We start from the raw sequence: 57,671 nt of genomic DNA on the forward strand, positions 1-57,671 counted from the left end.
TTAACCACAGTTTGTTGCAATGTGTTACACAGAGTTACAATTGGTGAACTGGAAGCGAGGTGTGGATTGAAAGGAGTACGGCAGATAGAACGACAGTCCCGGCAGGCAAGCCTGCACCAGGGGGACAAGTCTGCCGTGGCCAGCATGACGTCGTTCTGGGGCTTGATGCGCGCCTATTGGGTGTCCGACCGCTGGAGAGAAGCCTGGGCGCTCACCGCCGCGATTTTTCTCCTGACGGCCTTCGTCAGCAAGATGACGGTCTGGGTGGCGGAAGCCTCCGGCCATCTGATGAACTCCATCGTCAATGTGAACACCGCGCCGGTTCAAAGCCCGCTGGTCGGGATTTCGACCAATGCCGGTCTCCTGATCCTGCTGATGCTGGCCAAGGATGTGATGCTGGTTGGCTCGCGTCATTTCCTCTCCACCACCTTGCATCGCAAGTGGCGCAAGTGGCTGAACGACCAGTTCTCCGCGGCGCTTCTGAATAGCAAGCACACGCATTTCCATTTGCAGCAGGGTCGCGGCAAGGACCAGATCGACAATGTCGATCAGCGCTTGCAGGAATCGATCAAGGGCATGACCGGCGGCGCCATTGGCCTCGTGATGGGCATTGTCGGCGTCGTTCTGTCGGCCTTTTTCATCGGCCAGAAGCTCATTGAAATGTCCACGGATGTGGAAGGGCTGGAAGTCTTCGGCTCCTATGGCAGCGCGGTTCTCGCCTTTGCCGCCATCCTGATTTACGTGCCGCTTGGCACATTCGTCGCCATTAAGATCGGTCGCCGTCTGGAGCGCCTCAATCTCGGCATTCAGCAGGCGGAAGGTTCCTATCGTGGTGAATGGACAACCCTTCTGCGTCGCAGCTTCCAGATTTCCGCCTCCAATGGCGAGGCCGTCCAGCGTTCGGTGAATGAACGTCTCTACAAGGATGTTGACGGCACCTGGAACAAGCTCAATCGTTTTGACGCGGCCTATCTGGCCTTCTCGCAGGCCTATGGCTTTTTGTCCAACCGCATCGTCGCTTATATTCCGGGCCTTCTGCCCTATATGAGCGGGTCGGTGAGCTTCCGTAATTATGTCACGGGTGCTGAACTGGTTGCCGCCATGATCAATGATTGCTCGTGGTTCATTCAGGTCATGCCTGCAATCGCCAATCTGCGCGCCAATGCAAACCGCGTGACCGGGCTGGCGCAGGCTATGGAAAATGTACAGGACCCGTCGGGATTCTATGCGCGCTCGGGCGTCAATCGCTTTGCTTTCGCCCGTCAGCATCCGCGCTTCGGCCTGTCTGTCCGCAACCTCACGCTGATGCAGGGGCCGGACAGCGAGGCGCCGTTCCTGCGCTCTGGCGTGATCAATATCCGCGCTGGCGACTGGGTCTATATGCGCGGTGAATCCGGCTCGGGCAAAACCTCCTTCGTGAAGGCGCTGAACGGTCTTTGGCCCTATGGCACTGGCGATATCATCTATCCGCAGAATGCGACCTCGCTCTATGCCACGCAGGATGCAAAGTTCCCGTCCGTATCGCTGAAGCAGCTTGTCAGCCTGCCGGGCGATGCCGGAAGTTTTGGCGATCTTGCCGTTGCAGCGGTTCTGCATGAAGCGGGTCTCGGTGAATTCATCGAACGGATGAACGATAACGATGCCGGTGGTGCACCTTGGGATATGGTTCTGTCCGGCGGGCAGAAGCAGAAGATCGTGCTGGCGCGCATTCTCCTGCACAAGCCGTCGATCATCTTCCTCGACGAAGCCACGGGTGCTCTCGACCCAGCTGCAAAGGCGCGCTTCCATGCATCCCTGAAGACCCGCTGCCCCGACGCCATCGTCATCAGCATCATGCATGAGGAAAAGCTTCCAGTGCTGGAAAGCGGCGCGCAGGTCTATTCGCATGTGCTGGATATCCGCAATGGCTATGTCTCGCTGCGTCCGGTCCATTTCGATCTTCCGGGTGCTGCCAACGCCCCGCTCATCGCGGCCGAATAATCGCTTTCTTTAGAGCGCCGATCTGATTGCATCAGATCGGCGCTCTAATCCTCTGTTTCAACGCGCATCTTGTCCGAAAACCGTTTCACACTTTTCGGGATGCGCTCTCATGCCGGGTTGTAAAAGTCCAGATTTGGACTATATTCCATTCTGGATGAATGGGGAATGGTCATGGCTCGGAACGCAGCGATGTTAAAGACAGGGATCGAAAAAGGACCGGATGTTCTCGACCCGGGCCGTTTCAAGCCATTGTCGCGCAAGCGGCTGAGCGCTCCCGGTCTGCGCACCTTTCTCGCCATTGCCGATCTCTGGGGGCTGGACGAGCAGCAGCGTCTGCTGGTGCTGGGTCTTCCATCGCGCTCAACCTATTACAACTGGGTCAAAGCTGTGCGCGAGCATCGCGATATCACGCTGGATGTCGATGTGCTGACGCGCCTGTCCGCCGTGCTCGGCATTCATCAGGCGCTGGGTGTTCTCTACGCCGATGAGATGGCGGGCGTGCGCTGGCTGACGACGCCCAATCGCGCAACGGTGTTTGGGGGTCATGCGCCGCTGAGGCTGGTTACGGGCGGCACGCAGGACGGATTGCTGACTGTGCGGCGGTTTCTCGATGCGGCGCGTGGCGGCCACTTCATGGAGCCAAACGAAATCGACAGCGCCTTCACGCCTTATCGCGATTCCGACGTGGTGTTCTCGTGAGGCGCAACCCGGCCCCGCATCCAGGCTACCGCCTTATTCCGTCGCGTTTTCCTCCTGTCGGACTTTTCGACACGGTGGCAACCGCTGCCGATCTGGAAGCCGTGATGGAACTGGCGGGCTGGACCAATGACCGGCTTCTGGTCGAGCGCCTGCAAAGGCTGCCGCAGGAGGAATGGGTGTTCGGCAGGCCGAATTCCAGCATCGTCATGGCAACATTCCTGCATGTTGCGCCTAGCGGCATGCGGTTCAACGGGCCAGAGCTTGGCGCATGGTATGCCGCCGCCAGCCTCACCACCTCCGTGGTGGAGGTCGCGCATCATATGCGCCGCGAGGCGGTCGCCACGGGGCAGGCGACACTTTCCCGGACATTCCGTGTCTATAGCGCGCGTCTAGAAGGCGATTTCGTCGATATATGCGGCGAGCAAGCGGCAAGGCCGGACGTCTATGCGTCCGGCGATTACGGCGCATCGCAGCAATTCGGTGAGGAAATGCGCGCCGCCGGAGAAGACGGCATCCTGTTCGACAGCCTGCGCCATGAGGGCGGGGTCAACATTGCCGCCTTTCGTCCAAGCCGCGTTCTCGATGTCGTGCAGGGCGACCACTTTGATGTGACGGTCGAGGCTTCATCGCAGAAAATTCAGGCGAAGAAGCTGTCTGGATAAGGCAGTTGTTACACCGCCCATTCCACATCGGTGGTGAAGGCGATGGTTAGCCAGCGATCCGGGCTTTCTTCGCCCAGCGCATTGCCGACTTCATCGCGCAAGGCGTCCCATTCTTCCAGCCGCCGGGGCGGCAGATTGGGTGGGACAATGAAGTAAAGTTCGATCTGCTTGCCGCGACCGACTTTCGCAACATAAGCGCGATAGGACACGAAGCCATGGCGCTTCACAATGTCCTGCGCCACGCTGTCGACATGCTGTTTGAGATCCGCAGGTGTGACCAGAAAAATGTCGGCCAGCGCCTGCTTGATCGTGCTGATGGGCATCGGGATGATGACAAGACAGACCACGGCCAGCGCGGTCGGATCGATATAGGGCGCTATCCACCCCAGTTCCGTTCCTTCGACGAGATAACCGATCAGGAAGGCGATCAACAGCGCGGCGGTAATGCCGCCAGACATGATCCAGGCCTTGGCGTCCAGCGCCACAAAATCCGATTTGATGGAGCGATTGGCGCGCATTTCGAACCAGGCCATGCCGAGGCAGGCAATCAAAGCCACCACGGCATAGAAAATGGCATAGGTGAATTCGAGATGGCGACCGCCCTGCATGATAATGCCGATCGCATTGATGAGTGCATAGATTGCAACGCCTGTCAGCATGATGCCGTTGAGGCCAAGCACCATCGGTTCGAGATGCCAGAAACCCATGGTGAAACGCTCACGCAATTTGCGGTTGGTCCGCTCCGGCAAGGCGGAAAGCGCAATCAGCCGCGATACGATGAGCGCCAGCCCGCTCATGGCCGCATCGGCCAGCATATAGACGCCGTCGAATACAATAGAGAATGAACCGGACAAAAGACCGAATACGACGCCGAAACCGGCGACAAGGAGAGTAACGCCTATCGAGACTTGAAGGACAGTTTGTTCACGGCGCAATTTTTACTCCAAATTCAATAGTCAAATTCGCGGTAAGGCGGGGAGGTTCGTTCGACATTTTATTCGCGATGCACAGGATGGAAAATATATACATCGAATGGATGAAACCGGCAAATTCCGGATGTTTTTATTGAAGAATCCTCTAACATGAAAGTTATCGCTTCGGCTTCCTGAAGCTTTCTGCGCGCTATAGTTCGCAAATGAAAAGAAGGGGTGTGTCTTGTCGATACGGATTGGCCAAAAATACGGGCACCTCATTCATGGTTGGAGCTGTGCTTGCCACAGCCCGCAGGCTTTGCAGCTGATGGCGCGGATGGAAAAAAAGCTGTCGCGCCGCAATTTGCTCAAGGCCGCCGCGGCCACGCTCACCGTCTCGGCCTTGGGCCTGAGCGGCACGGCGATGGCGCAGACCAAAGCCCCGGCAAAGCCGGTTCTCCTGACCAATGTAAAGATTTTCGACGGCACGGACGCAAAGCTCATTGAAGGCCAGAATGTTCTGGTGGAAGGAAATTTCATCAAGGCGCTGATCGGCGCGCAGGAAACGGTCGCAGACGCGGACGTGATCGATTGCGGCGGACGCACGCTGATGCCGGGCATGATCGAAGCGCACTGGCACTCCATTCTGGCCGGAATTTCGCAGTTGGCGGCCATGACGGCCGATATTCCCTATGTGCATCTGGTCGCCGCGCAGGAAGCGGAGCGCACGGTGCTGCGCGGCTTCACAACGGTACGCGATGTCGGTGGGCCGTCTTTCGCGCTCAAGCGGGTCATTGACGAGGGCGGCGTGGTTGGCCCGCGCATTTACCCATCGGGCGCGATGATTTCGCAGACCTCCGGTCATGGTGATTTTCGTATGCGCACCGATCTGCCGCGAAGCACGCAGAGCGATCTGAGCGTGGCGGAACGGGCAGGTATTTCGGCCATTGCCGATGGCGAGGCGGAAGTGCTGCGCCGCGTGCGCGAGCAGCTTATGCTGGGTGCAAGCCAGATCAAGATCATGGGCGGCGGCGGCGTTTCTTCGTCTTACGATCCGATTGACGGCATTCAGTTCACCGAGGCCGAGACGAAGGCGGCTGTTGCTGCCGCCTCCGACTGGGGCACTTATGTCTGCATCCACACCTACACATCCGCCGGTATTCAGCGGGCGCTCGATTGCGGCGTGAAATCCATTGAGCACGGCCAGCTTGCCGATGAGGAAACCGTCAAGCGCATGGCCGATGCCGATGCCTGGTGGAGCATTCAGCCATTTCTCGCCGACGAGGATGCCAATCCGAAATCCGATCCGGTGCAGCGCCAGCAACAGCAGCAGATCTCCGACGGTACTGTGCGGGCCATCGAGCTTGGCCGTCAGTACAAGGTCAAGATGGCGCTCGGAACCGATATTCTATTCAGCCCGAAGGGCACGGCGACGCAGGGCAAGCAGCTCGCGAAATTCGCGCGCTGGTATGACAATGCAGAAGTGCTGCGCATGCTGACCAGCGGCAATGCCGATCTGGTCGCGCTGTCTGGGCCGCGCAATCCTTACCCGGCAAAGCTCGGCCGTATCGAAGCCGGGGCCTATGCCGATATTCTCGTGCTGGATGGCAATCCGCTTGAAGATATTTCATTGATTGCCGATCCGGATCGCACCATGAAGCTCATCATGAAGGATGGGCGCATTCACAAGAACACGCTTTCAGCTTGAGGGACGCATTTTGAATAGACTGAACACGTATGCTGTTGCCGTTGTCATGTCCCTTTGCGGCGCGCAGGCCGCAAGTGCTGCCGACGCGGTTGTCGTTCCGCCTGAAGCGCCGTCTGTCGTGGAGAACCAGCGCTGGGCCTTGCAAATCACGCCCTATGTCTGGGCGGCGGGTCTCAAGGGAGATATTTCGCCCTTCCAGCGTGCACCGACCATTGGCATTGAAAAGTCCTTTTCCGATGTGTTGAGCGATCTCAATTTCAGCGGCTTCGTCAATGTCTGGGGCCGCTACGACCGTTTCGTCATCTCGGGCGACATGATGTATGTCGATACTACGGAAAGCCATGCTTATGGCAATCTGCCGCCACTGCCGATTGCCATTCCTTCGGGCACGGTCGTCAATGGCGATGTGGACAGCAAACAGTTCATGGCCACGCTGCAAGCCGGTTATCGCGTTGTCGATACGCCAAAATTCACGCTCGACGCGCTGGGCGGCATCCGCTTCTGGCACATTTCCAACGATGTGACGGTCAGCGCGCTCGGCCTGTCGCGCAGCTATGGCGAAAGCTTCAACTGGGTCGATCCCGTGGTGGGCACGCGGGCGCTCTTGCGTCTGACGGACAAGCTTTCCTTGCAGGCGCAGGCGGATATTGGCGGCTTTGGCGCGGGTTCTGAATTGACCTGGTCGGTGCTTGGCACGGTCAATTATGTGCTCACCGATCACCTGTCGGTTTCGGCAGGCTATAAGGCGTTGCATGTCGATTACGACCGTGACGGCTATGTGTTTGATTCACGTCTCAACGGTCCTGTTCTGGGCGTGACCTACCGGTTCTAACCAGCAACGCATCGTTCGATTTCCGTGATAGCCAGTTCACGAGAATGAAATAGACGGCATTTTCCTGCCCCGATAGAAAGCGGCATAACGTTTATTGCAGGAATAAAATGCCGATCTATGAGCTGGCTGCCGCTGGCGCAGCAACGTGCTGGGCACTGACGGGCCTCATCTCTGCCTGGCCAGCCGGTCATTTGGGCGCGCTTGCCTTCAATCGCGTGCGGCAAGTGTTTGTCACGAGCCTGCTGGCCATCTATGTCATCGCGACTGGAAAATGGCAGCAACTGAGTGGCGATGTTGTCTTGCCCCTGATGCTTTCCGGTTTCATCGGCATTTTTCTCGGCGATACTCTGCTCTTCATTACGCTCAACAGGCTTGGACCGCGCCGCTCCGGCATTCTCTTCGCCATGAATGCGCCAATGACCGCACTGCTCGGCTGGCTGGTGCTGGGCGAAACCTTGTCGCTGACCGCCGTGCTCGGCATTGTCATTACGGTTTTCGGGGTATCGCTGGCGATTTTCTTCGGCAAGCGCGCAACGCAGCTGCATCCATGGGAAACGATCAAGGGATCGCTATGGGCCGGCATCGGCCTTGGTTTGCTGTCGGCGCTCGGTCAGGCCATCGGCTCGATCATCGCGCGTCCGGTGATGGAAACGGGCATTGACCCGTTTGTCGGCTCCATGCTGCGCGTTGGCACTGCCGCGATATGTCTGTCGATTCTGATGCAGTTGCCCTTTGCCGCCGTGAAACCGCGCAATCCGCTCAACTGGCGGGTTGGCGCGATGACGGCGCTGACCGGTTTTCTGTCGCTCGGCATCGGCATGACCTTGCTGCTTTTCGCCTTGTCGGGCGGCAAAGCGGGCATTGTTTCGACCATATCGGCCACAACGCCTGTCATCATCTTGCCGCTGCTCTGGCTCAGGACGGGCGAGCGCCCCGCCGCAGGCGCATGGCTTGGCGCAGCTTTTGCCGTCGTCGGCATGGCGCTCATCTTTATGCGTTGAGACGTCTTCCGCCTTTTAAGGCCGTTCGGCTTTGCTGCGCGCCATCCAGCGTTCACGGAAAGCGCGGCGACGCGAGCGCCAGCGTGGGCGCGGCAGCGGCTGGGCCGATGTTTTGCTGCGCATCGCTGGTGGCGGTGACAGCAGGCGGATGATGAACAGAATGCAGACACCGATGGTGAACAGCCAGAACATTTCGTCGGTCAGATCGTTGATCATTGTCTCGTTCCAGCGGTTCGTCCGGCACTCAAAAACCTGAATATACGGCGTCGCATCATAGCTTCAGAAAAGAAAGACAGAGCACCGACCCAACGGAATCGGATCGGTGCTCTTCAGTAAAACAGATAGCTTCTGGCGAAACTAAGTCCAAGTCACGTTCGTGTGCATAATTGCAAAGCTGATTACTGTGTCACGACCTTCGGCTTCAGGCGCAGGATAAGCGGCACGAGCACCAGCGCGACGGCGGGGAAAACCAGCCAGTTGATGGTTTCCCAGCCGGATGCATGCAGCAGCGATCCCGCAAAGAACGATGCGCAGGCAACCGTGCCGAACATGATGAAATCATTGGCGCCCTGCGCCTTGCCGCGCTCGGCTGGCGTGTGGCAGTCTGTGACCATCGCTGTAGCGCCGATGAAGCCGAAATTCCAGCCGATGCCAAGCAGGATCAGCGCCACCCAGAAATGACCGACATCGAAGCCGCCAAGTGCAACGGCTGCCGCCCCGGCGATCAGGACGAGGCCGAGTGCTGTGATCTTTTCCTTACCGTAGCGGGCGATCAGCTTGCCGGTGAAAAAGCTTGGTCCGAACATGGCGAGCACATGCCATTGAATGCCAAGCGCTGCGTGATCGACGGAATGACCGTGGCCGACCATGGCGATAGGTGCCGCCGTCATCACGAATGTCATCAGGGCATAGGAGCAGACACCTGCCGCCACCGACAGGATGAAGCGCGGCATTTTCAGAATTTCGATCAGGGGTCTTCCGGTGTCATTGCTGGCATTGGCCGCTTTGACAGCCTTAGGCGCGCGCAGCAGGGACAAGACCGGCAAGGCGATGAGGCCCAGCACTGCCTGGCTGAGGAAACTGCCAGCGAACATGGCGTCGGGAATCGTGTCGCGGGTCCAGATCACGAGCTGCGGCCCGACGATTGCGGCGATGAGCCCGCCAACCATTACATAGGAAATTGCCCTGGCCTTCATGTCACCGCTGGCGGCGTCTGCGGCGGCAAAGCGATAGCTCTGAACATAGGCAGCATAGAGACCTGCTGTCAGCGTGCCAAGGCAGAAGATCAGGAATGATGCGGAGAAGATGCCAGCGGCTGCAACAAGTCCCGCCGCCGCGCCGACAAGCGCGCCAATCATATAGGCATTGCGTCGCCCGAGCTGCCGCATCAAGAACGCGGCGGGCAAAGTGCCGAGTGCCAGTCCCAGATTGAACAGGCTGACGGGCAAGGTAACGAGGGCTGGATCGGACGACAATTTCTGCCCGACAAGGCCGCCGAGCGAGATGACGATAGGCGGGCTGGACGCGCCGAGCGCCTGCGCCATCGTCAGAACAAGAATATTGCGGCGAACGGACGAATTGTCGGTCATTTTTTCCCTCATGCAACAACGCAGGAAATTAGCGTCATAGTTGTCAGCAGAATAGAGGAAAAATATTCCAAATCACCGAAGTTCGGATTTTCCACGCTTTGTCAGTGGAAGTCTTCAAAGCTTCATTGGACAGTCAAGCACGTGTCACGAAGCCCGCTTACCGATACCGCAGAGCTAACTTGGAACGGGGACATTCCATGCATCGGTATTTCGGCACGTCAACCATTCTCGCCAGCCTTCTGGCTTTCACCATTGTTCCGGCGTCGGCGGAGGAAAAAGCATTTCCGGCCACGCTGAAGGCCCATGCGATCCTGCCGGCCAACACGGTCATTGCGGCGCCGGACGATGCGGCAGATCATCTGAAGACCTCCGGCAAGTTCACGACCGCGGACCGCAAGCGTGCGGAAGGCATCGGCACGATTGAAGGCAAGGATGGTGTGCGCAAGACTGGCCTTTCACTGCCATTCGATGGTCAGCCGGTGCAGGGTTTTTCGGGCATCAAGACCATGGAAGACGGTAGCTTCTGGACGCTGTCGGACAATGGTTTCGGCACGAAGTTCAATTCGCCCGACGCCATGCTGATGCTGCACAATGTCAAGTTCGACTGGGACAATGGCAAGGTCGAGCGCGTGAAGACCCTGTTCCTCACCGACCCGGACAAGAAGGCCCCATTCCCGATCGTCATGGAAGGCGCGGAAAAGCGCTACCTGACTGGCGCTGATTTCGACGTGGAATCGATCCAGCCGGTGGCGGATGGCTTCTGGGTGGGCGAGGAATTCGGCCCCTTCCTGCTGAAGTTTGATACTGACGGCAAGCTGACCGACGTGTTCTCAACGCAGGTCGGTGAAACGCAGGTCGTCTCGCCGGATAATCCAAAGCTGGCTTTGCCTGCCAATCCGAGCCTCAAGCTTCCGGTTTACAATATCAAGCGTTCGGGCGGCTTTGAAGGCCTTGCCATGTCGAAGGACGGTTCAAAGCTCTACGGTCTTCTTGAAGGTCCGCTTTTCGTTGATGGCGCGCCGGAAAAGACCGAAAGCGGCAAGACTGGTCTGCGCATCATCGAGTTCAGCGTCGCCGACAAGAAGTGGACGGGCCGTTCGTGGCTCTATCCTCTTGCCGATGGTGGCGAAGCGATTGGCGACTTCAACATGCTGGACGCCAGCACGGGTCTGGTCATCGAGCGTGATAATGGTGCAGGCGTTGCGGAAAAGGCTTGTGCCGATCCGAAAAAGCCGCAGCCGGATTGCTTTGATGTGCCGTCCAAGGTCAAGCGCATCTACAAGATTTCCTTCGATGACAGCAATGTCGGCAAGGAAGTGCGCAAGATCGGCTATATTGATCTGCTGACAATTGCAGACCCGGACAACAAGCGCCGTCAGGGTGGTCACGACGCCATTTACGACATGCCGTTCGTGACGATCGAGAATGTCGACCGTGTGGACGATACCCATATCATCGTCGGCAACGACAATAATCTTCCGTTCTCGGCAGGCCGTTCGCTCGACAAGGTCGACGACAATGAGTTCGTGCTGCTGGAAGTCGGCGATTTCCTGAAAGCCGAATGAGCCAGTTGAACCGTGATTGAAGAAAAGCCGCGAGACAATCTCGCGGCTTTTCTGTCTGTGCACGACAGAAGTACCGACATGGAAGTTTTCTTCGCTCGCAGTTATGGTGCAGCAAAACTTCTATGGAGGAAGCCGTTGAAGATTTTCATTTTCGGCAGTGTGAATGTGGATGTCAGCGCGCGAATGGCGGCGTTGCCGCGTCCAGGGCAGACGGTGAATGCATCGGGCTACGGGATCGGTCTCGGTGGCAAGGGCGCCAATCAGGCTGTGGCTGTCGCCAAGCTTGGCGGCGATGTGCGCTTCGTCGGCGCTGTCGGCAATGACGCCTTTGGAGATCTTGCCGTCAAGCAGATGCAGGAATTCGGCCTCAACACTAACGGTGTGCGCGTGACCCGCGGTGTCGAGACGGGCATGGCGATCATTCAGGTCGACGAGGCGGGCCAGAACACGATTGCCGTTTGCGCGGGGGCGAATGCGCATTGGTCGGCAGCCGATATCGACGCTCATGCCGCCGACATTGCCAAAGCGAAAATCACGTTGTTGCAGCGCGAAGTGCCGCATGAGGCCAATCTGGCGGTTGCGAAAGCCGTGCGTGCTTCAGGCGGTCAGGTGCTGTTTGACCCGGCTCCGGTTGGCGATGCCAGCCGCATGGCGGACCTGATTGCGCTTTGCGACATCATCTCGCCAAACGAGACGGAAGCAGCCGAAATCACCGGCATTGAGCCGACCGATCTGGCCTCGGCAGAAGCGGCAGCCCGCAACCTTCTGGAACGCGGCCCCAAGACCGTCATCCTCAAGCTTGGCAGCCGTGGAGCACTGCTGGTGACCGCAGGTGAGGTCAGGCATTTCGAGCCGTTCAAGGTCAAGGTCGTGGATACGGTCGCGGCAGGTGACAGTTTCAATGGCGGTTTCGCAGTCGCCTATGCGGACGGAAAATCGCTGCATGATTGCGTGCGTTTTGCGTCCGCCTCGGGGGCGATTGCCGTCACACGGGCAGGTGCTGGCGCGGCTGCGCCGACCGCGCGCGAAGTGGAAGCACTGATCGCCAGCGCCTGAATTTCAGTTGCAAACAAAAAGCCGCGCTGGCAGGACCAGCGCGGCCTTTTTTGTTTTGACCAGGGATCAGAGCGTCGCCAGACGTTCCGTCAGAAGCGCGAAAAAACCATCCGCATCGACATCCTTGATGAAGAATGCGTTCTTCGGGCGGTCAGTTACTTCCCACCAGTCGACGACAGTTTCGCCAATCGTCAGTTCCGAATTGATCTCGATTTCTACATTGCAGTGACGACCGGAATAAAGCTCCGGCTTTAGGAGATAGGCGATGACGTTCGGATCATGCAGCGGGCCGCCATCGGTGCCGTATTTCGCTTCGTCATAGCGCTCGAAGAATTCGAGCCATGCCGCGACCACTTCGCCGACATGGGTGCCGAGACCGCGAATGGCGGCGATGCGCTTCTCGGTGGTCAGCACCTTGTGGGTGACATCAAGTGGCAGCATGGTGATCTGGATGCCGGATTTGAACACAACCGCTGCGGCATGTGGGTCGACATAGATGTTGAATTCAGCCGAAGGCGTGATGTTGCCGCCTTCGAAATAGCCGCCGCCCATCAGTACGATTTCCTTGACGCGTTCGGCGATCTTCGGTTCGCGGATCAGTGCGGAGGCGATGTTGGTGAGCGGTCCAAGCGGGCAAAGCGTGACGGTGCCCGGTTCTTCCTTCATCAGCGTTTCGATGATGAAATCAACGCCGTGCTGCGCTTGCAGCGGCATGGTCGGCTTGGGCAGGTCATAGCCGTCGAGGCCGGTTTTGCCATGCACGTTTTCGGCGGTCACCAACGGGCGCACCAGCGGGCGGATGGAGCCTGCAAACACCTTGGTGTCCGGCTTCTTTGCCACTTCGCAGATGGTGCGCGTGTTGATTTCCGTGCGCGCCAGCGGGCCGTTGCCGGCAACGGCGGTAATGCCGAGAATGTCCAGTTCCGGGCTTGCCAAGGCCAGCAGAATGGCGACTGCATCGTCCTGACCGGGATCGGTATCGATAATAATTTTACGGGCCATGATAGGTTTCCTAATAGGGGATTTAAAGAGCGTTGCGCGCCGCATCGACCGTCTGGTCGACAAGCGCTTCGAAAGAGATTTTCGCCGGGCGGCGCATATAGGTGACGATGTCGTCGGCCAGCAGCGGCTTGGACCAACGCTCTGCGATGATACGAGGGCCGTGCTGGATGGCGATCATGCTCAGGATTTGCGCTGCGTTGCAGTCGACGTCATGACCAATGCCGCACACGATTTCGAGCGTGCGGTCGAAATCGCCTTCGCCGAACCACAATGCGATGACCTGCGCCGCCGCATTCGGATAGACGTGGATCCAGTTATATTCGGCATATTCCACATCGCATTTCGCCCATGCATCCTGCCAGTTGGCGGCCGAATGGCAGGCATCGAGCGCGAAGGCCAGAACCGCGCCATATTCCGTTTCGGTTGAGAACAGCTTTATCGTCGAGACGAGCAGTTCACGCGTGTCTTTGACGGCAAAAGCGCGGGCCGCCATGACGGCGTTGAAAACCTCACCCAGAATGCCGTTACCAGCATGGGAAATCTCCGCGTCCATCCATGCAAGCCGTGCGGCTTCGCGGGCGCGACCGGGTACGACCATACCGCAAATGGTGCCGCGCATCTGCGCGCCGATCCATTCATCAAACGGATTGTCGGATGTGCCAGTTTCCGGCGGCGTCAGGCCACGGCGCATATTGGAAAGCGCAATGGCTTCCGCCGACCAGCCAAGCGGGATCAGTGAAGTCCAGCGTTCGGCAATATCGCGGCTGGTGACGGCGGAACCCTTGTCGCCAAAGGCTTCCAGAAAGGCGATTTCAAAGGTGATGTCGTCATTATAGGTGTTCGGCTCACGCACGTAATCGCGGATTGGGCCGAAAACCTCCATGATGTTTTCAGCCGTGTAGCCTTCCAGCGCCGTTCCCGCCGCTGCGCCCACAAGCTGCGCCATCCACGCGGCTGCGGTGCGGTCGCGAAAATCGTCAGACTGCACAGCATAGAGCACATCTTCCGGCCATTGAACGGCAGCGTCGAACTGCTCCCACGCGGTGTATCGCACCGTCTTCTGCGAGATATGGTTCGGGTCAGGCTGTGCCGCCCGCATCAGCACGCGCAGGCGCATATCGATGCGGTAAAGTGTTTCGAAGTCGCCGCGCTCTAGCGCTGTCAGCCCATCGCGCAGAAGTTCTGCATAGGGCTCCAGCACATAACCCTTGTTTTCGAGCGATTGCAGCGCGCCTGCCATCAGGCATTCAGGCGCAGCCGAACCAGGCACATTGCTTTTCCAGAACATGGCCATGAGATCGTCTTGCGCCTTCATGACGGCGCTCGCATCCCATGTCTGTTCTTCCGCCGTACGCACCACGGGTTTGGTGTCGCGCAGCAGGTCGCGGGTCAGTTCCCAAGCCTTCATGTTCTTCTCATTTTCATGCATTTCAGAAGTTCTTCAATTGCCGTGCACGCCGCTGCTTGCGGGCGGCGTGGATCGTCAGCACGACCACCGGAACGAGATAGGGGATCATCTGCATCAATTCGAATGGCAGTCCGAGACTTTGCAGCGTGATAGCGAGCGATTCCGCGGCAGCCAGCACAAGGCTTGCGGCAAGCGTGCCCCAGGCAGTTCCCTGTCCCATCACTTCGGCTGCAATCGCGATAAAGCCGCGACCGGCGGTCATGTTCTGGGCAAACCAGGTGACATAGCCAAGCGAGAGATAGGCACCCGCCGCACCGCCGAAAATGCCGGAAAGCACCAGCGCCTGCATCTGCACACGGCCGACATGAATGCCCGCCGCCCGTGCCGATTTTGGATCGACGCCGGTGGCGCGCAGATGCAGGCCGAAGCGGGTGCGCATCATCAACAGGCTGACCGCCGGGACGGCCAGAAGGGCTGCAAAGGTCAGCACATGGATATTGCCGATGAAAGGCACCGGCAGGCTAGGCAATGCGCCGCTTTTCAGCGCGCCCGACATGCCTTGGTCGCCAGTGGCAAGATAAAGGCCGAGCGTGGTTGCTGCCGCCGCCGCAATGTTGAGCGCAATGCCGGTCATGATGAGGTCGGTGCCAAGACGGTTGACCGAAACCGACATGATCCAGCCGAGAAGCGCGCCTGCAATCAGCGCGGCCAAAAGGCCGATGGCCGGACTTCCTGTTGCCGCACTGGCCAGAACGGCGATGAGCGCCGCCACAAGCATCATGCCTTCCATGCCGATATTGAGAACACCGGCGCGGTCGGAAATCATCACGCCGAGCGCCGCCAGCAGAAGCGGCGTCGAAACGCGCAGGATCGTGCCAATGAAGGACGGATCGAGAATTTGGGCGAGAACGGTGCTCATGCGTGTTCTCCAATCTGCCGTTCCTGGGCCTGTTCGTCTTTGCGGTTACGCAAGTTGCGGATCACGCGCAGCACGGTCGGGTGATTATGGATGACGCTTGCGGTCGAACCCACCATGATGGCCGCCGTTACCAGCCCCACCACTTCGGTCGGGATATTCATGTTGCGGGCGAGAAGGTCGCCGCCGACCTGAACGAAACCGAGGAACAAGGCCGCGGGGACCAGAAGGAACGGATTTTCGCGCGCCAGAATGGCGACGACGAGACCAGTCCAGCCATAACCCGGCAGATCAAGCCACGAAAAGCGCGCATGAAGGCCGAGCACTTCCAGCGCACCTGCCATGCCCGCGACCAGACCGCCAACGATCTGCGCCCGCATGATGATGCCCTTGAGCGGGAGGCCGAGATGATTGGCGAAGCCGGGGCTGGAGCCTGCGATGCGGATATTGAGACCGGAGCGCGTCCAGTAAAGCCAGATACCGCCTGCGATACAGGCGAGAATGGCAATGATCGAGCCGCTGTTAAGGCGTGTGCCCGCCAGCAGCCGATCAAGCTTTGCCTCGGGCGGAATTTTCAACGACATCATGCCGCCCGCAGCCGGGTCGCGGATGACGTAATTGAGCACGAACAAGCCGAGAAACAGAAAGGCGTAGTTCAGCACCAGCGACGTCACCATTTCCGATGCGCCGAAGCGCAGGCGCAGTGCCGCCGGAATGGTGCAGGCAAAGCTGCCCGCAACCGCGCCGCACAGAATGGCGACTGGCAGCGAGAACCAGCCGAGCGACGGGATCAGCACAGCGCCGGTAACCGCGCCGAGCGCGCCCAGAAAGAAGCCGCTTTCTGCACCGAGATTGAACAGGCCGGAGCGGAACATGATGGTGATGGCAAGGCCGGTCAGCATGATCGGCGTTGCCGCTTCCACCATATTGCCCATGTGGCGGATACTGCCGAAGGGGCCGAGGAAGAACGTCTTCAGGATCGCCACCGGGTCGTCCTGCATCAGCGCCAGCGGCACCAGCAGCACGGCCATGATGACGGCGATCACCAGCACGGTCAGGAAGAAGGGAACGAGGGAAGCCAGAATTTTATGCATCAGGCAGCCACCTTGGTTCCGAGCATATAGGGGCCGAGCGTCGCAGGTGTGATGTCGGGCCCGTTTTCCAGATGGGCGACAATGCGCCCGTTGAAGAGCACGACAACCCGGTCGCTGAGGCGCAGCAATTCGTCGAGATCGGCGCTGACCAGCAATACCGCACAGCCACCTTGCGCCACTTCATCGATCCGGCGATGCAGGAAAGCTGCCGCCGAAACGTCGATGCCGCGTGTTGGCTGATCGGCGATGAGAAATTTCGGATTGGTTGCCAGTTCTCGTGCGGCAATCAGCTTTTGCGCATTACCGCCGGAAAGCGAGTCGAGCCGCTCCGTAATCGCGCCTGCCCGCACCGAATAGCGCTTGATCATGCCCTGCACGCGCGTCTTGATCGCGTTCCAGCGCAGGAAAGGGCCTCTATCCGTTTCGGGATTGTGGTCGGTTCCGGCGATTGCATTTTCCGCCAGCGACAGGCCAGGCGCGCCGCCTTGCGAAAAGCGGTCGGCGGGAAGATAGGCAAGGCCCTTTTTACGCCAGCTCGCCGTATCGGCGCGCAGCATATTCGCGTCGTTGAGGCTGATGGTGCCGGTCGCAGCTTCTGCCAGACCGGACAGAACGGAAACAAGGCCGCGCTGGCCGCTGCCGTCCACACCTGCAACACCGACGATTTCGCCTGCGCCAATGGTGAGGTTGATATCGTTGATGCGGTCGGCAGGATCAGGCGCTTTGGTCGTCACGCCATTCATGGCGAGGACCGTTCTGGTCGGGCCGGTCTTGTGGGCGCGTTTTGGAATGTCGACCGCATGGCCCATGACCATCTGCATGATGGCGTCGTCCGGCACATCGGCAAGCTTTTCCGTGCCGGTAACGGCACCGGCGCGCAGTACGGTGACGCTTTCCGCCAGCTCGCGCACTTCGTTCAGCTTGTGCGAAATGAAAAGAATGGTGATGCCGTCGTCGCGCAGGCTTTTCAGCCGTCGCATCAGTTCCTCAATCTCGGGCGGAGAGAGAACGGCAGTCGGTTCGTCGAGGATCAGCAATCGGGTGCGGCGCGCCAGCGCCTTCAAAATTTCGACCTTTTGCTGTGCAGCCACGGACAGCGCGCCCGTGATCGCATCCGGGTCGGCATGCAGATCATATTGCTGCATCAGGTCATCGACCATTGTGCGCGCGGCAACACGGTCGATCAGCCCGGCCTTCACCGGCTCATGACCGAGAATGATGTTTTCCGTCACGGTCAGCGTCGGCACCAGCGAGAAATGCTGATGCACCATGCCGATGCCTTGTGCCGCGGCATCTTCCGGCGACCAGGACGCAATATGCTGGCCATCGATGACGATTTCTCCCGCTGTGGCATTCTCGATGCCGAACAGGATTTTCATGAGCGTCGATTTGCCAGCGCCGTTCTCGCCGCAAATGGCGTGGATTGATCCGGCGCGGATCGAAAACGACACGTCGCTGAGCGCGACGGTGCCGTTCGGATAGACCTTGCTCACATCGTGGAAGGCGACGATTGCATCGCCGCCTTCATGTTTTTCAGCTGGATTTGACACGATCAGGGACGAACCTTGTTGCGCATCGCATTGAGATCTTCGGTGCTGAGGCCAAAACCGGTCGGAACCGTGATCTTGCCTTCGGAAATCTCGTCGGAAGCCTTCTTGATGGCATCCTTGGTTTCCTGGCTGGCCATGGTGGCCATGTTGCCGTCCGTCACGATGCCGACCGCACCTTCCTTCAGGCCGAGCGCTTCCGCCTTGCCGAAGGGCAGGTCGCCTGCCTTGAAGCGGTCATAGGCCTGCAAAAGGCTGACATCGACATTCTTGAGAACGGAGCTGACAACCTGCTTGGCGATGGCCGGGTCGCTGTCCTTGAAGATAGCTTCCTGATCGGAATCGACGCCGAGAACATATTTACCGGTTTCCTTGGCAGCCGAAAGCTGGCCGAGGCCGGTCTGCGACGCGACCACAAAGCCGAGCGCCACATTGGAGCGATATTGTGCGAGGCCAAGTTCCTTGCCCTTGGCGGCATCCATGAAGGAACCGGCATAGGAAATGGCGATCTTCACATCCGGCGTGACCGACTGCGCACCGGCGATATAACCGGCGAGGAAGTCGTTGATGACCGGGATGTCCATGCCGCCGAGGAAGCCCAGATTCTTGCCCGTATCGCCGAGCTTGCCGTCTTTCAGCAGCGAGGCTGCCAGCATGCCGCCGAGATAGGAGCCTTCATTCTGCTTGTACTGGATGGAATAGACGTTGTCATAGCCGCCTTCCTCGTAAGGAACGCTGGCATCGTAGAGAACGTATTTCTTGTCCGGATACTGCTTTGCAACCGAGCCGACGGTTTCCGACATCTGGTAGGTGCCGCCGATGATCAGGTCCCAGTCCTGTTCGGAAGCGTCGAGGAAGACAGGCTCCCACTTGGTCGGATCGTCGCCGATTTCGAGAATCTTGGTCTCGACATCGTCGCCATATTTGTCCTTGATCATCTTCATGCCCTTGGCGGCGGAATCGAAGAACGATTTGTCGCCAAGCGCGCCATTGATGATGAGCAGGATCTTGTCCTTGGCTTCCGCCGCCGTGGCGAAGGTGCCCATTGCCGTCGTGGCGGCAAGAGCAAAGGCAAGATGAATTATTCCCCGTCTGGTGGATTTGAGCACAACGCAACTCCAGTTTCTATGTTCGATGAGATGGTTTTTCCTTGCTCTGGCAAATTGCCACCCCGCAGAACCCCCATGCATGGTGCGATCAAACGATGACGGCTTGCGGGAGTCAATCTCCTTCGATTTGCGTCACTGTGGACAATAGGTTCCTGAAACGAAATGCATGGCTTCTGGAAAGCAATCGGGTCCTGTAAGTTGCCGCCTGTGTTTTAGTGACGGAGTGGTCGTGAAGAAAATCGTTGGACTGGCAATTCTTGCTCTGCTCGCGGCCTTTCCGGCCCGTGCTGAGGACCGGGCAGAAGACGACTGGAAAGCCATTGAAGAGGTCAAGCCTTACGCCATTACAGGGCAGACCGGCATTGATCTCTATCGATCCATCGGCCAGCGCGGACCGAAGATCGGGATCGGACGGGTGATCGCCCATACGACCTATGTGCTGACCTGGGATCGCAAGTTCGATCACAGCAACAATGCCTGCACGATCCTGTCTGCAAAACCGAAGCTGAAAATCACCTATACGCTGCCGAAACCGTCGGAAAAGCTGCCGTCGCCGGTGCGCGAAAATTGGGATGTTTTCATTGAAGGCATCCGCAAGCATGAGCTGGTACATGGCGACAGCGCCAAGGACATGACGCGCGAAATCGTGCGCCGCACGGTCGGGCTTTCTGTGCCCAACGATCCGAAATGTCAGAAAATTCGCAAGGTGCTGATCAAGGAAATCACCGATCTGGTTGCCGTACAGCGTGCACAGGGCCGCGATTTCGACCGTGTCGAGATGGGCAATGGCGGCAATGTGCAGCAGCTTGTGCTCGCGCTGGTGAACGGCGGCTAATCAGAGATCCATGACGTCACGCCGGTCCTCGGCGATCAGCTTGCGTATCTGTTGCACGATCTGGTCACCATGGGCCTTGCCCAGCCGATCGGCGGTTTCGACGTCCTGCTCCTCAATGGCGCGGATCATGTCTTCATGTTCCGTCACATATTGTTCCGGCAGCTGGTCCGAGAAGGACGAATAATAAAGGCGCAGCAGGCGGCGACCTTCATCGAGAAGGCGCGCGAAAAAACTCGTATAGAACGGGTTGCGCCCGGCTTCGGCAATCGCCGCGTGAAAATCGCGATTGGTCGAGATCATGTCCAGCGCATTCTGGGCGCGCACGGCCTTGGCAAAATCTTCCTGATGGGCGCGAATGATCTTGAGGTCGGCTTTGGTGCGGTGACGCGCAGCAAGCCGCGTCGTGACGCGATACATCAGGGTGATCGCGTCGAAAAAGGCCGGCAGGCTTAGAAAGTCGATATTCGAAACCACTGTTGAGCGGTTGGGCAGTGTCGTCACAAAGCCGTCGCTGGCAAGCCTGACCAGCGCTTCGCGGATTGGCGTGCGGGACATGGCAAAGCGTTCCGCCAGCTGGTTCTCGTCAATGGGGCTGCCGGGCGCGAGCGAAAGATCGATGATTTCATCGCGCAGCACATCATAGACCATCTTGACGCCAGAGCCCTTCTTGCGGTCGGCAGACTGGCCCTCAGACCGGTTTGCCGATTGGCTGGATGGTGCTTTGCTCATGGCGTGTCCTTTTATTGAAAGGGGCAGGGCGGGAAGAGCCGGGAGGCATGCTTTCGCGCGCTGTCCTTTGTGATGGTGATTAGATCGTAGTTGCAATTAAAATTTTAGTCGACAAGAAAAATACATTGTGTATATTTGTTTTCATACAAGGCTTGCTGAAGCCGGTTGTAGACTCTGGTTGATTGAAAAACGCGTTGAAGAGATTCAAGGACAGGACCATGACTTCTGATATTTTTTCCGGCTGCATCCCCGCACTCATGACGCCATGCAAGCCAGACCGCTCGCCGGATTTCGATGCGCTGGTGCGCAAGGGCAAGGAACTGATCGCCGCTGGCATGTCTGCCGTCGTCTATTGCGGCTCGATGGGTGACTGGCCGCTTCTCACCGACGAACAGCGCATGGCTGGCGTTGAAGCGCTTGCAAAGGCTGGCGTGCCTGTGGTCGTCGGCACCGGCGCCGTCAATACCGCCTCGGCTGCCGCTCATGCCGCCCATGCCCAGAAAGTTGGCGCAAAGGGCCTGATGGTTATCCCGCGCGTTCTGTCGCGCGGCTCGTCGATCTCCGCCCAGAAGGCGCATTTCAAGGCCATTCTGGCGGCTGCGCCCGATCTTCCGGCTGTGATCTACAACAGCCCTTATTATGGCTTTGCAACCCGCGCCGATCTTTTCTTCGCGCTGCGCGCCGAGCATCCGAACCTGATCGGTTTCAAGGAATTCGGCGGTGCGGAAGCCATGCGCTATGCCGCTGAAAACATCACCAGCGCCGATGACGATGTGACCCTGATGGTCGGCGTCGACACTGGCGTGTTCCACGGCTTCGTCAATTGCGGCGCAAAGGGTGCAATCACCGGCATCGGCAATGTGCTGCCGAAGGAAGTTCAGCATCTGGTTTCGCTGTCGAAGGCCGCTGCTGCTGGCGATGTCGAAGCTCGCGTTGCCGCGCTTGAACTGGAAGCCGCGCTCGGCGTGCTGTCATCCTTCGATGAAGGCCCGGACCTCGTTCTGTTCTACAAGCATATGATGGTTGTGACCGGCAACCCGGAATACGAACTGCATTTCAATGAGACGGACAAGCTTTCCGATGCCCAGCGTGGTTATTGCGAAGCACAGCTGAAGCTGTTCCAGACCTGGTATGCAGCTTGGATCAAGCAGGGCGGCGTGGTCGCGAAATACGCAGCTTGAATTTTATAACATTCTGAAATGAAAAACCCCGCCTATCGGCGGGGTTTTTGTTTGGGTGAAATTCGAAATTACGCGATAGCGTCGAGGCCTTTCTGGCGCAGCATTTCGAGGTGATCCATTTCCGACTGGGTGAGCGAAATGCCCTTTGACAGCGATTCACGGCGGGCCGCGAAACGGCGCTGCGACGGAAGACGGGCGCCCTGACCGGCAATGGCTTCAAGCAGAATTTCGCCGTGCTGGATTGGATTGAGGCGTCCGCCAGCCATGCGCGTCGGGTCGAATGCGAGGACCAGCTCGCCATGGCGCGGCGCAATCGTCGTGGTGCCGAGATAGGCGAGAGCCTCCGGGCTGCTGAAGTCGCCGATCATGGAACCAGCCAAAAGCTCGATCATGGTCGAAATGGCAGAACCCTTGTGCTGGCCGAAAGGCAGCATCGCGCCTGCAAGGGCGGCTTCCGGATCGGTGGTCGGCTTGCCGTCGGCATCGACAGCCCAGCCTTCCGGCAATTGCTTGCCAGCGCGGCGGTAAAGCTCCAATTCGCCGCGCGCTGCGACGCTGGTTGCAAAATCGAACACATAGGGGTTTTCACCCGGGCGCGGCCAGCCGAAGGCAAACGGATTGGTGCCGAGAAGCGGCTTGGTGCCGCCAGCAGGCGCAACGGTGGCATAGCTTGGACACATGGCCATGGCGGCGAGGCCTTCATCGGCCAGCGCTTCCACTTCAGGCCAAAGGGCAGCGAAATGGGTGCAATCATTGATGACGAGAGCAGCCAGACCGAGCTTGCGCGCCCGTTCGATCAGCGCGGGTTTGCCGGTTTCGAAAGCGAGATTGGCAAAGCCGCCATGGGCTTCGACACGCACGACTGCGCTGTCATCCACGGTCAGCACCGGCACGGCGTCAGTAACTACCTTGCCGCTTTTGACGGTGCGCAGGCAGCCTTCGATACGGTAAATGCCATGCGATTTGCAGCCATCGCGCTCTGCCGCCACGATGGTGCGCGCGATCGCACTTGCATGGGCGTCGCTGAATTTGGCGTTGCGGAGGGTGTCCTTCACGAGTTCGAACAGTTCATCGACCGTAATCAGGATGGCGTCGCTCATCGTGATGTCCTTTCATGCAGCAAAACCAGCAAAAATCGTTCTCCTGTGCATAAGGGCTGCATACACAGAAGTCATCCGAAATTGTGGTTCTGCGTCTCATGAAAGAGAACGACATTATGCATGCAAGGCATCACCTGTCCGAAGACAGATTTTGCCTTGCCAGCTTAACAAGATCATTTGCGACCGACTTCAAGATAGGTAATGCCGAACACGACAACAGGCATGGCGGCAATCATTCCAAACGCAATCCAATGGAGCCACTGCATAGGGTGGTCCTCCGTTGTTGTGATGATGGGTAAAGTGGGCGGTAAAGGCCTCCGCCTCACATTAACCAGAGTGTGACTGCCGCAGCGATCACGAATGCGGCGGCAAAACTGCTTTCCAGTCTGTAGTACCAGAGCATGACAGCCTCCGTTATGGTTAACGAATGCTTAATAAACGCGGCTCTGGCGATTTGGTTCAATCCGGACTGTAACAAAATTGAGAGCGGCCTCGTGATCACGAAGCCGCTCTGTTATGCGGTTACCAGTGGACGCGGAAGCCGACATTGCCTTTCAGCGCGTAGCTGTTGCCGAAATTGTTCAGGCTGGTGTTGATCAGCCCTTCGCCGAAGACGGAATAGCGTTCACCGTCGAAACTATAGGTGCCGCCGACGCCCAGCCCACCCCACAGACGGTCCTGACGACTTGCCAGACTGACACCTGCCAGATCGGCGCGGGTTCCGTCGCGGAACTCGTAATAGAGATTGGCGATGCCATAGAGATTGGCGCGGTCGGTTGTCCCCTTGGCGTTTTGCCAGGACGATGTGTAATCGAGATTAACACCGAGACGGCCTTGCAGGCTTTCGCCGCGATCAAACCGGACGGCACTGCCGAAACCGTCGATGAAGCTATCCGCATCCACTGACGAATAGACCAGTTGCCCTTGCGGTGTGACGGACCAGCGGTCGTTGATAGAAAGCTGCTGGCCGCTTTCCAGAGAAACCGCATAGCCAAAAGCCCGGCTTCCGGTGGCAAGTGCGGCTGCACCTTCGGCGGATGTCGTCAGATCGCTGTCGTACCAGGTGGCCTGTGTCAGTGCATCGGCATAGAAACCGTTTTCGCCATACCAGGTCAGCGTTCCGCCGAGGCCGTAACCGTCGGTCGAAATGTCGCCGGATACGAAGTCGCGCGACGATGTTCTGGTCTTGCCATGCATATACTGGCCAAAGACGCCCCCGATCAGGCTGCCCTGTTCATTCTCCAGAAATGCGCCATCGATGCCGGCCTGCATCTTGAAGATGTTCTGGCGGGTTTGTGTGCCGGTTGTCGTTTGGTTGGGCTCAAGGCGATTATGTGCACCTTCGATGCGGCCCCAGACACCATTACCCATTGAAGCTGCTTTGTCAGGTGATGCCGTCTGTCCCGCCCATACACGATTGCCGGTGCGCTGGCGCAGCGAGGAGACTTCGTTCATGCCAAGCAGATGCTGTGAATAGGCCTCATAGACCGGCGCGCCAGCTTGCAGTTTGGCTTCCGGCGTTGGTTCTGGGTCTGTATTGGGATTTTCCGGATTTGGATTTGGGGTGGGGGTTGGCTCTGGCTCTGGTTCCGGCTTGGGGTCGTCTGGGGTTTTCTTGGAGATCAGATACCAGTCATTGGTGTCCTGACCCTGGGCGTTACCTTTATAAAGGCCGTATTCATACGCGCCGATCACGATGACTGGCTTGCCACCTGTGCGATACTGCGCATCCAGTATGAAGTCGCCGTCAGAACTGCCACCGACTGTTATGACCTCAATGCCGGACGTGGTCGCGTCACCTGTTCCACCGCGATTGTTGACGTGAAGGAGAGTGGTGCCCGACGTATCGCCATCGATAATGATCTTGTTGGTTTTCGATGTATCATCGCCGAGAACCGCATTGATCGTCAGCATGCCATTGTTACCGGTATAATCGCCGGTGATGTGGAGCAGCGTGTCGGTCGATGTGCCGAAGTTGACATTGCCTGCATTGGTAAGGGAGGCCAGCGTCTGGTCCGTGTCATTGAGGTCCAGCGCCGCGCCCGACGAGACCGCAAATGCCGATGTCGTGCTGAACACATTGGCTGCACCTGCCTTCAGTGTTCCAGCATCGATATTGGTGTCGCCACTATAGGTATTGGTGCCCGATAGAGTGGTTGTGCCCGTGCCGATCTGAGATAAGCCGCCGGTGCCGGAAATGTCGGCAGCGACGATGAACGCATCGCTGCGATTGAATGCCAGTTCTCCATGATTGATGATGTTCTGGCTATCCAGACTGCCCGTTGCGCCACCCGCGCCAAGCTGAAGACGGGCACCCACTGCGATAGTGGTATCGCCGCTATAGCTGTTGGCGCCCGACAATGCGAGGCTGCCAGTGCTCACCGTAATGCCGCCCGTACCGTTGATACTACCAGCGAAAGTCGTGCTCGCATTTGTGAAATTGAGCATCTTGGTGCCAAGTTGCACAATACCTGTACCGGTCAGTGTTTGGATCGACGTGGAAGCTGCCGTTATGGCGCTGACGTCAAACACGCCATCCACATTAATCAGGCTGGATGAGTTCAGGCTTGCCGCTGAACGGAGCTCCATTGTGCCTGACTGGATGTCGGTTGTGCCCGTATAGCTATGAGTGGGCACGGCCGTCCATACTAGACCGTCGCCGGTTTTTACGATGCCGCCCGTTCCGGAAACGCCGCCGGAAATTACCAATACGTTGTTCGCGTAAACCGTATCGATGGTCAGTATTTTGTCGTTAAGAGCTGCTGTGCCGCTGTTGGCGATGGTTACTTGGCTGCCATTAGGGTTATCGACAATAAATGTTACATTGTTCGCCAGCTGGAATTTTCTGGGCCCGGACGCACCTGTTCCGTCGCTCGAATATTGAAAGCCTACGCCGTTGACGCCGTGAATAATCAAGCTGCCCGCCGAAATCGTGCCTCCGATACCGTTGTTGTTCAGGGCGGAGCCGTCGAGAACGGAAATCATGCCAACGTCGTAGGTTTGCCCTGAATTGATAGTTATGCTTTGCGTGCCAGGTCGAATGATGACGGTGTCAGTAGCTGTTGGCAGAGTACCGCTACTCCAGTTGGATACTGTTCCCCAGAGACCACCCGTTGCAAGACCTATATAATCGATGTCTGCAGCGTTTGCTGTATGGGTTAGTCCGAGCAGTGCTGTGCTCGCGAAAAGAAGGGCTGTCAGCCTGTCCAATTGGTAACTGCGCATCAAATTATCCTGCTTATTTCAAGGGCAACCAAATCGGTTTTCTAGAGGTCGCGCCTCCGGCAATGGAGTGCCGATATTTTATGTGTGTTCTGATTGGGTTGTTCTCAAAAGACATGCGTTGCTTACCGGCGCATCGCTTTATAGTAGCCCTAGTGACAGGGCTTCGCTTCTGGTGCATTCAGTAAGGTGTTGTTTTGTAGTGATTATCCTGTTTGCGTAAGGCAAACGGATGTTTGGCAGGCTGGGGGCACAGTCGCTCTCTTTATGTAATTAGAATCGCATATTTATATAAATTATATTTGAAATATTGAAAGTAATTTTCATGAAAACCAGATTAAATAAGTAAAATGAAATTTAACTACTTCTAATACTTTGTTGTAAAATAGAAGCGCCGCAGTGCTCGCATGGGGATTCCGACCATGGAACTCGCTCTCGATCTGGTCTGAATGCGCTAACCTGCTCTTCGTCGTAATATCAAATACGCCGACCTATTCATCGCGATTAACACCAGGGACAATGGGCTATAAATATCCATCATTTGTTCACATAAAGCGGAACCGATAGCGTGAGAAACGCCGACGTACCTTCAACGCGGTTTTCCGTATGAAACTCGCGCAGAAGTTTCACACGTGCCTGTACTGGTGTCTTGTCCAGTTCAAAATTGTAGCTGGCAGTTACACCCAGCGCCGCTACACGTCCGCGATAGCCCCCGAGTATAGCGCCGCTGCCGCCATCATCGCTGATCTGTTGGTAATAGTAACCGATGGCGCCGAGTGAAAACTGTTTCGAGAGATATTGCGAGATCGCACCCTCAACATGGAACTCGGTTCCAGTGCGGTAGTCTGTTTCAGGGTTCTCTCCATTGAAGGTGAAGCCCACAACGCCCGATATGTCGAGACCACGCGTTGGATCAAACCAAGTTCCCGCGGCGGAAAGATCTGCGCCCCAACGATGGAAAGCAATGTTGGCGAGCGAGTTCTCCTGATAGTCCCCAATGGGAACATTAACCATTCCATTGAGGGTCCAATGGAAGTCACCACTGCTCCAACCGATGGTCGTGGTAACGACTGGATCACCGATTTTTGTGACGCTGTTGTCGATGTCGCCTGAATAGGGACCATACACCAGATCGGCGTCGACATTCTGATAACCGAAAGGCGTGGTCAGACCGAAGGCCAGTCGCCCGCCCATCACTTCATAGGGTGTGGACCATATGAATGTCGGCAGGTCGATCACAGCATTGGCATCGACACCAAAGCCGACGACACCGCCTAGCGGTAGTGGTGCAGAGGCACCGGCGCTTGCGCGATAGAAGTAGGTGTCGTTCTGTAGATAGAGGCCCGGCGCGGGCAGGATTGCGGCGAGAGGGCCTTTCGATCCGAGCAGGTAAAAGCCGAGGCCGTTTTCTGCGGCTTGCGCACTGAAACACAACAAGACCGCTGGGACAGACCAGAGGAGAGGCTTTATGCTTCCGATGAGTGATTTCATGAGCCTGCTCTGATCCAAATGTTCAGTGATGATTGTCGTTGGGCGGCAATCAGCGGAGGTTATAACCTTCGACGGTGACTATCGGGTTCTGTCCTTCGATCTGCGTCTTCGCGACTTCCGCCGTGATCTCGCGGGTCTCGCCGGGGTAGACTGTGACGTAGTTGTCGTCATAGGTGATCGGCAAGATTTCGCCGGACGAGCTGTCCTTCTGCAGTTGCGCCCGTACAAAGAAAGCGACATGGTCGGTGGGATTGGTCAGTGCAATCTTGAAGCGACGCAGGTCGCCTTGCGGATCGACTTCACTAAGCGCGGTTTTCAGTTCCACCTTCGGCATCGTATTAAGCGGGGTGAAATCAGCCCATTGCTTCTGCTTCAGGATCATGGCGTCCATCATGTTGTTCGGATCCATGTCTTCGGGGATATCGTCCTTGGCTGACTGCCAATAAGTGTTCTCTGCGAGCACGTCATTCTTACCATTGCGGATCTGCAATCGAACGAAATAGACTGTGCCCATGTCTTCATAACGGGGCAGGGTCATAGCGACAGCGGACGTGCCGGATTCTGCGTCTTTGACGGTCACGTTCTTTTCGTGTTGGAGCTTGCCGTCGATGTCATATAGGCGCGCTGAGACGATCAAGTTCTTCTGATCTTCCGGTGTCTGGTTGACGAGGTAGATGTTGGCTTTGGAGCGATCGCCCGTTGCATAGCCGTCGAAAACCGCGCTCAGTGGCCGTAAAGCCTTCTTGGCACCAAAATACCCACCACCTTGTTTCATGTAATAGTCGAACAGATGGCCGAAGAACGACGGCCAGTGGCTATTGAGCATCCAGAAGATCGTCATCTTGTGGGTGTCCCAACCAAGCGCGCCATAGGCTTCATTCTGAGCGCGAACGTTTTCATAGGCAATGAGCTGCGCTTTACGCGTGAAATCTTCGACGCTATTAGGTATTCCGTATCGTCTGCGAATGGAGCGCTGAGCGCTTTTCAACATATTGTTGCCGGGTGCAGAACCTGCGCGCATGTACCAGAAGTCATTAATCGGCCAGAGCTTATCCTCGGGCAGGAATTTCTTCAGGCTATCCAGCGGCAGAACAGTCTCGTCATTGCCAGCTTCGGCAACGGAACCCATCGCACCAACTATATCGCCCTTGAACCAGAAAGCAGGCGAGCGCCAGGAATAGGGCGCCGCCATATGTACACCGCTCCAGTCTTGGTTGCGTGCTGAAACAGTATCAACGACGGTGTTCTGCCAGTGCAGTTCGTTCAAAATGCTATGGTATTTTCCCAGAATATCCGCAGGTGGAAGACCGTCACTGCCATTTGCCCAAATAAATGCCGATGCGTGCGAACGAAAATCAATGATCATATCCCGGACGGTGGCATAGGCTACTGCGCGGTCTTCCTCGTCCCAATGGCTCCACAGTTCCCATGACCCGCAGCACATGAGGCCGCGCATGACGGGAATACCTTCCTTGTCGGCCAGTTCGAGCATGTCATCATCGGCAAATTTGCCTTCCCAGCGCAGCATGTTGACGCCGAGGTCTTTTGCATATCGGATGATGTCACGATCCCGCTGCGGATTGTTGTCGAACAACAGGTCGGGTGTGTAGGCTGCGCCGCGGATCAGATAATCGCGACCGTTGACCTTGATGTAGAAACTACCGGGATTCTTGAACTTGGGGAATAGCTTGCTGTTGTCGGTGTGCTGGGTGATCTTGCGTATACCGAAATCGGTCGTTGCGGTATCGGAAACCTTGTCACCGATGCTAAACGTGAGCTTCAAATTGTAAAGGTTCGGCTTGCCCCAGATATAGGGCCACCAGACATCAGGCTTGTTGATTGTCAGTGCCTTTACTTGCTCAGGAGTGAAGCTTTCTTCCCGGGTTTCGTTTCCTTTGAGGGTAACGGTCTTTTCAAGGTGAATGCTTGGTTTGCCTTCGCGGGTAATCTCACCGCTCAGCACGCCCGTGATGGGTTTGGAAGAGCGATTGACCAGATTGGTATAGACGTCGAGCTTTGCTGTTTGGAGATTGGGTACTTCCAAGTCGGCTTTAACATAGGGCGCGCGTAACGCGACGTCGCCGCCATAGGTGAGATAGACCTTACGCCAGATGCCCGCACCCTTATCTGGAACAAAGGAGGTCTTGGTTGTGGGATCACCTAAGTATTTCAGGTTGATCCAATCCATCCAGGTATCGGTGAGGTCAACGCCTTCATGCTTGCCAGATCCGGGCGTGTCACCCAAAGTCAGGCTGGGAGTGCGTTGCTCCGGCGTTATCCTGACCGCCAGCAGATTATCTGCGCCCGGATGGACATATTGAGTGACGTCGAATTCGTACTTACGGCTCATGCCGACAACCGCGTCAGGTCCGGCAATCTTCTGGCCATTCAGCCATATGTCACCGCGATAATTGAGCCCGTTGAAGATCAGCGTGTAACGGTCATGCCCCGCAGGAACATTGAGTTTTGTCTGATACCACCACTGGTGCTTCCAGAGCGTATTATCCACTTTGGCAAGATTGTCGCCATAGTAGATATCCTTATAGACACCAGCTTTGCTAAGCGTGTTGAGAACGGTGGAGGGCATGTTCTGGATTGCGTAGCCCTTGTCACCAAGGGCTGCATTGGGCACGTCGATCTGAGCGGCTTTGGCCTCATCATCACGGATCAAGCGCCATCCCTGCCGGAATTCAATCTTACCGCTTGTGTCCTCGGCGCGAGCCTCGAAAGTCAGAGAAGAAGCAAGGATTGCTCCGACAACCAGAAAAAACCACCCACGAGTCATGCGCTTCCCCAAAACTGTGCACGTCAGAACGTCAACACCGGTGCCCGCAAATTGACCTTGAGGTCTGTGCTGAATTTGGCTGGCACCGGCATGTTGGATGAAAACTCAACAATATTCTTTCAAAGAAAGCCGATCTGGAATGCGCTCAAACAATACTGTTTGTTTTGCTGCATTTTCCGAAATATTCGAGGCTGCGCTTCGGCCATCTTTTCTGTGTTTTAGGATCCATCTTTATCAGGCCGAAGTTCTTTGCAAATCCTTCGTTCCATTCCCAGTTGTCCGTGGAAGACCAGTAGACCAACCCTTTCAGGTTGACGCCCTTTTGCATCGCCTTATAGGCTTCCTCAATATAGCCTTTGATGAACTCAATCCTGGTTAAGTCTTCGACAACGCCGTTGACGACGAGATTAGGTTCGTCGACAGGGAAGCCAAACTCGGTGACGTAAATGTCTGGAGCGCCATAACCATTGTGGACGCGCAGCAGTGTTTCCGAAAAGCCATCTGGCTCGTAGGGAAGGTATTTCGTACGTTTGAGATTTTCCGGAGGCGTGTCCTGCACGAAGCCGAGTGGCGTGTGCGGCTCGGCTTTGACATAAAAGCGTGAGTAGTAATTTACACCAAGGAAATCCGGCTTGGCGGCAATTATTTCCATGTCTCCCGGTCGGACAACTGGGGCCACCAGCGCACGCACCTCTTGCGGATATTCCTGGCCAAACAGCGGATCGAGATAGGCCGTGTTCCAGTAGGCATCCATAGTCCGGATGATCTTTTCGTCCTCGGGGAAGTTGGACTTGGAACGGACAGTCTGGAGATTAAGGGTGGTGCCGACTTTGGCGTCTTTCGGCAGATTGGCTCGGGCAGTGGAGATGATTAGGCCTTGCGCCACATTTTGATGGTGGATTGCGTCGCCCATCGCTCTCAAGGAGATGTAACCCGGTGCAAAACGTCCCGATCCGTAACCGAAGGTGGAAACAGTACCGGGTTCGTTCATGGCGATCCAAAGCTTGATACGGTCACCAAACTTGCGCGTTATAATCTCCGCATAATCTGTCGCATATTGTATGATGTCACGCGTGCGAAAATTACCGGCCCAAACGGGGTTCTCAAAGTGCAGGATAGTGGCCATGGGGTCGAGCCCAAGCTGCAGCATTTCATCGATCATGCGATCATAGAGATCGAGTGCGGCAACACTTGGCGCGCCCGGTCCTTCGGGTTGGATGCGCGACCAGTAGAAAGAAAAGCGGAAGGTATTCAATCCGGCTTTTGACAACATGGCGAGCTCTTCGCCATAGCGTGTTTCGAATTGTGTGTTCGTCTCGTTGGTCGAACCGTCGTGAATCCTTCCGGATATATCCGCGAAAACGTCCCAGTTGCTGCGCCCGCGTCCGGCCCGGCTCTCGGCTTGTGCAGCGGCTGAGGCCGCGCCCCACCTGAAGCCAGCAGGAAACACTTTTTCCTGCGCGAAGGCCATTTCCGGGGCAAGAGCAATGGCTGCCGAAGCTCCTGCCACCTTTAAAAACGAACGCCGTGAGAAGCTAAACCGGCTTGACTGGTCGTGGTCCATTCGCGAAATCCTGCGTTTGAAAGGATTGGATGTTGGTTTTCAAGCAGTGAGAATTCCACTTCGGAAATGCACGAGCTTTTCCGATTATCGGGAGATCTGTACTTGGAGAAACTCAGTCTTCTTCATGCCTGTAGGCGTTTACACGTTTCATAATGAAACACGTCTAGTTATTACCCTCGACTACGAGCTATATGTAAAAATCAGAGAGTGACAATACGATTATGTCCCATCTTTGGGATGATATTATCTCCTGCTAATAGATACCCAAAGATATTAGATTTTATTTGGAAATAGAAAAATACCGGTTTATATTTATAGAGAAATATAAAATATTGGATTTCTGTTATGGATGTTTTCTAATGCATTTAGGGCGGTTCATTTATGTATGATGCATGAATAGCTCCGCAATTCTGACGGTTAGGAAGATTTATCAACGTCTTCCTGTTGATTTGTGAAATATTTTATACTCGCAACATTTATGTGTGACTTGAAGAAAGGCTGTTAAATCGTGCCGGAATTTTTTCTCTCAACCGATATGGTGGATGAAAAATCTCGCAATGCTTTCTGGCAGGAAGTATCGGAACTTATATATGAGGTCTCTCCAGTCGGTGTTGATGGCCAGGCCGGAATGATCGGCACCATTCGCTCACGCCTATTTGATACGATGGTTCTCGGCGACACGACGTTCAACGATCAGATCTGTCGGCGGACGCCGGAGATGATCGCGCGTACGAACCTGGATATTTGCCTGCTGCAGCTCGTTCTGTCCGGCGAATATACGGGAGACTTCGACGGGACGAGTGTCCACGTACAGCCGGGTGATATGTTCTTCATGGATCTGACGAAGGTACTGGATAGCCGCAAGGAAGCCGGTGCGCGGGTGACGCTGGCAATCCCTCGATTTGAAATGGATAAATGGTTTCCTGCGAAAGACGTGCACGGGCTGGTCCTGTCGCGGAATCTTAAAATCAATCAGGTGCTGTTCGATTTTATTCTGAGCCTGGATGGTTCTCTGGATTTCATTCAGGAGAATGAAGTACAGGGGATCAAGGAAGCGCTTGTCCTGTTGCTGGTGGCGGCTGTGAATGGCGTTGCTCTATCGCCGGCGCAATCGATTGCCATTGACCAGACGATGCGACAAAGAGTGCTGGACTATATCGATTTGAATATCCGCGACCGGCGTTTGAGCCCCAAGACGATCATGGCGCATTTCAAACTGTCTCATTCTCACCTGTATCGGCAGTTCGAGCAGGATGACGGCATCACCAAATTGATCCGGCAAAAACGTCTGGACCTTGCTTACCGCTATCTCATCCATAGCAAAGGCAAGGCGGAAACACTGAAAGAGGTCGCTTATAAATGCGGCTTCTCGGATCGGGCGCAGTTTACGCGGTTGTTCAAGGACCGCTACGATGTTTCACCGCAAGATTTGCGCGAACTGAAACAGGTGCCTGGCCATGACCCGATGTCGGCCTCCAACTTGCACCAGCATATTCACGACCACCTGACCCGCATACAGCCAGCCAAATCCTGAAAGATCAGACCGCGGCCTTTTCTAGGGCGCGGTCTTGTTCAGCGATGAACGTGGCGATGATGTGGGCAACGAGAACGGCGTGCTCGCTAACCTGCGGCAATCCCATCAGCTCGCCGAAGGTTCCGCGCGCCAGCGGTCCGGCGATCAGCAATGTCTCATCGACGAAGCCCGATGCAGAGATTGCGTGGCTTTGCCGGTCACAGAGCAGACCCAGTCCAGTCGGGCAAAGGGCCAGATGCCCCGCTTCGGCGAGCGCCGAAAGCAATGGCTGTGATCCGAGAATGCCGCCATGGCCGGGACCGGTGGTGACAACGACCTTGTCCACGTCGAGAACATCGATTGCGCTCGAACGTCGGTCTTTGAGGTCGATGCGCAAAATGTCGCCGGAGCTAGCCGCGCTGCGGATGGAGGCAGCGCGGACAGACAGGCTGCCATCGGCGACAGCGCGATCAAGAGCGTTTTCCACCTGAGGCGCAATGCGGAAGCGATGCACGTCCCAGAACGGGCGAACATGCCGCGCGATGCGTCGGCGCTCTGAAACGGGCAAAGCCTGCCAGATGTCCTGTCCCTGAAGGCGAACCGCATCGAGAACCGGATGCCAGCTCAAACCTTCGGCTTGTGCCGCCTTGATGGCTTTGCGGACCCGGTGCAGCAATTTTGAAGCACTGATTGATGGTTCGGTTGTGAAGTCGCCAAATGGGTCATGGGCGGTGCGGGGGTGCCCGCGTGAGCGGAGGCCGCGACGCGAAATCGAAACGATCTGCCCTTTATGGCCATGGGCTTTCAGCGTGGCGATGACGTCGGCTGCCGTCAGCCCGTTACCGACGACCAGCACGCGGTCGTCTGACTGGACATTATCCAGCGCGCCGGGGCGCGTCGCGTCGGCGATCAACCCCGGATGCTCGCTGATCGGCTCCAGCACACCCGGCAGGGATGGAGCGGGATGGCTGACCGCCAATACGACGATATCAGCAACAACAGGCTCGCCATCTTCGGTTTCGATTGTCCAGAAGTCACCGTTTTTCGTGGCATGTACAGCGCGGGTTCGGCGGTGGACCACACGTCCAGCCTCAATCAGAGGCTCCAGTCTTGAGGATGCATAAAGCCCGAAGACAGTCCGGGCCGGGAAGGGGGCGCCGTCGAGACTGAAAGCATCCGGATCGCTTTCCAGTATTCCGGTTTCTGCAAGCCAGTTGCTGAAATCCTGCGGCTCGTCGGGTAGGATGGACATGCGGTCGGCAGGCACATTGATGCGGTGCACCGGTTCCAGCGTGTCATAGGCCAGACCGCGTCCAAGCTTCTCGCGCGGCTCAATCACCACGATCCGCCAGTCGGCGTCATGCTGGTGGTGGGGCAGTTGTCGCGCCAGATGCAGCGCAACGGCTGCGCCTGTAAAACCGCCGCCGATAATGGCGACGGTGCCGGTATGGGCTTTCGTCAGCATTTCAAATCTCACGAGCCGGAAGCGACCTTTACATTACCCCCATGTCCGCCCCCGCCAAAGACCTGTTTTTTGCCGAAGGACGAGCGGATCTGGTTGCGTGGCCCTTCCAGTCCCAGTTCGGGAAACAGGAGTTCGGAAACGCGATAGGCTTCTTCCAGATGCGGGTAGCCGGAGGCGATCACCGTATCGATGCCCAGCGCCTGATATTCGCGCAGGCGGGCGGCAACGGTTTGCGGCGAGCCGACCAGAGCGGTTCCGGCGCCGGAACGCACGAGGCCGATGCCCGCCCAGAGATTGGGCGACACTTCCAGCTTGTCGCGGCGGCCATTGTGCAACGCGACCATGCGGGCCTGACCGACGGAATCGGAGTTTTTCAGGAAGACCTGCTGGGCTGCGGCGATGGTCTCGTCGTCGAGATGCGCGATCAGGCGGTCGGCGGCTTCCCACGCTTCATCATCCGTTTCGCGAACGATGAAGTGCAGACGAATACCGAAGGATATCTGGTCGTCACGGCCTTTGGCCTTCGCCGCTTTGCGAACAGCGGCGATCTTTTCGCCGACCTGTGCCGGAGGCTCACCCCAGGTCAGATATTTGTCGACGAGACCGACGGAAAAATCGATACCGGCCTGTGACGAACCGCCAAAATAAATGGGTGGGCGGGCTTGCACCGGCGGCAGGCCAAGTGCTGCATCATGGGCTTTGATGTACTTGCCGTCGAGATTGCCATGGCCGGTTTCGATCAGATCGTTGAACACCTGAAAGAATTCATCGGCATGGTCGTAACGTTCGTCATGCGGCAGGAAAATGCCGTCGCCAGCCAGTTCCTGCTGGCTGCCGCCAACGACGATATTGAGAAGCAACCTGCCCTGAGACACGCGGTCGAGCGTCGAGGCGAGGCGGGCGTAATAAGCGGGGGAGGCGACACCGGGACGGATCGCAACGAGAAACTTCAGTTTTTCCGTATAGGCGGCAAGATTAGCGGCCAGAACGAAGGACTCTTCACACGCAACCCCTGTCGGGATGAGAACGCCGGAATAGCCGAGGCGATCTGCTGCCTGCGCGATCTCCTTGAAATAGGCGGGGTCGGAAGGACGGCTTAGCGCGTCGGTCCCCAGATAGGTGCCGTCACCCGAAGACGGGATGAACCAGAGAAAATCGAGCGGCTTTCCATTGGTGGACATGAGAGACCCTTCTTCCAGCGTGCGATATGGCTACCCGGCGTCCGATCTGCGCAGTCGGACGCTTGGAGCAGCGCAATGTGTTCGTGGAATATTGTAGCTGACCAGATTGCTCGCTTAAGGAATGCGATGCTAAAAACTGCGTCATGCGTGAAGTTTATCGACGCGATTGACCGGGGTGTCGCGCAACATGATTGCTGTCGCGTCATGCAAAGCCCGATCATCCACTGAACGTCAACTCTGTGGGTCCAGCATCAGCAAGCAGAGAAACTTGTTCCAGTTTCCGCTGATGATCGATATTTCTATACGGCGAAATGAGGGAGACAGAATGCGCCGCGACAAGAAGAAGGCGACGATTTACGACCTTTCTGTTCTGTCGGGAAGCTCGCCTTCCACGGTGAGTGCCGTGCTCAATGGCACGTGGCGCAAGCGCAGGATCAGCCAGACAACGGCGGAGTCCATCCTCAATCTTGCCGAGCAGCACCAATACACTGCCAATCGTCAGGCGCAGGGGCTGCGTCATTCCCGCTCCGGCCTTGTCGGGCTGCTGCTGCCTTTGCATGACAACCGCTTTTTCTCTTCCATGGCGCAGACATTCGAAGCGCATGTCCGCGCGCGGGGCCTGTGCCCAGTCGTGGTCAGCGCGGGGCGCGATCCGGACGAAGAACGCGAAACGGCGGAAACGCTGATTTCCTATTCCATCGATGAATTGTTCATCTGCGGCGCAACGGACCCGGACAGCCTGCATGAATTATGCGAGCAGGCGGCGATCCCGCATGTGAATATCGATCTGCCGGGAGCGAAAGCTCCATCGGTGACCACCGACAATTTTGCCGGTGGCCGCATGCTGACGGAAGCGATCATCGCGCATTTTTCCGATCGCGAACCTTTGCAGCCGATGGAGCTTTGTCTGTTCGGCGGACGCAACGACGAATCCACCCGCCAGCGTATTCGCGGTTTTCATCATACCAAGCAGGCCGTGCTGGGGTCGGATCCAGAAAATTGCGTTTTCCACACCGGCTATTCGCCGTCGAATACGCTGCGAGCGCTCGATGACTATCGCAAGCATCATGGTCGGTTGCCGCGTGGTCTGTTCGTCAATTCCTCGATCAATCTTGAGGGTCTGCTGCGCTATATGGTCGAGCATCCGCACGAGCAGCTCAACGATCTCGTGGTCGGTTGTTACGACTATGATCCCTTTGCATCTTTCCTGTCGTTTCCGGTGATTTCAATCCAGCAGGACGTGGAAGGCATGATCGCCAAAGCCTTCGATCTGATGGAAAAGCACGTCACGGAACCGGAGCTGCATCTGGTTATGCCCAGATTAATTGCGCCGCGTTCGGCCATCGCGCTGCCGGTGGATAGTCTGAAAGATATCAAATAAATAGCACAACGGCTGCACTCTTCGTGATGCCGGGCTGCAAAGAGCAATTGTCTGCGTTCCGGTGCTCACGTACGTTGAAGTACGCTCCGCTCCGGTACTCGAAAATCACTCTTTTCGCCGCGGCCTGACGAATTTGCAGCCGCTGTTTTGCGGCGCTGTTACTCCCGCTTCGTTACAAGCACTCCGACATCGTCATCGCATACCCCGCTGAATCGTGTTGACAGATTTTAGGGGCTGGCGCATTATCAGCTTGCACAATCGATTGTGCAAATTGTTGTGCAAAGTTACAGCATCTCCAACCGGGAAGAGGCCGGGGACGAGATGCCGCCGCCTGACGGGAGATGGCGGCGCTGGCAGGTGGAGGCAATGCGAAGCGCGTGAATTTCTGAAAACGGCTGCTTGGAGCGCGTTTCGATCTGTTTGAATCGGATCGGCGCTCTAGATATCCGTGCTCACGCACATCCTTTCGAAAACGAATTGAATTTTCGAGGATGTCCGGCGAGCGAGCCGTTGGCTTCAGCGCATGTAAAGCCGTCTCTTGCAGGCGATATTCCCGGTCGGATGCCAGAAAAACAGACAATCACTAGGAGGAGAGTCATGAAGGTATCGAAGATGACAGGCGCGCTGGCTGGCGTGCTGATGATGGCCGCTACGACGGCTCATGCGGAAGTCAAGGATGCGGTGGTCGGCTTTTTGATGCCGGATCAGGCATCCACGCGCTATGAAGAGCGCGATTTCCCCGGTTTTGCAGCAGAAATGAAGAAGCTCTGCGAAAGCTGCAAGGTGCTTTATCTCAACGCCGATGGCGACGCGACCAAGCAGCAGCAGCAGTTCAATTCGGTCATTTCGCAGGGCGCCAAGGTGATCGTTCTTGATGCCGTCGACACGGCAGCAGCCGCTTCGCTCGTGAAGCTGGCCCAGTCGCAGGATATCAAGGTCATCGCCTATGACCGTCCGATCCCGGATGCGACGTCGGATTTCTATGTCTCGTTCGACAATGAAGCCATTGGCAAGTCGATTGCTGAATCGCTCATCAAGGACCTGAAGGCCAAGAACGTGCCGACCGACAAGGGCGGTGTTCTCCAGATCAACGGTTCGCCGACCGATGCGGCTGCCGGTCTCATCAAGAAAGGCATTCATGCCGGTCTGAAGGACAGCGGTTACAAGACGCTGGCCGAATATGACACGCCTGAATGGGCGCCAAGCAAGGCTCAGCAGTGGGCGAGTGGCCAGATCACCCGCTTCAACGACCAGATCGTCGGCGTTGTGGCTGCAAATGACGGCACCGCAGGCGGTGCGATTGCTGCCATGAAGGCTGCGGGCATTGATCCGCTGCCGCCGATCACCGGCAATGACGCGACGATTGCGGCGCTTCAGCTGATCATTTCGGGTGACCAGTTCAACACGATCAACAAGCCGTCTGAAATCGTTGCTTCGGAAGCTGCGCGCGTTGCCGCCCAGTTGCTGAACGGCGAGACGCCGAAGGCTGAAACGACGCTCTACAACACGCCGTCGAAGCTTTTCGTCCCGGCGGTTGTGACGGCTGAAAACCTTAAGGCCGAAATCATCGACAAGAACGTTGTTCCAGCAGCAACGCTGTGCGTCGATCGCTATGCCGATGGCTGCAAGAAGCTCGGTATCACGAACTAAGCAACGATCCGCCCGGCCGGTTTTCCGGTCGGGCGTCCTTTATTTTACGCACATCTCGTCCGAAAGCCGTTTCACATTTTTCGGGATGTGCTGTGTTTCGTGCGCAAAGGCATATCGTGCGATATGTCGGGGAAAGTGAACAATGTCCCAGGAAAACAAAGCGGCGACGTCATCGTCGCAGCCCGTGCTGCGCCTCAGCGGCATTTCCAAGAATTTCGGCGCGGTTTCTGCGCTGACCGATATCGATCTGGAAGTCTATCCGGGTGAAGTGGTGGCGCTGGTTGGCGACAATGGCGCCGGAAAATCCACGCTCATCAAGACGCTTGCCGGTGTGCACCAGCCGAGTTCGGGTACGATAGAATTCAATGGCGAGAAGGTTGTGCTGTCCTCGCCGGGCGTTGCGCTCGACCTTGGCATAGCGACGGTCTTTCAGGATCTGGCGCTGTGCGAAAATCTCGATGTCGTGGCCAATATTTTTCTTGGCCGGGAGCTTAGCCCCTACCGCCTCGATGAAGTGTCGATGGAAATCAAGGCTTGGAAGCTTTTGAACGAGCTTTCTGCCCGCATCCCGAGCGTCCGCGAGCCGGTTGCTTCGCTTTCGGGCGGCCAGCGGCAGACCGTCGCGATCTCGCGCTCGCTGCTGCTCGACCCAAAGCTCATCATGCTCGACGAACCGACCGCCGCACTTGGCGTCGCGCAGACGGCGGAAGTGCTTGATCTGATCGAGCGCGTGCGCGATCGCGGTCTGGGCGTGCTGATGATCAGCCATAATATGGAAGATGTGCGCGCTGTCGCAGACCGCATCGTGGTGCTGCGTCTCGGTCGCAATAACGGTGTTTTCTATCCGGATTCATCGAACGAGGAACTGGTTGCCGCCATCACCGGCGCAACCAGCAATTCCGTTTCCCGCCGTGCCGAACGACGTCAGGCACAGCACGATGACGCCCATGACCGGGGAGAAGCATAATGAACCAGACAACCGGAAATACCCCCCTCGACCGGCAGGATGCCCGCGTGCGTCATGATGAAGGCGTTTCGGGCGCGCTGCGCAGCTTTTTCGACCGCGTCCGCTCCGGCGATCTCGGCTCGCTGCCGGTTATTGTCGGCCTCGTCATCATCTGGACCGTGTTCCAGACGCTGAACCCGGTTTTCCTGTCGAGCAACAACCTTGTGAACCTGCTGTTCGATTGCTCGACCATCGGCGTCATTTCGCTCGGCATCGTGTGCATTCTGATGCTCGGCGAAATTGATCTGTCGGTCGGTTCCGTCAGCGGTCTTGCCTCGGCCATCGTCGGCGTGTTGTGGGTCAATAATGGCTGGCCGGTGGCGCTGGCGATTGTCGCCGCCCTTTGCGCGGGCGCGCTGATCGGCCTGCTCTATGCATTCCTTTATAACCGCTTCAGCATGCCAAGCTTCGTGTCGACGCTGGCGGGCCTGCTCGCAGCACTCGGTTTGCAGCTCTATCTCCTCGGCAATACCGGCTCGATCAACCTGCCTTACGGCTCCTGGCTTGTCAGCTTCGGCCAGCTTCTGGTGATGCCGCGCCCACTCTCCTATGCGCTGGCGCTGATTGCAGGTCTCGCGATCTTCTTCACGGGTTTCCGCTCGGCGCAGCGTCGTCGTGAAGCGGGGCTTTCGGCACCGTCCGTCGCCGGTATCGCGTTGAAGGCCATCGTCATCACGCTCATCGTCGGTGGTGCCGTGTTCTATCTCAACCAGTCGCGTGGCGTGCCGTGGATGTTCGGTCTGTTCGTAGCGCTGGTGGTTGCCATGAACTATGCGCTGACCCGCACCCGCTGGGGCCGCGCCATGCAGGCCGTCGGCGGCAATCGTGAAGCCGCGCGCCGTGCCGGTATCAACGTCACCTTCATCTATATCTCTGCCTTCGTCACCTGTTCGGTATTGGCTGCAGCGGGCGGCATTCTGGCCGCGTCGCGTCTGGCATCATCCAGCCAGCAGGCCGGTACGGGCGACGTCAACCTCAACGCCATTGCGGCAGCGGTTATTGGCGGCACAAGCCTGTTCGGCGGTCGCGGCAGCGCCTGGTCGGCCCTGCTCGGCATCATCGTCATCCAGTCGATTGCCAGCGGTCTGACCTTGCTCGATCTGTCGTCGTCGCTTCGCTATATGATCACCGGTGCCGTGCTGGCAATTGCCGTGATTGTCGATTCTCTCGCACGCCGCTCGCGCCAGTCGCACGGTCGCGCCTAACAAATAGAAGGATTCTCCAAATGGCCCAGGATCTCAAAGGACAAGTTGCAGCGGTGACCGGCGCGGCTTCCGGCATCGGCTTTGAATGCGCAAAGCATATGATCGAAGCAGGCATGACTGTGTTTCTCGTCGATCGTGACGAGAAGGCACTGAAGGAAAAATGTGCAGAGCTTGGCGAAAAGGCAAAGCCGCTGGTCATCGATCTGCTCAGCCCGGAATCGGTTGCCACCATGGTGCCGCAGATTCTCGAACAGGCCGGTCAACTCGACGTGTTCCACGCCAATGCGGGCGCTTATATCGGCGGACCGCTCTGGGAAGGCAATCCGGACGCCTGGGACCGCATGTTGAACCTCAACATCAATGCGGCGTTCCGCACGGTTCATGCCGTGCTGCCGCATATGATGGAGCGCAAGACGGGTGACATCATCATGACCAGCTCGGTGGCCGGTGTTGTGCCAGTGATCTGGGAGCCGATCTACACGGCCTCCAAACATGCCGTGCAGGCTTTCGTGCATACGGTTCGCCGTCAGGTTGCGCCGCATGGCATTCGCGTCGGCGGTGTCCTGCCCGGCCCGGTCGTGACCGCGCTGATCAGCGACTGGCCGAAGGCAAAGCTCGAAGAAGCGCTGGCCAATGGCAGCCTGATGGAGCCGAAGGAAGTGGCTGAATCGGTGATGTTCATGCTGACGCGCCCGCGCAACATCACCATTCGCGATCTCGTCATCGTGCCGCAGAGCCTCGATCTGTAATTCCTTCAAGAACGGGTCGGAGACCATGACTTATTATTATTTGGGCGTCGATGTCGGCACTGGGAGCGCCCGGGCTGGCGTGTTCGACGCCAGGGGTACAATGCTGGCTTCGGCCAAGCGCGACATTACGATGTGGCGCGAGGCCGGCAGCATTGTTGAACAGTCGAGCGCCAATATCTGGCAGGCCGTCTGCGAAAGCGTGCGTGAGGCGGTTAAGACCGCCGGGATTGATCCAGCCAGCGTTGCCGGTATCGGCTATGACGCGACCTGCTCGCTCGTGGTACTGGGCGAGGGCGGCAAGCCGCTCGCCGTTGGCCCGTCGAATGATCCGGCCCGCGACATCATTGTCTGGATGGATCATCGCGCGGTCGAACAGGCCGAGCGCATCAATGCGACCAAGGCCAAGGTGCTGGATTATGTCGGTGGCACCATTTCGCCGGAAATGGAAACGCCAAAGCTCCTCTGGCTGAAGGAAAACAAGCCGGAAAGTTTTGCTGCCGCCTGGCAGTTTTTCGACCTCACCGATTTTCTCACCTGGAAGTCGTGCGGCAGCCTTGCGCGTTCGGCCTGCACAGTCACCTGCAAATGGACCTATCTCAGCCATGAAAATCGCTGGGACGACGCCTATTTCCGCGAAGTCGGCCTCGGCGAACTGGCCGATGAGGGTTTTGTGCGAATCGGCACGGAAGTTCGCGCTGGCGGCGAGAAGCTCGGTGTTCTGAGCGAACAGGCCGCAGCGGAGCTTGGCCTCAAGCCGGGGATCGCGATTGCCGCCGGTCTGATCGACGCTCATGCGGGCGGTATTGGCACCGTCGGCGCACGCGGCGATGCGGGCAAGGTGTTGTCGCGCATGGCCTATGTGTTCGGCACGTCGGCCTGCACCATGACCACGACCGCACAGCCGGTTTTCGTGGACGGCGTCTGGGGTCCGTATTATTCGGCCATGGTGCCGGGACTCTGGCTCAATGAGGGCGGTCAGTCGGCAGCAGGTGCAGCTATCGATCACCTCATCCATATGCATCCCTTTGCCGCCGAGGCGGAAAAGCAGGCTGCGGCTGAAGGCAAGGGTCTTGCAGACCGTCTTGCTTCCGAAGTGGAAACCCGCGGCGGTGCGGCAAAGACGGCTGAGATCATCGGTGACATTCATGTCGTGCCAGAGTTTCTCGGCAATCGTGCACCTTTCGCGGACCCGGATGCCCGGGCCGTCATTGCCGGTCTTGATCTGGATGCGGGCATCGACAGCCTGACAGCGCTTTATCTGGCCGGTCTTTGCGGGCTTGGCTATGGTGCGCGCCAGATCGTCGAAGCGCAAAAGGCCAAGGGTATTGCGACGGATACCATTGTTGTCAGCGGCGGTGCGGCGCGTTCGCATCTCGTGCGTCAGGTGCTGGCCGATACGACGGGTCTCGTCATTGCGGCTTCCACCTCGCCGGAACCGGTTCTGCTCGGCTCAGCCATGCTTGGAGCCGTTGCGGGCGGCGCCTATCCGGACCTCGCGACGGCGATGGAAGCCATGTCCGAACTGGGCGAGGTCAACCATCCCGATTCCGACCGGGTAAAATGGCATGATCGCCGTTTCGAGGCGTTCACGCTGTTGCAGGACACGGCACGCAAGCTGCGCGATTTCTGATCGCAATCATCAGCGATAAAATGACAACAGCCCCGGTTCGATCCAAACCGGGGCTGTTTTCGTTGAAGTGAACGGGCCTTACATCAAAGGCGCATCGGGTTCCGGTTCATATTCGCGGGCACCGTCATCCTTGGCGAACAGCACGCAAGGGCCGTGCGAGCCGCGCGGATCATAGGCAAAGCCCTTTTCGGCCAGCGCATGGGTGATATCGCGAATGCCAGCCAGACCGTAAAGATGGTCGTGCAGCTCCAGGAAAATGCGCTCGACACCCGGCAGCTCGGCCAGTTTGAGCAAATCGCGCTCCGCGCCTTCAATATCCATCACCAGTACATTGATGCCATGGCTGGCGATGAACTGGTCGATATTGGTCGAGGTGATGGAAATCGTGCTTTCGTAGGGCCCCTGATTTTCGTCCATAGACGACATCCAGAGATCCTTGCGCACATAAAAGCGGAAGGTGCCGGTTTCGCCGGCGCTCAAAATGCCTTGCGACAGGACCACATTGTCATGGCCGTTGGCTTCGAGCACGCGCCGCGCAAGCGAGGCGGTTGCCGGATTGGCTTCGAAGGCCCAGACGGCCACATCGTCGATCCGTGCAATCAGGGAGGTGATGATGCCAATGCCGGATCCCAGCTCCAGAACGCGGTCGCTGGCCTTCACGGCCTTTTTGATTGAGCGAGCTTCCTTGGCTTCATAGCTGCCGCTGCTCAGCGCCTGCCAGATGACGGGCGAAACTTCGCCCGGCTCGATGGGTACGACGACCCCATGTACATTCAACACTTTCGCACCACATTAATTGCTGCCACATAATGAGTGGTAGCAGTTAGCTGCGTCCGGAAACAGTCCTTCCGCGCCCTTTTTTGGTATGCAGATAAGCGAGTTCTGTTGCAGGCATCGGTCTGCCGATCAGGTAACCCTGCACCTGATCACAGCCAAGCCCCTTAAGGCATTCATATTGCTCTTCCGTCTCGATGCCCTCGGCGATGGTGATCATCCGCAGGCTGCGGCCAACACCGGTGACAAGCTCGACAATGGCAAGTGCATCGCTGCGCGTCGTGACATCGCGGACAAACGAGCGGTCGATCTTGATCTTGTCGAAGGGGAAGCCGCTCAGGCTGCCGAGCGATGAATAACCTGTGCCGAAATCATCCATGGCGATCTGAATGCCAAGCGCTTTCAGACCGCGCAGGGTTTCCAGTGTCTGCTCGTTCTTGTCGAGCAGGACGGATTCGGTAATTTCAAGCTCCAGCCTGCGCGGATCGAGGCCGGTTTCCTCCAGCGCCGCCATGACGGTCTGGACAAGATCCTTGTCTCGGAACTGTACCGGAGAAAGGTTGACGGCAATCTTCAGCGGCTTGTTCCAGCGCGTCGCTTCCTGACAGGCCGTCTTCAGCACCCACTCACCAAGCGGCATGATGGTGCCGATCTTCTCGGCCACGGGAATGAACTCCATTGGAGAGACCGAGCCGCGCACCGGGTGCGTCCAGCGCAGCAGCGCTTCATAGCCGCAGATTTCCCGCGTGTCCGTGGTTGCCTGCGGCTGGTAATAAACTTCCATTTCGTTGTTCTGAAGCGCGGTCTGCAAATCCGCTTCGAACGACTTCTTTTCGCGCAGGCGCGTCAGCATGTCCGATTTGAAGACGCTGACATGACCATGGCCAACGGCCTTGGCTTCATAGAGCGCCAGATCGGCATGTTTGAACATTTCTTCCGTGTCCGGCTCGCCTTCCGATATGGCCACGCCGACGCAGGTTCCGATCTTGATTTCCAGCTCTCCGACCCGGTAAGGGCGGCTGATCTCGTCCATCAGACGATCTGCGAATTCAAGCGAATCTTCCTCTGTCATGCCGGTCGACAGCACGGCAAATTCGTCGCCGCCAAGACGACAGACAATATCGCCCTTCCGGCTCAGCCGCGTCAGCCGCCGCGAAACGGCTTGCAGCAATATATCGCCGACGTCGTGTCCAAGTGTGTCGTTTACATCCTTGAAACCGTCGAGGTCGAGCAGAAGGATAACGGCTGAAGGCCCGCCGGAAAGCGCTGCCGTCAGCCGTGTTTCCAGATCCTGACGGAACAGGACACGGTTCGGAAGGCCAGTCAGTGCGTCGTGATGCGCATCATGTTCGAGACGAAAATTCTGTGATTGCAGTTCTGCCGTGGCCTCGCGCAAGTCAGCGGTCAGGCGCTGCATGCGGCCATGGGCGCGGTCCAGAAGATTGTTATGACGAATAAGCAGGATGACCAGAACGACACCGCAGAGAATAAGGCCCGCAGCCAGTGCCGTATAGATGAAATGCAACTGCTTGACGTCGCTTTGCGCGGCATCGATCAGGTCGACATCGTGCTCCACCGATGTGGAAGCGAGTGACGTGAGGGGCGCATCCAGCTCGCTCATCGCGACGAGCATGGATTTCATGTCTTCCGGGCTCATCGTATCGAGATTGATATCGAGCTGGTGGATGATGTCGCTCAGCTTCATATAAAGCTGGCGGCGTCCCGGATCGTCCTGAATGAATGAGCGCAGGTTGCCCTGTTGCAGCATTTCAAGGCGTCCGACCATAAAGTCCAGCCGTAGCCGGACTTCATCGCGATCAACATCGGGTAGCCCAAGCGCCAGAGCACTCAGCCGGTGCTCAAGCCGCAAATATTCGGACACGGTCTGTCCGATGGACCAGGAGTCATTATAGCGGGAAAATTTTTGCAAAGCCGTCTGACGCTCTGCGATGACATAGGCGATATAGCCCGTTGCCACCACAAAGCAGCAGATAATGACACCCAGTATGCGTCTCAAGCTCGGCCTCTATTCGACGATCAGCTTGGCGACCTGCCAGGCGGAGCGCGTGTAATAAGTTTGATTCTGGAGTTGAGGGTCGCTGTCATACGGGTAGATAATAAACAACGGTCCTTTGTCCCGTACGGCCATGTACTTTCCGTCCCGCTTTAAAGCAAGGATGACGTTGAATTTCTTGAAATCATCGAGCGGAATTGTGGTTACATAGTCGTTCAGCGCGACGGCGGTGACGGTTTTGCCCTCAGCGCCGACCAGCTTCATCAACTGATCGATAGAGACACCCTCGAACCGAACCTTTCCGTCATACCACGGATTGGCGGTTTCCACGGTCTTGAGACCGAGGGCTTCCAGACCTGCGCGGTCGAACTGCGCGGTGTCTCCATTATTCTTGTTCTGGATGTTGCCCGATATAGTCAGGATAGGCTTGTCCTGCGGCTTGGGCAGCGAGCCGGCGAATGCGCCGGAAACGGCGGTCGCAAAAACGACCAGGCAGACAAAAAGACGACTAAGGTTCATTGCGTTTCTCCCTGAGATAGCCGGTCAATAAAGCAAATTACCTAAATCAGCGTGAATACTGCGAACATATTCGAATTTTATCAGATTTGACAAAATTCGCCCCTATGATCTTTAGCCTGGACTTATAGTGAATGAAAACAATAGCATAATAGACGCTTGGCTATGGAATTCGTCAAGGGCCGACAGATGCTTCGCATATTTTATTTTCATTTTTTTTCAGATTGTCAAATAGCTATACCATCTGTGCGGCGGAAAAGCGGCATTGTTAAGTAATGAATAATATGAACTGCACTGCATTTGATACTTCGTATAATAAAACAACTTATGATTGCCGAATTTTCGGTGGGGGTGTGCAGTCCGGATCGATCAGGAATTTTGGCGCGTAAAGTATTGATAGCAATGCCGCAATGCGGGTGGATAGAACCACCCGACCCTTCGATATTCGAGTGCTAAAGCATGTCTCCCGAAAGTGGAAACCGGTTTCGGGATCAAGACATGCGTAAAAATAAAAGCTTAAAGCGTGTCGCGTGAATATGATTGAACGCGACACGCTTTAGCCTCAGGCAAAACTGAAGTTCATCTGGATTTTGTGTAAGTTCTCAAGCTCACCGATCATACTCTGATCAGGGAAACGGTCACGATATACGACATCTGCCGTATTGTTCTGCGCTAGCTGCGGGCGATAATTTCCTCCTGACATCACGTCATAATGTTGGCTGCGCGCGCATGCGTGCCCGCCAGTCTGGAGGGTAAAATGAAGTTCATTCTTATTGCAGCCGCGGCATCGGCTATTTTCGTGACAGGGGCTCTGGCATCAGCGCCGGTGATGACCAAGGCAACCGCTGAGGCAACACTCTCGAAACCTGACGCAAATGCGACGATCGTCGCGACGGGACCGACTCGCTCGAATGGGCGTGGCATCTCGGGTATCCGCAGCTCGTTCGGCGGATAATCTTTTAGAACCTCAACTGTTCGGCGAGACGCGACGACGCGCTTGATCCGATGCAGTGAGGTTCACCTTTGCGTGGTTTGCCAGTCGACGCGGGGGCGTCCGGCGAGTGAGGGAGACCTATATCTCCCTCACTCGCCGGTTTTATCATGGGCGCATCATCGCTGCAGTTTATGCGGAGGCCAGCGCTTCTGCGATTGTATCTTTCAGCGCCAGACGCTGCTTGCGCAAAAGCGTTTCTTCTTCCTGGCTCAAAGGTGTGATCTTGGTTTCAGCCAGATGGATACGATCATTGATCGAGTCATATTCTTCCAGAACGCGCGCAAATCGGACGTCCTTCGCCTTCAGAGCGTGAATAGCTTCAATCTGTCCGGGGAATTCCTCTCCGAGCGTGTGGGGCGTGTTCGACATGATGTCTCCTTCCTTTGCTGAGGCTGAGCTTCGCAGAGCAGGTTGGAATGGGCATTGATCGCGATCAAATTCAAGCGGTCGCTTGAAGAATAGCAGCTGTCACATGGTTATCAAAACGCAGACCAGCGTTTTGGACGTCCCGTCACACAATCTCACTTTGTAAACACGGTCGGCTTCCAGCCGCGAGCAAAGCCCATCGACATTGCAAGGCTGGCATATTCGATTTCCTTTATGAGAAAATCGCGGTCTTTCAGCAAGGCTTCGATAGCGGCTCGCACGTCGCCGTTATGGTGGGCGAGAACGAGGTCTATCTCGTCCTCATAGCCCTGTTTTTGTACAAGCGCGTTCATTTGCCGTGCTCCTTATAAGCAGACATCATCATTCCTAAACATATTGGAATCTATTGGCTCTCGCCATCGATGTTCTTATTTTGTTCACGTCTTATAAAAGAGTCAAGCCTGTTGCTTTCCAGATCGCGTGGATTTTCCGCGATAGAGCGTAACCGGCTGCAAGTTCTGGGATTCTTATCGCGACAAGATGCAACAACTGACCGGCCAAAAAGCGGCGTGAGTTGTGGTCTATCAGATTGATTTTCTTGAAGAAAATATTGGCTGGGGAACCTGGATTCGAACCAAGACTAACGGAGTCAGAGTCTTCAAACAGAGGTTGAAAACGTTAGCTAAATTCGAATTTGTTGCGCCCATGTCGCGCTACAAAAACACCGACGCCGCTTTATCCATCAGTGAGCCGTCATCTCCCCGTTCGAAAAGATGCGAATACGTGTCCAATGTAACGGTAATCGAAGAATGTCCAAGACGCTCCTGAACGACCTTCGCTGGCAGGCCCAATCCACCGTCGATTGGCCGATTGATACACCACGACGCATAGAAATGCCGAAGGGCATGAAGGCCGGTGTATTTAGCCGCAAGTTCGGCGTTCCCGTCCTTATCCATCTTGCCAGTTTTGACGACGACGCCAGCCGCTACCTGTGCGGGCTGATACCATCGGTGAACTATGTTGCTATGATATTCAATAGCTCCCGTTCCCGTCGGGAATACAAGCCCGAGTGTTCCCTTTGGGCATTCGTCTTTCCATGCTTTCAAAGCATCGACCAGCGGGCCGGGAAGAGGGATCGTTCGTCTTCCTTTTTTCGACTTCGGGGAGCCTATTTCTTGATAGGCATCGGCGCGTTGCCGAATCGTGATTTCCGCGCGATCCAGACTGACATCTTGCCATCGCAAGCCTCGCAATTCGGAAGCTCGCATACCAGTCATGCACGCGGTCAGAATGAATATGCGAGATTTACCCGTAGCTGCCGCAAGGATCGCCTTTATCTCGGCGGGCGTCGGAATATCGGTTCCAACTTCGACGGGGCTGTGGTGACGTGCTTCTGCTCTCTTTCGTCCTTTCGCTCGGCCCATGTCCTTCACGGCATTCCGGACGACCAGACCGCGCTCCTGAGCGTCGGAGAGGAGCGAACCCAGACTGACACGGACGGCGCGTACCATCGCTGCAGATCTGCCTTCAGTCTTGAGCGCATCGAGGAAGTTGCGAATTTCCGGTACGGATATCTCGTTCAATCGCTTTTTACCGATGAATGGATTGATGTGAAGCTCGACGTGCTGCTTGTACTGATCAACTGTCGACCGCTCCAGAGCGCCGTCGCATTCGGACAGCCAGAATTCGGCGGCCTTCTTAACAGTCACGGTGTCCGCATCGGCTACGTGAACGCGCCCCATGACTTCTATGTGCGATTGAGAGTCGAACGCTTCCGCCTCTTTTTTAGTCCTGAACGTTTTCAGATGGCGCTTGCCTTTCTGGTCGACATAATCGCAGACCCAGGCTGTTTTTGCTACGCCTTTTGTCGTCCAGGTTCTTTCCCTAATGGACATGTATGTCTCCGCTTTGTGACTAACGGAATACGCGTAACATGGAAAATGAACCGTCGTCAAAAAAGCAGGTTGACATATCGCGGTGAGACACGCATCATTTTTGCGATGGGTGAATCCCATCTGCCCTACGGGGCTGGGCCGACTGCCGTAAACGAGGCGGGGCCAACGATTAAAAGCCGCCACCGAACCATGCGGCAAGCTTCCCCACCACCGAACCACAACAAGCCATACGTGCGTCTTTCTGCGCGCGCTGGTAACACGAGGAGATTCCGCATGAAGGCGGGAAACGATAATCTGGCCGATGACATGCTCGTCGGAGCGAAAGCAATTGCGTCATTCTCAGGCTTCGGAGAGAGGACTGTTTATCACTTGGCAAAAACCGGGGTGCTGCCGACATTTAAAGTCGGCGACTTGGTGTGCGCTCGGAAATCCAAGCTTCTCGCGTTCATTGAAAAGCAGGAGGCAGCATGACCAGCGCCGCATCTGTTTCTTATTTCTTGACCCACGAAGCGTCCCGCATGACCCGTGAAGCCATGCTCGACCTTTTCAACGCAGAATTCCCAGATTACGATGGGAATGAGGAATTCCATCGAGGGCTTTGCGCCGGAGTTGCTATATTGCAGCAGGAAGCAGAGCGACGCGGTGAGAACCTTGATATTCGGGGCGCCCTTGCGCGTCTCGCAAAAGTTTCCCGGTATGAGATAGAACGGGAGTTTGCAGAGGACGTGGCTGCTTATCCCATGGGGATATCGGCGGCCATCCACTAACCCACTACCACCACACCAAACCGCATGCGCAGCCGCCCGCGCCGCGGGAAGTTGCGCGCCTAAACACGAAGGAGAATTTATGAGTAAAGCAGAAGCTTTTCCCTTGGCTTTTGTTCCCTACCGCATCGAAGTGGCGACGCCATATCTGCGCTGGAACGCTGGTGAACTGGAACAGGCATGGGGAATTACGAGCCATGATCCGCAAGGCCGAGAAACAGGATATTGCACCGAGTGGCGCCCCGTGCCGCATCACAGTGAGCCACTCACCTGCGATGATCCAAGCGCACCACGATTTCACTAATCACCAACCACACCACCTACTGAACACGAGGAACTAAAATGAACTTTATCGAAATTGAAAATGGTCGCCTGCTGAACACAGCATTCATCCGAGAAATCCGACCGACTGAAGAACTGACAGAATTCGTTTTCAAAACGGACGATGATGAATTAGTGCGAGGCACCATCGATCATCACGACATAGCCCGTATACTTATGCCCGTTATCCCCGCCGAGAAGGGTTATCGCGCGATCCTGGCACCGGTCAAAGATGGTTTTAAACGAGAATGGAACCATCTTCCCGTACTCGCATGGCGCGTCGGTGTTGATGGTATGGAACCTGTAATTCCTGGTGGGAACAAGCTTCATGGTCTAGTCGGCATAATTGAGCCTTCGGGACAGGTCATTGGGCAGGATGGGACAAAGTACGGATCATTGACCGTATTCCGCGAAGAGATTGAAGCGGACGATACTCGCTTTCTGGACATCGCGCAGCAGTCGGCGAATGATGATGTGAATCCGACGGATCATGCAGTGGACATTCTGCCGGGATATCACTTGAATGACAATCCTTACCCGAGCCGGGAGGAGATTGTATTTCAAGTCGAAACGACGCTGCTCGATAGAATCGGGAAAGAACTGGTCCTTACGTTATTTTGCAAGGCCAGCGGCTCCCGCATGCCATTCCACATGAACATTATTCTGGAAAGCCCGGACATGGATCGGCAGAGCCGCGGACAGGCTGAGCTTGCGGCACTCTGTGCGTCCATCGGCATTTCCGAAATCAACGATAGCGACCAGCTTCATGGAAAGTGCGCCTGTGTCCGACGCAAGAAAAGCGGCAAGTTGAAGTTCACCGCATATAATCTGGTGTCTGAGGCCGCCTGACCATGACAATCCGTATTCACAATTTCACCCCCGCGCGCTCCGGCGCGGGGAATACTTTGGCGTGGTTTGATGCGGAGTTTCCGAATGGGATGAAGATCCAACGGCTGAAACTCGTCCAAACCAGAAACGGCTATCGCATCTACGGGCCGCGCGATCATTTGGGGCAACTGATATCTATGCCGATCCCGCTTGCCGATAAAATCGCAGAACTTGTCCTCCCTTATTGGAAAGCAGTCGTAAGCAATGCAGAACACCGTCGCACAGCAGCCTGATTCCACTTCATCTGACCCGATGTTGGATGTTGCTCTCTCCTACATTCAGAACGACATTCCTGTTTTTCCATGCCGTGCTGGTGATGTCGACGTGATCGATAATGCGACGGGCGAAATCTCGGTGTTGCCCGCAAAGGCGCCCCTGATATCGAACGGTTTGAAGGGCGCAACGCTGACTGAGCGTATTGTTCGTGCGTGGTGGGACGAGAAGCGTCACGGCGGCGCTATGGTCGGTATTCCGACCGGCAGTCGGTCCGGCATCTTCGTTCTCGATATCGACATGCATCGTGACAGCGAGGGCAATCTCATTGACGGAAAAGCGGCACTGGCCGCGCTGGAAGCGGTTAACGAACCCCTGCCACCAACAGCAGCCGTCCGCACTGCTGGCGGCGGTGAGCATCGATATTTCAATCACGTTGAAGGCGTCCGCAATCGCGGTGCGCTATCCAAGGGCCTCGATATTCGCGGCGAGGGCGGCTTCGTCATCGCAGCCGGCAGTGTCACGGCGGACGGTCGCGTGTATGAATGGATTGACCATGACGGCGAGGGGCTTCCTGTAGTTGCCGACGCTCCGCAATGGCTGCTCGATTTGATCTTGCCACCGACGGTCACGGTGTCTCCTTCGGATTGGTCATATCAGGCCGAGGGACATGATCATTATGTCGCGGCAGCAATGGAATCAGAGCTCGCACAACTGGCCAGCACTACTGAAGGCAGCCGCGGCGAGCAGGTAAATGCTTCGGCATTTTCTCTCGGGCAGCTTGTCGGAGCAGGCGCGCTTGATCGCACCGAAGCCGAACGCGGGTTATTCGACGCAGCGCTTGCGAATGGCGTTGTCGCCAAGGACGGCGAAAAAGAAATCCGGTTGAAGATCAAGCGCGGTCTGGATTCGGGAATGCGGCAGCCGCGTCAGCTGCCCGAGCCGTCCTATTACGACAATGACAACACACCGCCTATGGACACATCGGCGCTGGTCGCCAATGCGCGGGCGGGAAAATCGCAAACGGAACCCGCCGAAACCATTGAGCAGCCGGCAACGGCATCCACTCCCATCATTGAACCGCTCGACGTCTTCGCCGAGGCGAAAACACCGTCTATGCCCATGGGCGTCTTTCCCTCAGTTATCGAAAGCTTTGCCGTCGCTCGCGCAGAACAAATGGGCGTCGACCCTGGCGGACTTGCTATGGCGGCCCTTACGGTCTGCGCTGCTGCCATTCCGGACAACATTGCCCTTAAAATGAAGCGCCACGAAAGCTGGAAGGAAAGTGCCCGCATCTGGACAATGGTCATCGGCGATCCATCGACTCGGAAATCACCGCTGATCAAAGCGGCGAGCGCGCCACTTCTGGCAATAGAATCGGATTTGCAGCGAGATCATAGAGCAGCAATGCGTGACTGGATGACGCTCGACAAGGAATCAAAAAAGGGGAAGTCCGAACCGATCGCCAAGCGCGTTTCCATTGAAGATGGTTCGCCAGAAAAGGTCGGGGAAGTGCTGTCGAACAACGAAGCTGGCCTTGCGCTGATCGACGACGAGTTATCTGGTTGGTTCGCGCGCATGGAAAAATATGCCGGTTCGAAGGGCTCTGGTGCTGATCGTGCGTTCTGGCTCAAATCATTTGGTGGCGGCTCATATTCCGTTGACCGCGTTGGGCGAGGTTCGATCTGGATTCCTAATATCTCGATCACCCTGCTGGGCAGTATTCAGCCAGATCCGTTGCGGAAGATTGCAAAGGATTTGACCGATGATGGTCTGCTTCAGCGCATGTTTTGCATCATGCTGGAATCTGGCGGTGACGATCGCGACGAACCGTCTGGAGTTGATGAGAGCGTATATGCGCATCTTGTCCGAAAGCTATATCATCTTCGGACTTCAATGTCGGCGGGCTGGTGTTTTCGCTTTTCAGATGGTGCGCAGAGTTTCCGTAATGAGTTGTCGCGGGAACACCGAAAGCTTGAAAAGCTTTGGGAGCGCATCAACCGGCGTCTGGCAACACACATCGGGAAGTTCGACGGACTGTTCGGTCGAATATGCGTATTACTGCACGTCATCAAGAATATTGACGGCGAACTTCCGAAGGAAGTTGACCTGGAAACGGCGACGCAGGCCCACACCTTGTTGCACGACTACCTTCTAAAGCACGCGATTGCGCTGCATTTCAACATTCTCGGCGCGACTGACATGCACGCGGCGATGGTCGACGCGGCTGGTTCCATTCTAACGAATGAAGCGCTGCACGATGTCATTTCGGCTCGTCTTCTGAATCGTCATGGCACGGCCGTCCTTCGTAGGATGGACGTGCTCGACCTAGAGCGTGTGATGCAGCAACTGGACGCATACAGCTGGGTTGAACCCTTGCCGTTAGGACGAACGGAACGGGCACCGAAATATCGGGTTAATCCGCTTGTCCATGACAGGTTCAAGCGCCTTGCAGCGAAGATTGCCGCGGAGCGAAAAGAAATGCGGGAAGCAATAAAGTCATCGGCTAAGTCTTAGTTGTCGCGGATTGTCTCCATGCGACAGCATGAGACAAGAAACGAAGTTTGTCACGTTTGTCACGTTCATGCGATAGAGATATTTTTTTATCTCTCTTTCTTATTATTCTTGTGGGTCTTCACGGATATGCTCACGCGTGAACGTGCCAGCGTGTGACAAACTTTTTCACCCCATTAACACCTCATTTATAGAACCACCACACCATCACCATTTGGCCTCACCAGCCACCACCACAACACGAGGAGCAAACATGTCTCATTTGCAGAAGAATATTCACGCTGCCCTTTTTGGCATTCCAGAGTTAGATCGCCTGGAACTGCATACGATCGCCGAAAAATGGGCGGCAGACAAAAACCGCCCGACCATCCCGTTTCAGCGATTGGCCGAACTTGCCTTTGTAGAAGGATGGTCGCTATCAGAGCTTCCGGCTAATCCCGTCTACACTCAAGTCTCGCAATCGAAAGCCTGGGTATCTGCGGCGTTGCTTGGCGCGATCTATCAAATTTCTGCGGCTTACCGCCGTCAGTCCAACGACACGCACCAGCGGTCTGTTTTGGAGGAACTACAGGATAAGGTCGCACGGCTTACAGCATCATGTCGGGCAGCTTGGCGCGCCGCAGATTTGAAGGTGCCATTTCGCGAACCTCGGCCCGTTGGCGTCAGGTCGTATTCTCCTGAGCCGACGGACGCAGCTGAGCAACATAATGACGGCGCGTTCCGCGGGAAGCGCATATCGCGCGCCAAACTCTATGAGCAGAGCCCGGATCTTCGCGGCGGAGAAGCAGCATGAGCTCCGCTGTGCTCCGGCAGCCGACAACCGACATGATGATCGAGATCGAGCCGCACCGTTATGTGAACTGGATAAGCGCCCTGCAAAACGCCCTTATTGGGAAGCAAGCACATTCGTCCAAGCGACAATATCAGCGCGGAGAGACGGGAGCAGGGAACTCCGTTCAGGACAACCGGGAAGCAACCGGCGCCAAGGAAAACCGAGAAGGTGCGATCTTCGACCGGGCCGCAACGCCGATCAACATTTTCGCGGCTCCAGCCGGACCGGTTCAAAATCCCTATCGTACACGCACCAGATGGCTGCGCGATCAGTCTGGCGCGCTGGTTCGGGATGAACATGGGCTTCCAATGCCCGAGCCGCGCAAGGTCACACGCCGGTCGTCAGTGACGGACCCACGACGGGCTGACTGGATGAAACGGATCGAAGGGACAGAGAATACCTACAAGGTCGCCAAAACTTGGACGGAGGGGAAATTGAAGCAGGAACACACACCAGCAGAGCGGGCCTTGATGCACGCGATGGCAGAGCATGCGCGGGTTGTGTCAGACGGTCAAATTATTGCGGCAGTCGAGCGTATCAACCGGCGCCACACTAAACTTGTCGATTCCGCTGCCAATGACAACCTTCAGGGATGGGAACTTCTTCGCCAGCTTCGCCGTGAGAAGCGCCATGATGATGTAGAGGTTGTCGAGTTCTATCGCGGCCTTTGCAGCTTGATTGCCAGCCAGCCATTACGTGGTTTCGACTACGGCTATGACAGTAGTATGGAGAAGGAATATCGCTCTCTGAAGCTTGAAGGCGAGAAGGATGTTGACGAGGCTGCGGCCAATGGATGGCAAGATAACACAGTGCCTGGTGGCGAGATCGAATACAAGGAAGTGCGGAAGCGCAGCAACTCGGATCTTGGATGGACACACCCGCCGAAAAAGTATGCGGTTGCCGATGACAATACGAAGGTCAAGGCACGCCCATTCGCCGTGAAATTCAATGAGAATGTGATGATCGCCAAAATCGATATGCGACCCGTTATGGAGGAATTGCGTACCGCATTGGGCGTCGGATTGGCACCGTTCGAAGACGCTGTGCTGGGAGGGAAGACATTGACCGAAATCGGTGAGGCGCGTGGCTTTAAAGGCGTGCAGGCATCATCTGCCGGGAAGGCTTTGATTAATGCATCAATCAACGGATTGCGTGAGACATGGGATAAGATAAAGCGCCGCCAGCGCAAAGAGGCAAGACAGGCCATCATGAATGTCGATCGGGCCCGCGCACGTCTGGAACGGCAGTTGTCGCGCGCTGCGTGACGTATAAGTCAAACCCGCTCCCAAGGGGTAACAGGGAGACGAGAAAACAATTCAAAAGCCCGGTCGCAAGCCGGGCTTTTTCTATTTCAGATCAGTGGTGGTTTGCTCCTTTCCCACCACTGTAGTTGCCTAGATGGTTTCTCCTCCCATCGAAGCAACGGGCCGGTTGAGCGCTGTCCCCGGCGCTCCCGGCGACTTTAACAATAAGGTCTGGAAACGCCGCCAGCAAATCACGTGACACTATCCTTGATAGTCGACAGCAACGCTTGCAATTTTATTGGAGGCAACTTCGGTGTAGTTAACGACAATAGACTGAAGCCTCTGATCAAGGTTGGTTACTTCGACTGCCACATCTTTAATCCGGGGTTCATAAGCCGCAAGCGCCCTCAGAGCTTCAAGCTCTATGACTTTCTGTGGATACCCCACCTTGGGCCTACCTGTCTTATCAAGGTATTCCACGCCAAACTCTCTCCGCATTACTCGGGTGCCGACAGGTGTTGTTAGTATCACCTCGATACTTTGGCGGATGTGTTCTGGCTCAGCGATAAC

General features: G+C 56.6%; 50 protein-coding genes (1 of these 50 cut by a window edge). 26 read left to right on the forward strand and 24 right to left on the reverse strand.

The window, feature by feature from the left end; translation table 11 throughout:
- Positions 1-135: 135 nt before the first annotated feature.
- The 3 genes from FGI60_RS00255 to FGI60_RS00265 all read left to right on the forward strand — a co-directional run bounded on the left by FGI60_RS00255 (position 136) and on the right by FGI60_RS00265 (position 3,341).
- The gene (locus FGI60_RS00255; RefSeq protein WP_171058657.1) at positions 136-1,980 is read left to right on the forward strand and encodes an ABC transporter ATP-binding protein/permease; all 1,845 of its coding nucleotides are present in this window, start codon (positions 136-138) and stop codon (positions 1,978-1,980) included.
- Positions 1,981-2,151: 171 nt separating this feature from the next.
- Positions 2,152-2,679 carry an MbcA/ParS/Xre antitoxin family protein gene (locus FGI60_RS00260; protein WP_078339019.1) on the forward strand — a complete coding sequence of 176 codons (528 nt, stop codon included), beginning with the start codon at positions 2,152-2,154 and terminating at the stop codon, positions 2,677-2,679.
- Positions 2,676-3,341: an RES family NAD+ phosphorylase gene (locus FGI60_RS00265; protein WP_138783429.1), complete on the forward strand. Its 666-nt coding sequence runs from the start codon at positions 2,676-2,678 to the stop codon at positions 3,339-3,341. Before FGI60_RS00260 ends, FGI60_RS00265 begins: the two co-directional genes overlap by 4 nt.
- A gap of 8 nt (positions 3,342-3,349) precedes the next feature.
- Here the strand turns inward: FGI60_RS00265 and FGI60_RS00270 are convergent, their stop codons facing one another.
- Entirely contained in the window at positions 3,350-4,276 is a 927-nt protein-coding gene (locus FGI60_RS00270; RefSeq protein ID WP_138783430.1) for a cation diffusion facilitator family transporter, read from the reverse strand.
- A gap of 304 nt (positions 4,277-4,580) precedes the next feature.
- Between FGI60_RS00270 and FGI60_RS00275 the strand changes: the two genes are divergently transcribed.
- The 3 genes from FGI60_RS00275 to FGI60_RS00285 all read left to right on the forward strand — a co-directional run bounded on the left by FGI60_RS00275 (position 4,581) and on the right by FGI60_RS00285 (position 7,793).
- The gene (locus tag FGI60_RS00275; RefSeq protein ID WP_235889700.1) at positions 4,581-5,960 is read left to right on the forward strand and encodes a metal-dependent hydrolase family protein; all 1,380 of its coding nucleotides are present in this window, start codon (positions 4,581-4,583) and stop codon (positions 5,958-5,960) included.
- A gap of 46 nt (positions 5,961-6,006) precedes the next feature.
- Complete coding sequence (locus tag FGI60_RS00280) at positions 6,007-6,792, forward strand: porin family protein (RefSeq protein ID WP_374843504.1); 786 nt, start codon at positions 6,007-6,009, stop codon at positions 6,790-6,792.
- Between the two features lie 107 nt (positions 6,793-6,899).
- Complete coding sequence (locus FGI60_RS00285) at positions 6,900-7,793, forward strand: DMT family transporter (protein ID WP_138783431.1); 894 nt, start codon at positions 6,900-6,902, stop codon at positions 7,791-7,793.
- A 15-nt stretch (positions 7,794-7,808) separates the two neighbouring features.
- Here the strand turns inward: FGI60_RS00285 and FGI60_RS00290 are convergent, their stop codons facing one another.
- Complete coding sequence (locus FGI60_RS00290) at positions 7,809-8,009, reverse strand: hypothetical protein (protein ID WP_138783432.1); 201 nt, start codon at positions 8,007-8,009, stop codon at positions 7,809-7,811.
- A 182-nt stretch (positions 8,010-8,191) separates the two neighbouring features.
- Positions 8,192-9,382, reverse strand: a complete 1,191-nt coding sequence (locus FGI60_RS00295; RefSeq protein WP_138783433.1) for an MFS transporter — start codon at positions 9,380-9,382, stop codon at positions 8,192-8,194.
- A gap of 197 nt (positions 9,383-9,579) precedes the next feature.
- Here FGI60_RS00295 and FGI60_RS00300 point away from each other — a divergent pair, with 197 nt between their 5' ends.
- Positions 9,580-10,947, forward strand: a complete 1,368-nt coding sequence (locus FGI60_RS00300; protein ID WP_171058658.1) for an esterase-like activity of phytase family protein — start codon at positions 9,580-9,582, stop codon at positions 10,945-10,947.
- A gap of 78 nt (positions 10,948-11,025) precedes the next feature.
- A complete protein-coding gene (gene rbsK, locus FGI60_RS00305) occupies positions 11,026-12,003 on the forward strand; it encodes a ribokinase (RefSeq protein ID WP_138783434.1) in 978 nt (325 codons plus the stop codon).
- Positions 12,004-12,069: 66 nt separating this feature from the next.
- Here the strand turns inward: rbsK and FGI60_RS00310 are convergent, their stop codons facing one another.
- Genes FGI60_RS00310 through FGI60_RS00335 form a run of 6 tightly spaced genes read right to left on the reverse strand, consistent with a single transcriptional unit; the run spans position 12,070 to position 19,079 of the window.
- Positions 12,070-13,005 carry a nucleoside hydrolase gene (locus FGI60_RS00310; protein ID WP_138783435.1) on the reverse strand — a complete coding sequence of 312 codons (936 nt, stop codon included), beginning with the start codon at positions 13,003-13,005 and terminating at the stop codon, positions 12,070-12,072.
- 22 nt (positions 13,006-13,027) lie between these two features.
- Positions 13,028-14,413 carry an ADP-ribosylglycohydrolase family protein gene (locus FGI60_RS00315; protein WP_235889702.1) on the reverse strand — a complete coding sequence of 462 codons (1,386 nt, stop codon included), beginning with the start codon at positions 14,411-14,413 and terminating at the stop codon, positions 13,028-13,030.
- Between the two features lie 22 nt (positions 14,414-14,435).
- Complete coding sequence (locus FGI60_RS00320; RefSeq protein WP_138783437.1) at positions 14,436-15,332, reverse strand: ABC transporter permease; 897 nt, start codon at positions 15,330-15,332, stop codon at positions 14,436-14,438.
- Positions 15,329-16,423 (reverse strand): ABC transporter permease, encoded by a 1,095-nt coding sequence (locus FGI60_RS00325; protein ID WP_138783438.1) that lies wholly within the window; start codon positions 16,421-16,423, stop codon positions 15,329-15,331. Before FGI60_RS00325 ends, FGI60_RS00320 begins: the two co-directional genes overlap by 4 nt.
- Positions 16,423-17,973 carry an ABC transporter ATP-binding protein gene (locus tag FGI60_RS00330; protein WP_138783439.1) on the reverse strand — a complete coding sequence of 517 codons (1,551 nt, stop codon included), beginning with the start codon at positions 17,971-17,973 and terminating at the stop codon, positions 16,423-16,425. Before FGI60_RS00330 ends, FGI60_RS00325 begins: the two co-directional genes overlap by 1 nt.
- 2 nt (positions 17,974-17,975) lie before the next feature.
- Entirely contained in the window at positions 17,976-19,079 is a 1,104-nt protein-coding gene (locus tag FGI60_RS00335; protein ID WP_078339006.1) for a BMP family ABC transporter substrate-binding protein, read from the reverse strand.
- 247 nt (positions 19,080-19,326) lie between these two features.
- Here FGI60_RS00335 and FGI60_RS00340 point away from each other — a divergent pair, with 247 nt between their 5' ends.
- Positions 19,327-19,914 carry a DUF922 domain-containing Zn-dependent protease gene (locus FGI60_RS00340; RefSeq protein WP_374843506.1) on the forward strand — a complete coding sequence of 196 codons (588 nt, stop codon included), beginning with the start codon at positions 19,327-19,329 and terminating at the stop codon, positions 19,912-19,914.
- On the opposite strand, the gene FGI60_RS00345 is transcribed toward FGI60_RS00340, so the two are convergent.
- Positions 19,915-20,643, reverse strand: coding sequence for a GntR family transcriptional regulator (locus FGI60_RS00345; RefSeq protein WP_138783441.1), 729 nt, complete (start codon positions 20,641-20,643; stop codon positions 19,915-19,917). It abuts the gene before it with no gap.
- Positions 20,644-20,861: 218 nt separating this feature from the next.
- Between FGI60_RS00345 and FGI60_RS00350 the strand changes: the two genes are divergently transcribed.
- Positions 20,862-21,824: a dihydrodipicolinate synthase family protein gene (locus tag FGI60_RS00350; RefSeq protein ID WP_138783442.1), complete on the forward strand. Its 963-nt coding sequence runs from the start codon at positions 20,862-20,864 to the stop codon at positions 21,822-21,824.
- 68 nt (positions 21,825-21,892) lie between these two features.
- On the opposite strand, the gene FGI60_RS00355 is transcribed toward FGI60_RS00350, so the two are convergent.
- The 5 genes from FGI60_RS00355 to FGI60_RS00375 all read right to left on the reverse strand — a co-directional run bounded on the left by FGI60_RS00355 (position 21,893) and on the right by FGI60_RS00375 (position 31,986).
- Entirely contained in the window at positions 21,893-22,924 is a 1,032-nt protein-coding gene (locus FGI60_RS00355) for an Ldh family oxidoreductase (RefSeq protein WP_138783443.1), read from the reverse strand.
- Positions 22,925-23,446: 522 nt separating this feature from the next.
- Entirely contained in the window at positions 23,447-26,149 is a 2,703-nt protein-coding gene (locus FGI60_RS00360) for an autotransporter family protein (RefSeq protein WP_138783444.1), read from the reverse strand.
- Positions 26,150-26,683: 534 nt separating this feature from the next.
- On the reverse strand, positions 26,684-27,637 hold the full coding sequence (locus FGI60_RS00365; protein ID WP_138783445.1) for a SphA family protein: 954 nt from the start codon (positions 27,635-27,637) through the stop codon (positions 26,684-26,686).
- 49 nt (positions 27,638-27,686) lie between these two features.
- The gene (locus FGI60_RS00370) at positions 27,687-30,422 is read right to left on the reverse strand and encodes a glycoside hydrolase family 2 protein (protein WP_138783446.1); all 2,736 of its coding nucleotides are present in this window, start codon (positions 30,420-30,422) and stop codon (positions 27,687-27,689) included.
- 145 nt (positions 30,423-30,567) lie between these two features.
- A complete protein-coding gene (locus FGI60_RS00375; protein ID WP_138783447.1) occupies positions 30,568-31,986 on the reverse strand; it encodes a glycoside hydrolase family 1 protein in 1,419 nt (472 codons plus the stop codon).
- A gap of 508 nt (positions 31,987-32,494) precedes the next feature.
- Between FGI60_RS00375 and FGI60_RS00380 the strand changes: the two genes are divergently transcribed.
- Entirely contained in the window at positions 32,495-33,520 is a 1,026-nt protein-coding gene (locus FGI60_RS00380) for a helix-turn-helix domain-containing protein (RefSeq protein ID WP_138783448.1), read from the forward strand.
- Positions 33,521-33,524: 4 nt separating this feature from the next.
- On the opposite strand, the gene FGI60_RS00385 is transcribed toward FGI60_RS00380, so the two are convergent.
- On the reverse strand, positions 33,525-34,964 hold the full coding sequence (locus FGI60_RS00385) for an FAD/NAD(P)-binding protein (RefSeq protein ID WP_138783449.1): 1,440 nt from the start codon (positions 34,962-34,964) through the stop codon (positions 33,525-33,527).
- An 8-nt stretch (positions 34,965-34,972) separates the two neighbouring features.
- Positions 34,973-36,145 (reverse strand): FMNH2-dependent alkanesulfonate monooxygenase, encoded by a 1,173-nt coding sequence (ssuD, locus tag FGI60_RS00390; protein ID WP_138783450.1) that lies wholly within the window; start codon positions 36,143-36,145, stop codon positions 34,973-34,975.
- A 325-nt stretch (positions 36,146-36,470) separates the two neighbouring features.
- On the opposite strand from ssuD, the gene FGI60_RS00395 reads away from it, so the two are divergent.
- From FGI60_RS00395 to FGI60_RS00420, 6 genes are all read left to right on the forward strand, one after another.
- On the forward strand, positions 36,471-37,526 hold the full coding sequence (locus tag FGI60_RS00395; RefSeq protein ID WP_138783451.1) for a LacI family DNA-binding transcriptional regulator: 1,056 nt from the start codon (positions 36,471-36,473) through the stop codon (positions 37,524-37,526).
- Positions 37,527-38,123: 597 nt separating this feature from the next.
- Complete coding sequence (locus FGI60_RS00400) at positions 38,124-39,176, forward strand: ABC transporter substrate-binding protein (RefSeq protein ID WP_138783452.1); 1,053 nt, start codon at positions 38,124-38,126, stop codon at positions 39,174-39,176.
- Between the two features lie 142 nt (positions 39,177-39,318).
- Positions 39,319-40,143 (forward strand): ATP-binding cassette domain-containing protein, encoded by an 825-nt coding sequence (locus FGI60_RS00405; protein ID WP_138783453.1) that lies wholly within the window; start codon positions 39,319-39,321, stop codon positions 40,141-40,143.
- Positions 40,143-41,387, forward strand: a complete 1,245-nt coding sequence (locus tag FGI60_RS00410) for a sugar ABC transporter permease (protein ID WP_138783454.1) — start codon at positions 40,143-40,145, stop codon at positions 41,385-41,387. Before FGI60_RS00405 ends, FGI60_RS00410 begins: the two co-directional genes overlap by 1 nt.
- A gap of 20 nt (positions 41,388-41,407) precedes the next feature.
- On the forward strand, positions 41,408-42,136 hold the full coding sequence (locus tag FGI60_RS00415; protein WP_138783455.1) for an SDR family oxidoreductase: 729 nt from the start codon (positions 41,408-41,410) through the stop codon (positions 42,134-42,136).
- Positions 42,137-42,161: 25 nt separating this feature from the next.
- Entirely contained in the window at positions 42,162-43,766 is a 1,605-nt protein-coding gene (locus FGI60_RS00420) for an FGGY-family carbohydrate kinase (protein ID WP_138783456.1), read from the forward strand.
- A 78-nt stretch (positions 43,767-43,844) separates the two neighbouring features.
- Here FGI60_RS00420 and FGI60_RS00425 read toward each other — a convergent pair whose 3' ends face one another.
- The 3 genes from FGI60_RS00425 to FGI60_RS00435 are packed head-to-tail and all read right to left on the reverse strand — an operon-like array spanning position 43,845 to position 47,073.
- Entirely contained in the window at positions 43,845-44,546 is a 702-nt protein-coding gene (locus FGI60_RS00425; RefSeq protein WP_138783457.1) for an FkbM family methyltransferase, read from the reverse strand.
- 43 nt (positions 44,547-44,589) lie between these two features.
- Complete coding sequence (locus FGI60_RS00430) at positions 44,590-46,557, reverse strand: putative bifunctional diguanylate cyclase/phosphodiesterase (RefSeq protein ID WP_138783458.1); 1,968 nt, start codon at positions 46,555-46,557, stop codon at positions 44,590-44,592.
- Positions 46,558-46,566: 9 nt separating this feature from the next.
- A complete protein-coding gene (locus FGI60_RS00435) occupies positions 46,567-47,073 on the reverse strand; it encodes an oxidoreductase (RefSeq protein ID WP_138783459.1) in 507 nt (168 codons plus the stop codon).
- 754 nt (positions 47,074-47,827) lie between these two features.
- On the opposite strand from FGI60_RS00435, the gene FGI60_RS00440 reads away from it, so the two are divergent.
- A complete protein-coding gene (locus FGI60_RS00440; RefSeq protein WP_138783460.1) occupies positions 47,828-48,025 on the forward strand; it encodes a hypothetical protein in 198 nt (65 codons plus the stop codon).
- 168 nt (positions 48,026-48,193) lie between these two features.
- Here the strand turns inward: FGI60_RS00440 and FGI60_RS00445 are convergent, their stop codons facing one another.
- The 3 genes from FGI60_RS00445 to FGI60_RS00455 all read right to left on the reverse strand — a co-directional run bounded on the left by FGI60_RS00445 (position 48,194) and on the right by FGI60_RS00455 (position 50,325).
- Positions 48,194-48,433: a YdcH family protein gene (locus tag FGI60_RS00445; protein ID WP_138783461.1), complete on the reverse strand. Its 240-nt coding sequence runs from the start codon at positions 48,431-48,433 to the stop codon at positions 48,194-48,196.
- Positions 48,434-48,585: 152 nt separating this feature from the next.
- On the reverse strand, positions 48,586-48,783 hold the full coding sequence (locus tag FGI60_RS00450; protein ID WP_138783462.1) for a CUE domain-containing protein: 198 nt from the start codon (positions 48,781-48,783) through the stop codon (positions 48,586-48,588).
- A gap of 360 nt (positions 48,784-49,143) precedes the next feature.
- Positions 49,144-50,325 (reverse strand): tyrosine-type recombinase/integrase, encoded by a 1,182-nt coding sequence (locus tag FGI60_RS00455; protein WP_138783463.1) that lies wholly within the window; start codon positions 50,323-50,325, stop codon positions 49,144-49,146.
- Positions 50,326-50,598: 273 nt separating this feature from the next.
- On the opposite strand from FGI60_RS00455, the gene FGI60_RS00460 reads away from it, so the two are divergent.
- The 8 genes from FGI60_RS00460 (at position 50,599) to FGI60_RS00495 (ending at position 57,122) form a co-directional block, all read left to right on the forward strand.
- A complete protein-coding gene (locus FGI60_RS00460; RefSeq protein WP_124915916.1) occupies positions 50,599-50,796 on the forward strand; it encodes a MerR family transcriptional regulator in 198 nt (65 codons plus the stop codon).
- Positions 50,793-51,092: a hypothetical protein gene (locus FGI60_RS00465; RefSeq protein WP_138783464.1), complete on the forward strand. Its 300-nt coding sequence runs from the start codon at positions 50,793-50,795 to the stop codon at positions 51,090-51,092. The genes FGI60_RS00460 and FGI60_RS00465 overlap by 4 nt, the downstream gene beginning before the upstream one ends.
- Before the next feature lie 79 nt (positions 51,093-51,171).
- Entirely contained in the window at positions 51,172-51,393 is a 222-nt protein-coding gene (locus FGI60_RS00470) for a hypothetical protein (RefSeq protein WP_138783465.1), read from the forward strand.
- A gap of 38 nt (positions 51,394-51,431) precedes the next feature.
- Complete coding sequence (locus tag FGI60_RS00475; protein WP_138783466.1) at positions 51,432-52,259, forward strand: hypothetical protein; 828 nt, start codon at positions 51,432-51,434, stop codon at positions 52,257-52,259.
- A gap of 2 nt (positions 52,260-52,261) precedes the next feature.
- Positions 52,262-52,531: a hypothetical protein gene (locus FGI60_RS00480; RefSeq protein ID WP_138783467.1), complete on the forward strand. Its 270-nt coding sequence runs from the start codon at positions 52,262-52,264 to the stop codon at positions 52,529-52,531.
- A complete protein-coding gene (locus FGI60_RS00485; protein WP_138783468.1) occupies positions 52,503-55,028 on the forward strand; it encodes a DUF3987 domain-containing protein in 2,526 nt (841 codons plus the stop codon). Before FGI60_RS00480 ends, FGI60_RS00485 begins: the two co-directional genes overlap by 29 nt.
- A 250-nt stretch (positions 55,029-55,278) precedes the next feature.
- Positions 55,279-55,818 carry a hypothetical protein gene (locus FGI60_RS00490; protein WP_138783469.1) on the forward strand — a complete coding sequence of 180 codons (540 nt, stop codon included), beginning with the start codon at positions 55,279-55,281 and terminating at the stop codon, positions 55,816-55,818.
- Positions 55,815-57,122: a hypothetical protein gene (locus tag FGI60_RS00495; RefSeq protein ID WP_138783470.1), complete on the forward strand. Its 1,308-nt coding sequence runs from the start codon at positions 55,815-55,817 to the stop codon at positions 57,120-57,122. Before FGI60_RS00490 ends, FGI60_RS00495 begins: the two co-directional genes overlap by 4 nt.
- A 240-nt stretch (positions 57,123-57,362) precedes the next feature.
- Here FGI60_RS00495 and FGI60_RS00500 read toward each other — a convergent pair whose 3' ends face one another.
- Positions 57,363-57,671, reverse strand: partial view of a GPW/gp25 family protein gene (locus FGI60_RS00500; RefSeq protein WP_138783471.1) — the 3' portion only. It continues 30 nt past the right edge of the window; the window shows 309 of its 339 coding nt (coding positions 31-339); its start codon lies beyond the right edge, outside the window; its stop codon occupies positions 57,363-57,365.

This window comes from Brucella haematophila, from assembly GCF_005938105.1.
GTDB classification, from domain to species: Bacteria; Pseudomonadota; Alphaproteobacteria; order Rhizobiales; family Rhizobiaceae; genus Brucella; species Brucella haematophila.

Excerpts from the sequence above, each read along its gene's own strand:
- FGI60_RS00260 (WP_078339019.1), top strand. The coding sequence starts at position 2,152 with ATGGCTCGGAACGCAGCGATGTTAAAGACAGGGATCGAAAAAGGACCG.
- FGI60_RS00275 (WP_235889700.1), top strand. The coding sequence starts at position 4,581 with ATGGCGCGGATGGAAAAAAAGCTGTCGCGCCGCAATTTGCTCAAGGCC.
- FGI60_RS00280 (WP_374843504.1), top strand. The coding sequence starts at position 6,007 with ATGTCCCTTTGCGGCGCGCAGGCCGCAAGTGCTGCCGACGCGGTTGTC.
- FGI60_RS00285 (WP_138783431.1), top strand. The coding sequence starts at position 6,900 with ATGCCGATCTATGAGCTGGCTGCCGCTGGCGCAGCAACGTGCTGGGCA.
- FGI60_RS00290 (WP_138783432.1), bottom strand. The coding sequence starts at position 8,009 with ATGATCAACGATCTGACCGACGAAATGTTCTGGCTGTTCACCATCGGT.
- FGI60_RS00295 (WP_138783433.1), bottom strand. The coding sequence starts at position 9,382 with ATGACCGACAATTCGTCCGTTCGCCGCAATATTCTTGTTCTGACGATG.
- FGI60_RS00300 (WP_171058658.1), top strand. The coding sequence starts at position 9,580 with ATGCATCGGTATTTCGGCACGTCAACCATTCTCGCCAGCCTTCTGGCT.
- rbsK (WP_138783434.1), top strand. The coding sequence starts at position 11,026 with ATGGAAGTTTTCTTCGCTCGCAGTTATGGTGCAGCAAAACTTCTATGG.
- FGI60_RS00310 (WP_138783435.1), bottom strand. The coding sequence starts at position 13,005 with ATGGCCCGTAAAATTATTATCGATACCGATCCCGGTCAGGACGATGCA.
- FGI60_RS00315 (WP_235889702.1), bottom strand. The coding sequence starts at position 14,413 with ATGAAGGCTTGGGAACTGACCCGCGACCTGCTGCGCGACACCAAACCC.
- FGI60_RS00320 (WP_138783437.1), bottom strand. The coding sequence starts at position 15,332 with ATGAGCACCGTTCTCGCCCAAATTCTCGATCCGTCCTTCATTGGCACG.
- FGI60_RS00325 (WP_138783438.1), bottom strand. The coding sequence starts at position 16,423 with ATGCATAAAATTCTGGCTTCCCTCGTTCCCTTCTTCCTGACCGTGCTG.
- FGI60_RS00345 (WP_138783441.1), bottom strand. The coding sequence starts at position 20,643 with ATGAGCAAAGCACCATCCAGCCAATCGGCAAACCGGTCTGAGGGCCAG.
- FGI60_RS00350 (WP_138783442.1), top strand. The coding sequence starts at position 20,862 with ATGACTTCTGATATTTTTTCCGGCTGCATCCCCGCACTCATGACGCCA.
- FGI60_RS00355 (WP_138783443.1), bottom strand. The coding sequence starts at position 22,924 with ATGAGCGACGCCATCCTGATTACGGTCGATGAACTGTTCGAACTCGTG.
- FGI60_RS00360 (WP_138783444.1), bottom strand. The coding sequence starts at position 26,149 with ATGCGCAGTTACCAATTGGACAGGCTGACAGCCCTTCTTTTCGCGAGC.
- FGI60_RS00365 (WP_138783445.1), bottom strand. The coding sequence starts at position 27,637 with ATGAAATCACTCATCGGAAGCATAAAGCCTCTCCTCTGGTCTGTCCCA.
- FGI60_RS00370 (WP_138783446.1), bottom strand. The coding sequence starts at position 30,422 with ATGACTCGTGGGTGGTTTTTTCTGGTTGTCGGAGCAATCCTTGCTTCT.
- FGI60_RS00375 (WP_138783447.1), bottom strand. The coding sequence starts at position 31,986 with ATGGACCACGACCAGTCAAGCCGGTTTAGCTTCTCACGGCGTTCGTTT.
- FGI60_RS00385 (WP_138783449.1), bottom strand. The coding sequence starts at position 34,964 with ATGCTGACGAAAGCCCATACCGGCACCGTCGCCATTATCGGCGGCGGT.
- ssuD (WP_138783450.1), bottom strand. The coding sequence starts at position 36,145 with ATGTCCACCAATGGAAAGCCGCTCGATTTTCTCTGGTTCATCCCGTCT.
- FGI60_RS00395 (WP_138783451.1), top strand. The coding sequence starts at position 36,471 with ATGCGCCGCGACAAGAAGAAGGCGACGATTTACGACCTTTCTGTTCTG.
- FGI60_RS00400 (WP_138783452.1), top strand. The coding sequence starts at position 38,124 with ATGAAGGTATCGAAGATGACAGGCGCGCTGGCTGGCGTGCTGATGATG.
- FGI60_RS00405 (WP_138783453.1), top strand. The coding sequence starts at position 39,319 with ATGTCCCAGGAAAACAAAGCGGCGACGTCATCGTCGCAGCCCGTGCTG.
- FGI60_RS00410 (WP_138783454.1), top strand. The coding sequence starts at position 40,143 with ATGAACCAGACAACCGGAAATACCCCCCTCGACCGGCAGGATGCCCGC.
- FGI60_RS00415 (WP_138783455.1), top strand. The coding sequence starts at position 41,408 with ATGGCCCAGGATCTCAAAGGACAAGTTGCAGCGGTGACCGGCGCGGCT.
- FGI60_RS00420 (WP_138783456.1), top strand. The coding sequence starts at position 42,162 with ATGACTTATTATTATTTGGGCGTCGATGTCGGCACTGGGAGCGCCCGG.
- FGI60_RS00435 (WP_138783459.1), bottom strand. The coding sequence starts at position 47,073 with ATGAACCTTAGTCGTCTTTTTGTCTGCCTGGTCGTTTTTGCGACCGCC.
- FGI60_RS00440 (WP_138783460.1), top strand. The coding sequence starts at position 47,828 with ATGAAGTTCATTCTTATTGCAGCCGCGGCATCGGCTATTTTCGTGACA.
- FGI60_RS00445 (WP_138783461.1), bottom strand. The coding sequence starts at position 48,433 with ATGTCGAACACGCCCCACACGCTCGGAGAGGAATTCCCCGGACAGATT.
- FGI60_RS00450 (WP_138783462.1), bottom strand. The coding sequence starts at position 48,783 with ATGAACGCGCTTGTACAAAAACAGGGCTATGAGGACGAGATAGACCTC.
- FGI60_RS00455 (WP_138783463.1), bottom strand. The coding sequence starts at position 50,325 with ATGTCCATTAGGGAAAGAACCTGGACGACAAAAGGCGTAGCAAAAACA.
- FGI60_RS00460 (WP_124915916.1), top strand. The coding sequence starts at position 50,599 with ATGAAGGCGGGAAACGATAATCTGGCCGATGACATGCTCGTCGGAGCG.
- FGI60_RS00465 (WP_138783464.1), top strand. The coding sequence starts at position 50,793 with ATGACCAGCGCCGCATCTGTTTCTTATTTCTTGACCCACGAAGCGTCC.
- FGI60_RS00470 (WP_138783465.1), top strand. The coding sequence starts at position 51,172 with ATGAGTAAAGCAGAAGCTTTTCCCTTGGCTTTTGTTCCCTACCGCATC.
- FGI60_RS00475 (WP_138783466.1), top strand. The coding sequence starts at position 51,432 with ATGAACTTTATCGAAATTGAAAATGGTCGCCTGCTGAACACAGCATTC.
- FGI60_RS00480 (WP_138783467.1), top strand. The coding sequence starts at position 52,262 with ATGACAATCCGTATTCACAATTTCACCCCCGCGCGCTCCGGCGCGGGG.
- FGI60_RS00485 (WP_138783468.1), top strand. The coding sequence starts at position 52,503 with ATGCAGAACACCGTCGCACAGCAGCCTGATTCCACTTCATCTGACCCG.
- FGI60_RS00490 (WP_138783469.1), top strand. The coding sequence starts at position 55,279 with ATGTCTCATTTGCAGAAGAATATTCACGCTGCCCTTTTTGGCATTCCA.
- FGI60_RS00495 (WP_138783470.1), top strand. The coding sequence starts at position 55,815 with ATGAGCTCCGCTGTGCTCCGGCAGCCGACAACCGACATGATGATCGAG.